This is a genomic window from Curtobacterium sp. MCLR17_034, from assembly GCF_003234485.1.
GTDB classification, from domain to species: Bacteria; Actinomycetota; Actinomycetes; order Actinomycetales; family Microbacteriaceae; genus Curtobacterium; species Curtobacterium flaccumfaciens.
In genome coordinates, this window is sequence record NZ_QKTH01000008.1 from 57,672 (window position 1) to 115,342 (window position 57,671).

Annotated in this window: 51 protein-coding genes and 1 other RNA gene (2 of these 52 cut by a window edge); 39 read left to right on the forward strand and 13 right to left on the reverse strand. The window is 71.1% G+C overall.

Annotated elements, in window-relative coordinates; translation table 11 throughout:
* Positions 1–963, reverse strand: the 5' portion of a protein-coding gene (locus DEI98_RS10075) for a glutamate--cysteine ligase (RefSeq protein ID WP_181433023.1). The gene continues 177 nt to the left of window position 1, outside the view; 963 of the gene's 1,140 nt are visible here — the first part of the coding sequence; the start codon lies at positions 961–963; its stop codon lies beyond the left edge, outside the window.
* A 119-nt stretch (positions 964–1,082) separates the two neighbouring features.
* On the opposite strand from DEI98_RS10075, the gene aroA reads away from it, so the two are divergent.
* From aroA to trmD, 8 genes are all read left to right on the forward strand, one after another.
* On the forward strand, positions 1,083–4,352 hold the full coding sequence (gene aroA, locus DEI98_RS10080) for a 3-phosphoshikimate 1-carboxyvinyltransferase (protein ID WP_111100666.1): 3,270 nt from the start codon (positions 1,083–1,085) through the stop codon (positions 4,350–4,352).
* Positions 4,349–5,527 (forward strand): acyl-CoA dehydrogenase family protein, encoded by a 1,179-nt coding sequence (locus DEI98_RS10085; RefSeq protein ID WP_111094575.1) that lies wholly within the window; start codon positions 4,349–4,351, stop codon positions 5,525–5,527. The genes aroA and DEI98_RS10085 overlap by 4 nt, the downstream gene beginning before the upstream one ends.
* Before the next feature lie 83 nt (positions 5,528–5,610).
* Positions 5,611–6,474: an SDR family oxidoreductase gene (locus DEI98_RS10090; RefSeq protein ID WP_111029153.1), complete on the forward strand. Its 864-nt coding sequence runs from the start codon at positions 5,611–5,613 to the stop codon at positions 6,472–6,474.
* Positions 6,475–6,478: 4 nt separating this feature from the next.
* Positions 6,479–8,614, forward strand: coding sequence for an FAD-dependent oxidoreductase (locus DEI98_RS10095; protein WP_111100667.1), 2,136 nt, complete (start codon positions 6,479–6,481; stop codon positions 8,612–8,614).
* Between the two features lie 164 nt (positions 8,615–8,778).
* Positions 8,779–9,192, forward strand: coding sequence for a 30S ribosomal protein S16 (gene rpsP, locus DEI98_RS10100; protein ID WP_027465884.1), 414 nt, complete (start codon positions 8,779–8,781; stop codon positions 9,190–9,192).
* Between the two features lie 3 nt (positions 9,193–9,195).
* The gene (locus tag DEI98_RS10105) at positions 9,196–9,432 is read left to right on the forward strand and encodes an RNA-binding protein (RefSeq protein ID WP_017888258.1); all 237 of its coding nucleotides are present in this window, start codon (positions 9,196–9,198) and stop codon (positions 9,430–9,432) included.
* Between the two features lie 19 nt (positions 9,433–9,451).
* Entirely contained in the window at positions 9,452–9,997 is a 546-nt protein-coding gene (gene rimM, locus DEI98_RS10110) for a ribosome maturation factor RimM (protein WP_171907871.1), read from the forward strand.
* Between the two features lie 5 nt (positions 9,998–10,002).
* Positions 10,003–10,695: a tRNA (guanosine(37)-N1)-methyltransferase TrmD gene (trmD, locus tag DEI98_RS10115; protein ID WP_111100668.1), complete on the forward strand. Its 693-nt coding sequence runs from the start codon at positions 10,003–10,005 to the stop codon at positions 10,693–10,695.
* Positions 10,696–10,865: 170 nt separating this feature from the next.
* Here the strand turns inward: trmD and map are convergent, their stop codons facing one another.
* Positions 10,866–11,648: a type I methionyl aminopeptidase gene (gene map, locus DEI98_RS10120; protein WP_110863976.1), complete on the reverse strand. Its 783-nt coding sequence runs from the start codon at positions 11,646–11,648 to the stop codon at positions 10,866–10,868.
* Between the two features lie 168 nt (positions 11,649–11,816).
* Between map and rplS the strand changes: the two genes are divergently transcribed.
* The 9 genes from rplS to DEI98_RS10165 all read left to right on the forward strand — a co-directional run bounded on the left by rplS (position 11,817) and on the right by DEI98_RS10165 (position 18,835).
* The gene (rplS, locus tag DEI98_RS10125) at positions 11,817–12,173 is read left to right on the forward strand and encodes a 50S ribosomal protein L19 (RefSeq protein ID WP_017888254.1); all 357 of its coding nucleotides are present in this window, start codon (positions 11,817–11,819) and stop codon (positions 12,171–12,173) included.
* 123 nt (positions 12,174–12,296) lie between these two features.
* Positions 12,297–13,040: a signal peptidase I gene (gene lepB, locus DEI98_RS10130; protein ID WP_027465880.1), complete on the forward strand. Its 744-nt coding sequence runs from the start codon at positions 12,297–12,299 to the stop codon at positions 13,038–13,040.
* Entirely contained in the window at positions 13,037–13,744 is a 708-nt protein-coding gene (locus tag DEI98_RS10135) for a ribonuclease HII (RefSeq protein WP_110863977.1), read from the forward strand. The genes lepB and DEI98_RS10135 overlap by 4 nt, the downstream gene beginning before the upstream one ends.
* 45 nt (positions 13,745–13,789) lie before the next feature.
* Positions 13,790–14,113, forward strand: a complete 324-nt coding sequence (locus tag DEI98_RS10140; protein WP_017888251.1) for a DUF2469 family protein — start codon at positions 13,790–13,792, stop codon at positions 14,111–14,113.
* A 117-nt stretch (positions 14,114–14,230) separates the two neighbouring features.
* Entirely contained in the window at positions 14,231–14,581 is a 351-nt protein-coding gene (locus DEI98_RS10145) for an Lsr2 family protein (protein ID WP_017888250.1), read from the forward strand.
* A gap of 163 nt (positions 14,582–14,744) precedes the next feature.
* Positions 14,745–15,122: a YraN family protein gene (locus DEI98_RS10150; protein WP_244993148.1), complete on the forward strand. Its 378-nt coding sequence runs from the start codon at positions 14,745–14,747 to the stop codon at positions 15,120–15,122.
* Positions 15,119–16,642: a YifB family Mg chelatase-like AAA ATPase gene (locus tag DEI98_RS10155; protein ID WP_111100669.1), complete on the forward strand. Its 1,524-nt coding sequence runs from the start codon at positions 15,119–15,121 to the stop codon at positions 16,640–16,642. The genes DEI98_RS10150 and DEI98_RS10155 overlap by 4 nt, the downstream gene beginning before the upstream one ends.
* Entirely contained in the window at positions 16,642–17,877 is a 1,236-nt protein-coding gene (dprA, locus tag DEI98_RS10160) for a DNA-processing protein DprA (protein WP_110863980.1), read from the forward strand. The genes DEI98_RS10155 and dprA overlap by 1 nt, the downstream gene beginning before the upstream one ends.
* A 25-nt stretch (positions 17,878–17,902) precedes the next feature.
* A complete protein-coding gene (locus DEI98_RS10165) occupies positions 17,903–18,835 on the forward strand; it encodes a tyrosine recombinase XerC (RefSeq protein ID WP_375334814.1) in 933 nt (310 codons plus the stop codon).
* Between the two features lie 64 nt (positions 18,836–18,899).
* On the opposite strand, the gene DEI98_RS10170 is transcribed toward DEI98_RS10165, so the two are convergent.
* Positions 18,900–19,508: a murein hydrolase activator EnvC gene (locus DEI98_RS10170; RefSeq protein WP_181438007.1), complete on the reverse strand. Its 609-nt coding sequence runs from the start codon at positions 19,506–19,508 to the stop codon at positions 18,900–18,902.
* 319 nt (positions 19,509–19,827) lie between these two features.
* Here DEI98_RS10170 and DEI98_RS10175 point away from each other — a divergent pair, with 319 nt between their 5' ends.
* From DEI98_RS10175 to DEI98_RS10220, 10 genes are all read left to right on the forward strand, one after another.
* Positions 19,828–21,270, forward strand: a complete 1,443-nt coding sequence (locus DEI98_RS10175) for a sugar porter family MFS transporter (RefSeq protein WP_258367097.1) — start codon at positions 19,828–19,830, stop codon at positions 21,268–21,270.
* Positions 21,271–21,592: 322 nt separating this feature from the next.
* The gene (gene rpsB / locus DEI98_RS10180) at positions 21,593–22,510 is read left to right on the forward strand and encodes a 30S ribosomal protein S2 (protein WP_027465874.1); all 918 of its coding nucleotides are present in this window, start codon (positions 21,593–21,595) and stop codon (positions 22,508–22,510) included.
* An 88-nt stretch (positions 22,511–22,598) separates the two neighbouring features.
* The gene (gene tsf, locus DEI98_RS10185) at positions 22,599–23,426 is read left to right on the forward strand and encodes a translation elongation factor Ts (RefSeq protein ID WP_027465873.1); all 828 of its coding nucleotides are present in this window, start codon (positions 22,599–22,601) and stop codon (positions 23,424–23,426) included.
* Positions 23,427–23,553: 127 nt separating this feature from the next.
* Positions 23,554–24,273 (forward strand): UMP kinase, encoded by a 720-nt coding sequence (pyrH, locus tag DEI98_RS10190; RefSeq protein WP_071406376.1) that lies wholly within the window; start codon positions 23,554–23,556, stop codon positions 24,271–24,273.
* A gap of 47 nt (positions 24,274–24,320) precedes the next feature.
* Entirely contained in the window at positions 24,321–24,875 is a 555-nt protein-coding gene (gene frr, locus DEI98_RS10195) for a ribosome recycling factor (protein ID WP_027465871.1), read from the forward strand.
* A 65-nt stretch (positions 24,876–24,940) separates the two neighbouring features.
* Positions 24,941–25,885 (forward strand): phosphatidate cytidylyltransferase, encoded by a 945-nt coding sequence (locus DEI98_RS10200; RefSeq protein WP_110864057.1) that lies wholly within the window; start codon positions 24,941–24,943, stop codon positions 25,883–25,885.
* A gap of 77 nt (positions 25,886–25,962) precedes the next feature.
* Positions 25,963–26,511 (forward strand): DivIVA domain-containing protein, encoded by a 549-nt coding sequence (locus DEI98_RS10205; RefSeq protein ID WP_071406375.1) that lies wholly within the window; start codon positions 25,963–25,965, stop codon positions 26,509–26,511.
* Between the two features lie 147 nt (positions 26,512–26,658).
* A complete protein-coding gene (locus DEI98_RS18890; protein WP_258370795.1) occupies positions 26,659–27,573 on the forward strand; it encodes a lytic transglycosylase domain-containing protein in 915 nt (304 codons plus the stop codon).
* 12 nt (positions 27,574–27,585) lie between these two features.
* Positions 27,586–27,888, forward strand: a complete 303-nt coding sequence (locus DEI98_RS10215; protein WP_110863985.1) for a hypothetical protein — start codon at positions 27,586–27,588, stop codon at positions 27,886–27,888.
* The gene (locus DEI98_RS10220; protein WP_111100672.1) at positions 27,885–28,634 is read left to right on the forward strand and encodes an alpha/beta hydrolase; all 750 of its coding nucleotides are present in this window, start codon (positions 27,885–27,887) and stop codon (positions 28,632–28,634) included. The genes DEI98_RS10215 and DEI98_RS10220 overlap by 4 nt, the downstream gene beginning before the upstream one ends.
* A gap of 87 nt (positions 28,635–28,721) precedes the next feature.
* On the opposite strand, the gene DEI98_RS10225 is transcribed toward DEI98_RS10220, so the two are convergent.
* Entirely contained in the window at positions 28,722–30,563 is a 1,842-nt protein-coding gene (locus tag DEI98_RS10225; protein WP_181438008.1) for a hypothetical protein, read from the reverse strand.
* 184 nt (positions 30,564–30,747) lie between these two features.
* Here DEI98_RS10225 and DEI98_RS10230 point away from each other — a divergent pair, with 184 nt between their 5' ends.
* Complete coding sequence (locus tag DEI98_RS10230; protein WP_111054720.1) at positions 30,748–32,490, forward strand: hypothetical protein; 1,743 nt, start codon at positions 30,748–30,750, stop codon at positions 32,488–32,490.
* Positions 32,487–33,497 carry a tetratricopeptide repeat protein gene (locus DEI98_RS10235; RefSeq protein ID WP_111100673.1) on the forward strand — a complete coding sequence of 337 codons (1,011 nt, stop codon included), beginning with the start codon at positions 32,487–32,489 and terminating at the stop codon, positions 33,495–33,497. The genes DEI98_RS10230 and DEI98_RS10235 overlap by 4 nt, the downstream gene beginning before the upstream one ends.
* A 211-nt stretch (positions 33,498–33,708) precedes the next feature.
* On the opposite strand, the gene glgB is transcribed toward DEI98_RS10235, so the two are convergent.
* The 3 genes from glgB to DEI98_RS10250 form a co-directional block, all read right to left on the reverse strand.
* On the reverse strand, positions 33,709–36,261 hold the full coding sequence (gene glgB, locus DEI98_RS10240) for a 1,4-alpha-glucan branching protein GlgB (protein WP_111100674.1): 2,553 nt from the start codon (positions 36,259–36,261) through the stop codon (positions 33,709–33,711).
* On the reverse strand, positions 36,258–38,258 hold the full coding sequence (locus DEI98_RS10245) for an alpha-1,4-glucan--maltose-1-phosphate maltosyltransferase (protein WP_181438009.1): 2,001 nt from the start codon (positions 38,256–38,258) through the stop codon (positions 36,258–36,260). The genes glgB and DEI98_RS10245 overlap by 4 nt, the downstream gene beginning before the upstream one ends.
* A gap of 174 nt (positions 38,259–38,432) precedes the next feature.
* Complete coding sequence (locus DEI98_RS10250) at positions 38,433–40,532, reverse strand: glycogen-debranching protein (protein ID WP_111100675.1); 2,100 nt, start codon at positions 40,530–40,532, stop codon at positions 38,433–38,435.
* 59 nt (positions 40,533–40,591) lie between these two features.
* Here DEI98_RS10250 and DEI98_RS10255 point away from each other — a divergent pair, with 59 nt between their 5' ends.
* The 3 genes from DEI98_RS10255 to DEI98_RS10265 all read left to right on the forward strand — a co-directional run bounded on the left by DEI98_RS10255 (position 40,592) and on the right by DEI98_RS10265 (position 43,367).
* The gene (locus DEI98_RS10255) at positions 40,592–41,773 is read left to right on the forward strand and encodes a cysteine desulfurase family protein (protein WP_111100676.1); all 1,182 of its coding nucleotides are present in this window, start codon (positions 40,592–40,594) and stop codon (positions 41,771–41,773) included.
* A 103-nt stretch (positions 41,774–41,876) separates the two neighbouring features.
* The gene (locus DEI98_RS10260; RefSeq protein WP_146243488.1) at positions 41,877–42,680 is read left to right on the forward strand and encodes a hypothetical protein; all 804 of its coding nucleotides are present in this window, start codon (positions 41,877–41,879) and stop codon (positions 42,678–42,680) included.
* A gap of 189 nt (positions 42,681–42,869) precedes the next feature.
* Complete coding sequence (locus tag DEI98_RS10265; RefSeq protein ID WP_111100678.1) at positions 42,870–43,367, forward strand: hypothetical protein; 498 nt, start codon at positions 42,870–42,872, stop codon at positions 43,365–43,367.
* On the opposite strand, the gene DEI98_RS10270 is transcribed toward DEI98_RS10265, so the two are convergent.
* Entirely contained in the window at positions 43,360–43,995 is a 636-nt protein-coding gene (locus tag DEI98_RS10270; protein ID WP_111100679.1) for a hypothetical protein, read from the reverse strand. The genes DEI98_RS10265 and DEI98_RS10270 overlap by 8 nt on opposite strands.
* Before the next feature lie 151 nt (positions 43,996–44,146).
* On the opposite strand from DEI98_RS10270, the gene DEI98_RS10275 reads away from it, so the two are divergent.
* From DEI98_RS10275 to DEI98_RS10305, 7 genes are all read left to right on the forward strand, one after another.
* On the forward strand, positions 44,147–44,641 hold the full coding sequence (locus DEI98_RS10275; RefSeq protein WP_214564971.1) for a GNAT family N-acetyltransferase: 495 nt from the start codon (positions 44,147–44,149) through the stop codon (positions 44,639–44,641).
* A 114-nt stretch (positions 44,642–44,755) separates the two neighbouring features.
* The gene (gene prfB, locus DEI98_RS10280) at positions 44,756–45,865 is read left to right on the forward strand and encodes a peptide chain release factor 2 (RefSeq protein WP_110863996.1); all 1,110 of its coding nucleotides are present in this window, start codon (positions 44,756–44,758) and stop codon (positions 45,863–45,865) included.
* 61 nt (positions 45,866–45,926) lie between these two features.
* Positions 45,927–46,682 (forward strand): cell division ATP-binding protein FtsE, encoded by a 756-nt coding sequence (gene ftsE / locus DEI98_RS10285; protein WP_017888215.1) that lies wholly within the window; start codon positions 45,927–45,929, stop codon positions 46,680–46,682.
* On the forward strand, positions 46,679–47,593 hold the full coding sequence (gene ftsX, locus DEI98_RS10290; protein ID WP_027465852.1) for a permease-like cell division protein FtsX: 915 nt from the start codon (positions 46,679–46,681) through the stop codon (positions 47,591–47,593). The genes ftsE and ftsX overlap by 4 nt, the downstream gene beginning before the upstream one ends.
* Before the next feature lie 130 nt (positions 47,594–47,723).
* Complete coding sequence (gene smpB, locus DEI98_RS10295; RefSeq protein WP_027465851.1) at positions 47,724–48,200, forward strand: SsrA-binding protein SmpB; 477 nt, start codon at positions 47,724–47,726, stop codon at positions 48,198–48,200.
* A 95-nt stretch (positions 48,201–48,295) separates the two neighbouring features.
* Positions 48,296–48,672, forward strand: a transfer-messenger RNA (tmRNA) gene (gene ssrA / locus DEI98_RS10300).
* 161 nt (positions 48,673–48,833) lie between these two features.
* Positions 48,834–49,709: a hypothetical protein gene (locus DEI98_RS10305; RefSeq protein WP_111100680.1), complete on the forward strand. Its 876-nt coding sequence runs from the start codon at positions 48,834–48,836 to the stop codon at positions 49,707–49,709.
* Between the two features lie 16 nt (positions 49,710–49,725).
* Here DEI98_RS10305 and DEI98_RS10310 read toward each other — a convergent pair whose 3' ends face one another.
* The 5 genes from DEI98_RS10310 to DEI98_RS10330 all read right to left on the reverse strand — a co-directional run.
* The gene (locus DEI98_RS10310) at positions 49,726–51,030 is read right to left on the reverse strand and encodes an LLM class flavin-dependent oxidoreductase (RefSeq protein WP_111100681.1); all 1,305 of its coding nucleotides are present in this window, start codon (positions 51,028–51,030) and stop codon (positions 49,726–49,728) included.
* Complete coding sequence (locus DEI98_RS10315; protein WP_111100682.1) at positions 51,031–52,416, reverse strand: O-acetylhomoserine aminocarboxypropyltransferase/cysteine synthase family protein; 1,386 nt, start codon at positions 52,414–52,416, stop codon at positions 51,031–51,033. It lies immediately after the preceding gene.
* An 88-nt stretch (positions 52,417–52,504) separates the two neighbouring features.
* The gene (locus tag DEI98_RS10320) at positions 52,505–53,218 is read right to left on the reverse strand and encodes a M50 family metallopeptidase (protein ID WP_181433267.1); all 714 of its coding nucleotides are present in this window, start codon (positions 53,216–53,218) and stop codon (positions 52,505–52,507) included.
* A gap of 162 nt (positions 53,219–53,380) precedes the next feature.
* The gene (glmS, locus tag DEI98_RS10325; RefSeq protein WP_071406356.1) at positions 53,381–55,195 is read right to left on the reverse strand and encodes a glutamine--fructose-6-phosphate transaminase (isomerizing); all 1,815 of its coding nucleotides are present in this window, start codon (positions 55,193–55,195) and stop codon (positions 53,381–53,383) included.
* A 403-nt stretch (positions 55,196–55,598) separates the two neighbouring features.
* Positions 55,599–57,671, reverse strand: the 3' portion of a protein-coding gene (locus DEI98_RS10330; protein ID WP_110864002.1) for a LuxR family transcriptional regulator. It continues 627 nt past the right edge of the window; the window shows 2,073 of its 2,700 coding nt (coding positions 628–2,700); its start codon lies off the right edge, out of view; the stop codon is at positions 55,599–55,601.

The window sequence follows — 57,671 nt, forward strand, 5'->3', positions numbered from 1 at the left end:
CACCAGGTCGTGCACCTCGTCGGTCACGAGCCGTTCGTCGCCGGCGACGTTCGTGATGATCTCGGCCTCCATGCCGTAGCGGGCCGCGCGCCACTTGTTCTCGCGGATGAACCACGGCTGCATGGTGGGCAGGGTCTCACCGGCGTCGAGCCGGTCCGAGCAGGCGGTGACCAGGCACTGGACGAGCGCGGTGACGGCGCCGACCTCGTGCAGGGTCGAGATGCCGTCGGACACCCGGTTCTCGAGGGTGCCCCAGCCCGGCGAGGGGCGGATGTCCCAGCGCAGGTCCTTCACGCCGTCGATGACGCCGGTGTGCGTGAGGTCGCCGACGACCTCTTCGAAGTTCGCCCAGGCGCCGAGCTGCGGCGGGAGCCCGCCGGTCGGGAGCTGCTGGAACATGAGGGCGCGGTTCGAGGCGTACCCGGTGTCGGTGCCGCCCCAGAACGGGCTCGACGCGGTGAACGCCTGCAGGTGCGGGACGTAGGCGAGCATCGCGTTCATGATCGGGACGGCCTTGTCGCGGTCGTCGATGCCGACGTGCACGTGCACGCCCCAGATGAGCATCTGGCGTCCCCACCAGCGGGTGCGGTCGATCAGGGTCGTGTAGTGCTCGCTGTCCGGGGTGATCTCCTGCTGGTCCCACACCGCGAACGGGTGCGTGCCCGAGCACATCACCTGGGCGTCGAGCGGTTCGGCGGCGTCGATGACCTCGCCGATGATGCCGGACAGCTCACTGGTCGCAGCCCCCACGCGGTCGTGGACGCTCGAGACGACCTCGACCGTGTTGGTCAGCAGCTCCTCGGTGACGCGGTCGTGGTCGCCGAGCCGCTCGTGCACGGCGGCGATGACGGCGGGGGCGCGGGGAGCGAGGTCGCCGGTCGACCGGTCGACCAGGGGGAGTTCCCACTCGACGCCGATGGTCGACGGGCGGGACTCGGTGAAGCGGATGTCCATGCCGTCCATCCTGCCCGGGTCCTTGTCGGACACGCACAACGAAGCGTTGTCCCGATCGTGCGGATCGTCCTGCAACTAGTTCCACTGTGGGCGTACCGTTGAAATGTTCCTACAGGGAAGAGGTACGCATGCAGTTGGTGGTGCGCGGGACGAACGCCCCGCTCGTCGGAGAACTCGACATCCCGGTCTCGAAGTACCACGCGCACCGCGCGCTGGTGCTCGCGTCGCTCGCGAAGGGGACGAGTGTCGTCTCCGGGGTGAGCGCGACGCGACAGGTGGAGTGGACCGTGGGCACGCTCCGCGCCCTCGGCGTCGACGTCAAGCGTCGCGGGAACGCGTACCACGTGACCGGGCTGGGCGGCCGGTACCAGGCGACCGACGTCGTGGACCACGGCTCGCGCGGTGCCGACGGACTGCTCAACATGGGGTCCTCGGGCACCACGCTCTACTTCATGACCGGGCTCGCCTCGCTGGCCGACCGCCCGATGACCCTGTCGGGCATGAAGTACTTCCAGCGCCGGCCGATCAAGGCGCTGCTCACCTCGCTGATGCAGATGGGGGTGGAGCTCGAGGCGACGAACGACTGCCCGCCCGTCATCGTGCAGCCGAAGCGTCCGCGCGGCGGTGACGTGACGATCGCCGGCACCCTGTCGCAGTGGGTGTCCGGGCTGCTGCTCGTGGCGCCGTTCGCCGAGCACGAGACCCGGATCCACATCACCGGCGGGCGGCTCAACGAGCAGCCCTACGTCGAGCTCACCGTGCGGATGATGCGGCAGTTCGGCCTGACGGTGGAGGTCTCCGACGACTGGCTCGAGTACCGGATCCCGGCGGGCCAGCAGGCCACCCCGCACGACTACGTCATCCCGCCCGACATCGGCTCCGCAGCGTTCGGCATCGCGGCGGCCGGCACCCGCGAGTCGAACGTGCTGCTGCGGGGCATGACGGCCACGACGACGGCCGAGACCGACCACCCGGAGAGCGAGTTCCTGGACCTCGCGACCGCGATGGGTGTCCCGATGCGGATCGACGAGGAGACCGGCTTCGTCAGGATCGAGCACGACGGGTCCCCGCTCCGGCCGCTCGACGTCGACTGCCGTCCGATCCCGGATCTGCTGCCCGTGCTGTCCACGATGGCGACCTTCGCCGAGGGCACGAGCCGACTGTGGAACGTCGCGCACATCCGGCTGAAGGAGTCCGACCGCGTGGCGGCGATGCTCCAGCTCAACCGGATGGGCGGCCGTGCCGAGCAGGGTGCGGACGAGCTGCGGGTCACCGGCGTCGGCGCGGCCGGGCTGCACGGAGCGCCGATGTCCTCGTTCAACGACCACCGCGTGCTGATGTCGCTCGCGGTCGCGGCCTCGGGTGCCGACGGGGTGTCCGGCCTGACCTACCCCCGTGCCTACCGGATCTCCTACCCGACGTTCCTCGAGGCGATGAACTCCGTCGGGCTCGACATGTCCGTCGGCGACCGGCTCGCGGCCCAGGCGGCGCGGGACGACCGGATCGACGCCGCAGAGGCCGACGGGGTCCGCACGCACCTGGGCACGCCCCTCGAGACGTCTGCGGCGCCCGAGCCAACAGAGCAGCCGCTCGCGCAGCCCACCGCGCAGCCCACCGCCCCGCAGCCCGCAGCACAGCCCGCCGCCCCGCAGCCCACCGCCCCGCAGCCCGCCGTCGCCGTGCCCGAGCTCGCCGGCGTCGACGCCGACCCGCTCGTCCTGAGCGAGCGGGTCCGCGCCCTGTCCCAGACCGACCCCGACGGCCTGGCCGTGATCGAGGTCGGCGGTGCGACCCCCGCGAACACCACGTGGAAGGAGCTGCAGGACGAGGCCGACCGGGTCTCCGCCCTGCTGCTCGAACTCGGCGTGCGCACGGGTGAATCCGTCGCGATGCAGCTGCCGAACTGGCGCGAGTTCGTGTCGATCACCCTCGGTGCGATCCAGATCGGCGCCGTCGCGACCCCGATCATGCCGGTGTTCGGCCCCCGCGAGACCACGATGACGCTGGCGCGTTCGAAGGCCCGCGTGGTCTTCCTGCCGAACGTGTTCCGGAAGCGCCGTCCAGCGCTCGAACTCCTCGACGTCATCGACGAGGCCGCCGCGCAGGACCGCCGCCTGTCGCTCGAGCACGTCATCGTGCTCCGCGCCGAGGCCCGCGGGCAGGGGGACACCCCGACGAACCAGCCGCCGCTGCCCGCCGACGCCCTGGAACGGGTCGTGGCGAGCGACTGGCACTGGCGCTACTTCGAGAACGCCCTCGCCGCCGTGCACGTCGACGTCGACGAGATCGCGTCGCACGCTCCCGGGCCGGACGACGTCTGCCAGCTGCTCTTCACCTCCGGCACCACGGGGGAGCCGAAGGGCGTGCAGCACCCGCACCGCACGCTCGGGCTCGCGACCGCCATGCACGTGGCGCAGTCCGGGCTGACCAGCGCCGACCGCATCTACATCCCGTCGCCGCTCGCCCACCAGACCGGGTTCCTGTACGGCATGCTGCTGGCGTTCCGGCTCGGTGCCCCGCAGGTCATCCAGCCGGTGTGGGACGGCCGCGTCGCACTCGAGCAGGCGTTCGGCGTCGCACGGGCGTCCTTCGTGCAGTGCGCGACGCCGTTCCTGACCGACCTCGTCGACCTGGTCGAGGCCGGTGCTCCGCAGCCCGAGTCGCTCCGGATCTTCGTGCCGACGGGCGCCGCGGTGCCCCGTGCACTGGCTCAGCGGGCGAGCACGGTGCTCGGCAGTGCCATCCTCGGCGCCTTCGGGACGAGCGAGACGTGTCTCGGGGCCCTGTCCAGCCCGAGCGACGACCCCGCCGACGCCTACGGCCACGACGGCCGGGCGCTGCCGGGCATCGCGATCCGCATCGTCGACGACGCGGGGATCGAGCTGCTCGCCGGGACCGAGGGCAACTTCGAGCTGCACTCGCCGACGATGTTCGCGGGCTACCTGGACCGCCCAGACCTGACCGACGACGTGTTCACCGCGGACGGCTGGTACCGGACCGGCGACCTGGCGAAGGTCGACGAGAAGGGCTTCCTGTCGATCACCGGGCGCGTGAAGGACGTGATCAACCGCGGCGGCGAGAAGATCCCCGTCGTCGAGATCGAGAACCTGCTGTACCAGCACCCGCTGGTCACGGACGTCGCGATCGTGGCGATGCCGGACGAGCGGCTCGGCGAGCGTGCCTGCGCCTGGGTCGTGAACGCCCGCGCGGACGAGCCGCTCGGCTTCGCCGGGATGCAGCAGTACCTCGACACGGCCGGCGTGAGCAAGTACTACTGGCCGGAGCGACTCGAGTACACCACCGAGCTGCCGCGCAACGCGGTCGGCAAGGTCCAGAAGAACATCCTGCGCGAGCAGGCGGCCGCGCTCGTCGCGACGAAGGAGAACGAGACACGATGACGATCGTCGAGCAGACGAGCACGGGCTTCGACGAAGCCGCCTTCCAGCAGCTCAAGGCCGAGGTCACCGAGTGGGTCCGCGGCCCCGGTGAGGAGTGGGCGGACGAGATCGAGCGCACCGGCCGGGTCGCTCCCGAGCTGTTCCAGGAGCTCAAGGACAAGGGGTGGCTCAGCCTCGCTGCCCCGACCGAGCTCGGCGGACGGGCCATCCCGTTCTCGCGCTACCTCGAGATCATGGAGGTCGTCTCCCGCTCGCACGCCTCCATCCGCATGCTCGTGCACGTCATCAACGGCACCTGGCGCGCGATGGCCCCCTACGCGACGCCGGAGCAGATCGAGCAGGTCGTCAAGCCGTCCGTCGCCGGTGACACGCTCGTCGCGTTCACCCTGACCGAGGCCACCGCGGGCACCGGAGCGGACATCCGCACGACCGTCCGGCGCGAGGGCGACACCTACGTGATGAACGGCGAGAAGCACCTCATCACCTTCGGCGTCAAGGCCGACTACTGGCTCATCGCCGCCCGCCTCGAGGGGACGAGCGGCCAGGACGGCACGGTCGCGTTCCTCATGCCGAACAACGGGCTGCCGGGTGCCGAGGTGATCGACGACTCCGACACCATGGGCATCCGCGGCACCGACCACGCGATCCTGCGCTTCACCGACGTGCCCGTCCCGGCGAGTGCACTGCTCGGCGCCGAGGGCCAGGGTCTCGAGGTCGCGCTCGGCGGCTTCCTGCTGCCGAGCCGGGTGTCCGTCGCGATGAGCGCCGTCGGGCTCGCGGAGCGGGCGAACGAGCTCGCCGTCGAGTACGCGAACAAGCGTGAGACGTTCGGCAAGCAGCTCTCCAGCCGCCAGGCGATCCAGTTCTACCTGGCCGAGAACTACGCCGACATCGCCGCAGCACGCGCCCTGGTGCTCGAGGCCGCTCGCGCCTACGAGGAAGACCGTCCCGACGCCGGCACCCTGTCCAGTGCCTCGAAGATGGTCGCCGTCGACATGCTCGCGCGCGTCACCGACAAGGCCCTGCAGGTGCACGGCGGGCAGGGCTACTGGAAGCGCAACGCCATCGAGCGCGTCTACCGCGACGCACGCGCGCAGCGCTTCGAAGAGGGCACCAACGAGATCCAGAAGCTGGTCGTCGGCCGCGCCGTCGTGACCGGCAAGGCCGGGTTCTAGACCGCAACCAACCACCGGACTGGAGGCCCGTGGCGGGCCCGCCCCGCGCCTCCCGTCCGTCCCCACGCACGCAAAGGACCGCAGTGACCGACAGCACCAACGCACCCATCGCACTCAGCTCGCCCATCGCACTGATCACCGGCGCTTCGCGCGGCATCGGCCGCCTGCTCGCGCAGAAGCTCGGCCAGCGCGGCGTCACCGTCGTGGTGACGTACAAGGGCAACGCCGACCTGGCCGAGGAGTCACTGGCCGACGTCAGGGCGGCCGGCGGCGACGGCATCACGGCGCAGGTCGACATCGAGCAGCCGGAGTCGATCGACGCCCTGTTCGACCTGGTGCGCGACACCTACGGACGCCTCGACATGTTCGTCGCGAACGCCGCCGCCAGCGCGTTCAAGCCCGTCGCCGACCTCAAGCTGCACCACCTCGACCGCAGCTACGCCACGAACGCCCGCTCGTTCGTGCTCGGCGCCCAGCGCGCCGCGGAACTCATGGACCGGGGTGGCCGCATCGTCGTCGTGACCTCGTACGGATCACTCCGGGCATTCCCGACCTACGCCGCACTCGGTGCCGCCAAGGCCATGAGCGAGGCGTACATGAAGTACATGGCGGTGGAGTTCGGTCCGCGTCAGATCACGGTCAACGCGGTGAACGGCGGCCTCATCGACACCGACTCGCTCGAGTACTTCTACACGAAGGTCCCCGGGCAGGCGCCGATGGACACCGTCCTCGAGAAGCTCCCGCTGCAGCGCCCTGGGACGGCCGATGACATGGCCGACGCCGTCGACTTCCTGCTGTCGGACAAGGCCGGGTACATCACCGGGCAGGTGCTCTCGGTCGACGGCGGGCTGACGGTCATCGCACCGCCGTACTGGTCGGACACGACGTCGCCCCTCCGCGACGCGGTGCTGCCGGCCGACGCTCCGGCCGCGGACACCGCAGAATAGGCGCATGAGCAGCGTCGCTTCCGCCCCCGTCGTGCCGGAGTCCCTCCGGAGGGTCGCGTCACCCTGGACCCTCGGCCCCCTGCACCTGGCGAACCGGGTGGTGATGGGGTCGATGCACACCGGGCTCGAGGTACACGACGACGGTGGAGCCGGCATGGCCGCCTTCTACCGTGAACGGGCGGCCGGCGGAGCGGCGTGCATCATCACCGGCGGCATCGCGGTGAACGACGAGGCCCGCGGCGGTCCGGACTTCGCGGTGTTCGGCGTCGGGGGAGCCGACGAGCGGTTCCGGGTGGCGGTCGACGCCGTGCACGACGAGGGCGGGACCATCCTGGCGCAGCTGTTCCACGCCGGGCGGTACGCGCTCGCGTCGGGCATGGTCGACCGGCACGGCGACCAGCAGCGCGTCGTGGCGCCCTCGGCCCTGCCGTGGGCGGCCGCCCGCGGTGTGGTGCCGACCGAGCTGACGTCGGCCGAGGTCGAGCGCACCATCGAGGAATTCGCCGCCGCGGCCCGCACCGCCCGCACGATCGGGTTCGACGGCGTCGAGATCATGGCGTCCGAGGGGTACCTGATCAACCAGTTCCAGTCACCGCTGACGAACCTGCGCGACGACGAGTGGGGCGGTGACGCGGAACGGCGTCGGCGCTTCACGATCGAGGTCGTCCGGGCCGTGCGCGCCGCGGTGCCCGAGCTCGCCGTGACGATCCGGCTGTCCGGCGCCGACCTGATGCCCGGCTCGTCGACCGAGGACGAGGTCGACGCGCTCGTGCACGACCTGCTGCCGCTCGGACTCGACGGCATCTCGGTGGGCATCGGCTGGCACGAGTCCCGCACCCCGACCGTGCAGGCCTCGGTGCCGCACGGGGCCTGGCTGGCGTACGCGACACGGATCGCCGCGGTGGTGCGCGCGTCCCCGTACCCGGACGTCCGCGTGATCGCCTCGAACCGGATGACGGACCTGCGCGACGGCGAGGCGGTGCTCAGCGACGGCCTGATCGACGCCGTCGCCCTCGCCCGGCCGTTCCTCGCCGACCCCGCCATCGTGTCGCGCTCGCTCGCGGGCGGGTTCGCCCTGGTGAACACCTGCATCGGCTGCAACCAGGCGTGCCTCGACCGTTCGATCATCGGCGCACCGGTGTCCTGCCTCGTGAACCCCCGTGCCGCCCGCGAGGTCGCGTTCCCCGCTCGCCCGACCACCGACCCGAAGCGCGTCGACGTCGTCGGTGGCGGACCGGCCGGGCTCGCCGCCGCGGTGGACGCCGCACGTCGGGGCCACGACGTCACCGTCTGGGAGGCCTCCGACCGCCTCGGCGGCCAGTTCGGCCTCGCCGCACTCGTCCCGGGGAAGGAGGACTACGCCGCCACGGTGCGGTCCGCCCGCGCCGAGCTCGCGGAGCGGGGCGCCACGATCCACCTCGGACGCCCGGCGACGGCTCGGGACCTCGTCGACAGCGACGCCGTCGTGCTCGCGGCCGGGGTCGTCCCGCGGAGCATCGACGTCCCCGGCAGCGACCTGCCGCACGTGCTGTCCTACGAGCAGGCCCTGCGGAACGGCGTACCCGAGGGCACCGTCGCGATCATCGGCGGCGGCGGCATCGGCGTGGACACCGCGGCGTTCCTGACCGAGTCGCCCGACGAGGTCGTCCGGGCCGCCGAGTTCGCGGCCCGGTGGGACCTCGACGTGTCCGAGGAGCTCGTCGGCGACGTGCCGCAGCGCCTCCCCGCGGCACGGCGCACCACCCGACCGGGGTCCCAGGTGACGGTGCTCCGGCGTTCGGGCAAGTTCGGCCAGGGGATCGGCATCACCTCGCGCTGGGTCGCGATCGGTCGGCTGCGGGACGCCGGGGTGCGGATGGTCGGCGGCGTGCAGGAGTACCTGCGCATCGAACCCGGGGTGCTCTGGATCCACGACGAGCACGGGGACGAGGTCGGCGTCCCGGCGGACACCGTCGTGGTCTGCGCCGGGCAGGAGCGCGCGACCGACGCCGAGGGCGACGCGCCTGACGGACTCGTGACGGGCCTCCAGGCCGCCGGCGTGCCGTACGCCGTCGTCGGCGGTGCGCGTGACGCACGGAGCGTGGACGCGGTCCGGGCGACGTCCGAGGCCCTCGAAGCGGTGCGGCGGCTCGCGCCGTAGCGAGTCGGCTCGCATCACGGCCGGGAATCTGCAAGAATGAACGGTCGAATCGCCGCAGCTCGACCCTCTATCCAGCTGTGAGCGATCTCTCTCGAGCTTTCGCCGTGTGTGCCCCCACGCCCGCGGTTCCAGTTCAACCACAACGAAAGCAAACAGGAGCAATTGTGGCTGTCAAGATCCGTCTGAAGCGTCTCGGTAAGATCCGTGCGCCCTACTACCGCATCGTCGTCGCCGACTCGCGCACCAAGCGCGATGGTCGTGTCCTCGAGGAGATCGGTCAGTACCACCCGACCGAGGAGCCCTCGGTCATCAAGATCGAGTCCGAGCGTGCGCTCTACTGGCTCGGCGTCGGCGCGCAGCCGACCGAGCAGGTCGCGGCCCTCCTCAAGCTGACCGGCGACTGGGCCAAGTTCAAGGGCGAGAAGGACACCGAGTCCAAGGTCAAGGTCGCCGAGCCGAAGCCGGCCTTCCAGGTCGACTCCTCGAAGAAGGCCGTGCTCAAGCCGAAGTCGGAGAAGACGGCTCCCGCCGCCAAGGCCGACGACGCCGAGACCGCCGACGAGACGACCGAGGCGTAGTCCTTGCTCGAATCCGCGCTGACGCACCTCGTCAAGGGGATCGTCGATCACCCTGACGACGTGCGCGTCGCCAGCTCCACCTCCCCACGCGGCGAGGTCCTCGAGGTGCGCGTGCACCCCGAGGACCTCGGCCGCGTGATCGGTCGCGCCGGGCGCACCGCCAAGGCGCTCCGCACGCTCGTCACGGCCCTGGCCGACGGCAAGCGCGTGCGGGTCGACGTGGTGGACACCGATTCCTAGGGAGACGACCCAGCTCCGGGTGGGTCGAATCACGAAGGCGCACGGGCTCAAGGGCGGCATCAAGCTCGAGCTCTACACCGACGACCCGGATCGTCGGTTCACCCCGGGCGCCACCTTCACGCTCCAGGTCCCCGACGACTCACCGTGGTCGGGCAAGACCCTCGAGCTCGACGAACTCCGCTGGTACAACGGTCACCCCGTCGCGTTCTTCGCCGGGATCGACGACCGCACCGCGGCCGAGTCCCTGGCCCGCATCATCCTCTGGGTCGAGCAGGACGCCGACGCCGAGACCGGCGAGGACGACGCCTGGTACGACCACCAGCTCGTCGGGCTGAAGGTCCTGCGTGACGGCGTCGAGGTCGGCACCGTCGCCCGTGTGGACCACATGCCCGCCCAGGACCTGCTCGCGATCGACACGCCGTCCCGCGGCGAGGTCCTCGTGCCGTTCGTCTCGGCCATCGTGCCCGCGGTCGACATCGCGGCCGGCACCGTCACGGTCACGCCGCCGCAGGGCCTGTTCGAGGATCCCGAGGACACCTCACGCCCCGAGACGGTCACGGACTAGTCCCCGTGCGGATCGACATCGTCACGATCTTCCCGGAGTTCTTCTCCGTGCTCGACGTGTCCCTGCTGGGCAAAGCCCGCTCCGGCGGGCTGCTCGACCTGCACTTGCACGACCTGCGATCGTGGACCACCGACCGGCACCGCACCGTCGACGACACCCCGTACGGCGGTGGCGCCGGCATGGTGATGAAGCCGGAGCCGTGGGCGCAGGCGCTCGAGGCGCTCTTCCGCCCCGACGGCTCGTCGACCCTGGTGGTCCCGACGCCGGCCGGCACGCCCTTCACACAGTCGATTGCGCGGTCGCTCGCGTCGACGTCGGAGCACCTCGTGTTCGCCTGCGGGCGGTACGAGGGCATCGACGCCCGCGTCTTCGAGTGGGCGTCGTTGCGCGCCACCGTCGTCGAGCTCTCGCTCGGCGACTACGTGCTGAACGGTGGCGAAGTCGCGGCGATGGCCATGATCGAGGCCGTCGGACGACTCGTCCCCGGCGTCGTCGGCAACCCCGAGTCGCTGGTCGAGGAGTCCCACGAGGACGGTCTGCTCGAGTACCCCTCGTACACCAAGCCCGCGTCGTGGCGCGGCCTCGACGTCCCCGACGTCCTGCTCAGCGGGCACCACGCCCGCGTCGGTGCCTGGCGGCACGAGCAGCAGCTGGAGCGGACGCGGCGCGTCCGTCCGGACCTGCTGCCCGACGCGTAGCGTCACCCGTCTCGCGAAAGCGACAGATCTCCGCGGAACATCCGCGGAGATCTGTCGCTTTCGCTGTTCTGACGGTCCGCGGGTCGCGATATCTGTCGCTTCCGTGGGCTGGGGACGACGCGTGACGGACTGGAGGTGCGGTGCCAGCTGGTGCCGCGCCTCCAGGCTCGCTACTGGTCGCGCTGGGCGCGACGCAGGGTCAGGACCTCGGGGCCGGCCTCGGTGACCGCCACGGTGTGCTCGACGTGCGCGGCACGCGAGCCGTCGACACTGCGCAGCGTCCAGCCGTCGTCGTCCTGGTAGAGCTCGTCGGTGGTCTGCATGAGCCACGGCTCGATCGCGACGACCAGACCCGGCCGGAGCTTCAGGCCGCGACCCGGACGGCCGTCGTTCGGCACGTGCGGGTCCCCGTGCATCGTGCGACCGACGCCGTGCCCACCGAACTGCAGGTTCACGTCGTGACCGGCCTGGTGCGCCACGTGACCGATGGCGTGCGAGACGTCGCCGAGCTTGTTGCCGGGAGCCGCCTGGGCGATGCCGGCGGCCAGTGCCCGTTCGACCGTGGCGATCAGTGCCTGGTCCTCGTCGCGCGGTGTGCCGACCTGGACGCTGACGGCGGAGTCCGCGACCCAGCCGTCCACGCTCGCGGCGAAGTCCAGGCTCACCAGGTCGCCGTCCTGCAGGGTACGGTCGTGCGGCAGGCCGTGCAGGGCGGCGTCGTTCACCGAGGTGCAGAGGTTCTTGCCGAACGGCGACATGCCGAACGACGGGTGGTAGTCGACGTAGCAGCTCTCCGCGCCGCGTTCGGCGATCATCCTGGCCGCGACGCGGTCGAGGTCGAGCAGGTTGACGCCGACGTCGACGGTCTCGAGCAGCTCGTCCAGGACGTCGGCCACGAACCGTCCGGCGACGCGCAGTCCGTCCAGCTCGGCGGGGGTGCGGAGTTCGATCATGGGTCCATCCTCGTCGTTTTGTCTCCAGCGCTCTCTGTGGCAGTATTGAACGCTGTGCCCTGGCTGGACTCTGCCACGGGGGAGTCGCCGACACCGGGCACGCACCACCACTTTCCGAACCTTCGATCCGCGGCGACCCGTGCGCGTCCGCAGAGAGTGAAACCCACCATGAGCCAGCTCCTCGACAACGTCGACGCAGCATCGCTGCGTACCGACGTCCCGGACTTCCGTCCCGGCGACACCATCAAGGTGCACGTCAACATCATCGAAGGCACGCGCTCGCGTATCCAGGTCTTCCAGGGAGTCGTCATCGGCCGTCAGGGCCACGGCATCGGCGAGACCTTCAAGGTCCGCAAGGTGAGCTTCCAGGTCGGCGTCGAGCGCTGGTTCCCGGTGCACTCGCCGATCATCGACCACATCGAGATCGTCACCAAGGGTGACGTCCGTCGTGCGAAGCTCTACTACCTGCGCGAGCTCCGCGGCAAGGCGGCCCGCCGCAAGATCAAGGAGAAGCGCGACGCCTGATCGCCTTCACAGTGAACGTCCGCGAGCCGGACGCCGCTGCGAGCCCCTCGTCCATGTACGGTTGTGCATCGACGGGGGGCTCTTCCCATTTGCGGGGAGTCAGTGGTTCGAACGAGAGCGGAAATGACGGACACGACAGAGGATTCCGGGCGCAGGCCACGTGCCGAGAAGCAACGGAACGGTGTCCTCACATTCCTCCGCGACCTCGTCATCATCTTCATCGCGGCACTGCTCGTGTCGTTCCTGGTGAAGACGTTCCTGATCCGGTCGTTCTACATCCCGTCGGCGTCGATGGAGAACACGCTCCAGATCAACGACCGCGTCATCGTGAACGAGCTCGTCCCCGGCGCCGTGGCACTGAAGCGGGGAGACGTCGTCGTCTTCAAGGACCCGGGCGGTTGGCTCACCGGGTCCGAGGTGCCGAGCGTCACGCCGGACACCCAGCCCGCGAAGGCCATCGACTGGGCACTGACCCAGGTCGGTCTCGGCACCGGTGACAGCGACGACCACCTGATCAAGCGCGTCATCGGTCTGCCCGGTGACAAGGTGTCCTGCTGCAACGACCTCGGGCAGATGTCGGTGAACGGTGTGCCGATCAAGGAGCCGTACCTGAAGCTCCCCGCCGGCGCCCCGGCCTCGGCGACCGACTTCTCGGTCACCGTGCCGAAGGGCACCATCTGGGTGATGGGCGACAACCGGAACGACTCGAAGGACTCCCGGTACAACGGCGACACCCCGTCGAAGGGCTTCGTCCCGATGTCCGACGTCACGGGTCGCGCGTTCGTCATCTCGTGGCCGGCGAGCCGCTGGACGTGGCTCGACGACCACCCCGAGGTGTTCGCCGGCGTGGAGGAGCGCGACGAGTGACCGCCGTCCGTCCGTCGCTCCGGCTCGAGAAACGTCTGCTCGCCGAGGGCCGCGTGACGGTCATCGGCATGGACGAGGTCGGCCGTGGCGCCATCGCCGGTCCGGTCGGCGTCGGTGTGGCCGCGGTGACGCTCGACATCGGTCGTGTGCCCCAGGGGCTCGCGGACTCGAAGCTGCTGTCGGAGGCGCGCCGGACCGACCTCGTGCCCGTCGTGCAGCGCTGGGCGCGCACGGCGGTCGGCATGGCCTCGGCGGACTTCGTCGACCAGCAGGGCATCGTGCCCGCTCTCGGTGCAGCCGGTGCGCAGGCGCTCGGCTCCCTGGTCGCCGACGGGGTGTCCCTCGACGGCGCGGTGGTGGTGCTCGACGGCTCGTTCGACTGGTTGAGCCGTGCGCTGCCCGCGTCGCTCCGTCCGGCCGCCGACCCGCTCGAGGTCGTCGTCCGGGTCAAGGCCGACCGCGACTGCGCCTCGGTGGCCGCGGCGTCCGTGGTGGCCAAGGTCGCTCGTGACGCGCTCATGATCTCCGCGCACGACGAGGCTCCGCACTACGGGTGGGTGTCGAACAAGGGCTACGGGTCGACGGCGCACTACGACGCGATCCGGGCGATCGGGGCGCACGCGCTGCACCGGAAGTCGTGGCTGCACCAGGCCTCGAGCGTCGCGCTGGACGGGTTCGACGAACTCGACGCCCTCGCCGGTTGAGCCCGTCGTCCGCACGGGCCTCCGTCGCCGTAGACTGTGGGCGCAATGGATGAGGACGAATTCGACGACTACGACCGCGAGGTCGAGCTGGCCCTGTACCGCGAGTACCGCGACGTGGTGTCGCAGTTCCGTTACGTGGTCGAGACGGAGCGCCGTTTCTACCTGGCGAACGAGGTCGAACTCGTGCGCCGTGACACGGAGCACGACTTCTACTTCGAACTGACGATGAACGACGTCTGGGTCTGGGACGTCTACCGTTCCGACCGGTTCGTCAAGGGTGTCCGGGTACTCACGTTCAAGGACGTGAATGTCGAGGAACTCACGACGCGGGAACTCGAACTGCCGAAGGAACTCGCACTCGACGAGTGATCGTCAATTTCCTTTCTCCTGCTTCTTTCTCGGTGAATCGCCGCTGATCCGGACCGCCAGGGAAATGTGCGCGCTATTCTGATGGGGAAATAACCGCCCCACGAACAGGAGCACCCCATGGCACAGAAGGTCACCGTCCAGCTCGTCGACGACCTCGACGATTCCCCCATCACCACCGGTGAAGGCCGGACGGTCGAATTCGCGTTCGACGGCTCGTCGTACGAGATCGACCTGTCGAACGACAACGTCGACAAGTTCCGCGAGGCGATCTCCGACTACATCGCCGCAGCGCGCAAGGTCTCCGGTCGTCGCACCGGCGGCGGGTCCGCGCCGAAGTCCGCCCCGAAGCGCGGCAACTCCGAAGAACTCGGCAAGATCCGCGAGTGGGCCAAGGAGAACGGGTACGAGGTCTCCTCCCGCGGGCGCATCTCGACGCAGGTGCAGGAAGCCTACGCAGCAGCGCACTGACGCTCGTCGCAGCGGGACCCGGGTGATCTCGATCGCCCGGGTCCTTCTTCTTTCCTCCACAGGGGCAATTCGTCCGCACTGATTCCACAGACTCTCCGAGTTCGCCGATCGGTGTGTGCGTTCCGGAGATCGTTGTCGTGGAGGCAACGACATGGAACAAGACGTGCAACGAGCACCGGGGCGGTCGCTCCGGAACGGCCGACTCGGACGATTCGGTGAAGAGCGAGCGGTGGCCTGGCTCGAAGCCCGGGGATTCCGCGTGCTCGAGCGGAACTGGCGATGTGCGCGCGGTGAGATCGACATCGTCGCGTGGGATTCCTGCACGCTCGCCTTCATCGAGGTGAAGACCCGTTCCGGTGCCGCCACCGGTCACCCGTTCGAGGCGATCACGGCGGCGAAGCTCACCCGGATGCGGCGACTCGTGCCCGAGTGGTTCGACGCGCATCCCGAGGTCTCGGCGCGCGCGGTCCGGGTGGACGTCGTCGCGGTCCACGTCGACGGGCCCCGCACGGTCGTCGAGCACCTGGCTGGTGTCCTGTGACGGGCATCGGGCGCGCTGCCGCGGTCGCGCTGCTCGGGGTCACCGGTCGGCGGATCGAGGTCGAAGCGCACCTGACCAGTCAGCTCCCGGCGTTCAGCATCATCGGTCTGCCCGACACCTCGTTGGGTGAGGCACGGGAACGTGTGCGATCCGCGGCGGCGAACGCGGGGTGCCCGCTGCCCGCCCGCCGGATCACCGTGAACCTGACCCCGGCGGCGATCCCGAAACGCGGTTCGGGGTTCGACCTCGCCATCGCGATGGCCGTGCTCGCCGGTGCCGGTCTCGCGCCGGACGTCTCGGAGCGCATCGTCTACATCGGCGAGCTCGGCCTCGACGGGCGGGTGCGTCCGGTCCCCGGCGTGATCCCGATGTTGATCGCCGCGCGCGACGCCGGTGTGGACCGCGTCGTGCTGCCCGTCGGCAACCTGACCGAGGCCCGTGTGGTCGGCGGGGTCCGGATCCGGGGCGTGGACTCGCTGCGGGCGGCGGCGATCGACGCCGGGGCGCTCCTACCGACGGTCGAGGTCGACCCGGTGCTGCCGGTCCCGGTCACGGCCGTGCCGCGTCCCGTGGCCGAGCTGTCGGACGTCGTGGGGAACCCGGTCGGCGTCCGAGCACTCATCGCCGCGGCGGCCGGGGGACACCACGCACTGCTGCTCGGGCCACCGGGCGCCGGCAAGACCATGCTCGCCGAACGGCTGCCCGGGTTGCTGCCCGACCTCGACGACGAGACCGCGCTCGAGGTCGCCGCGGTCCGGTCCGTCGCCGGGCTGGGTCCCGCGTCGTGGAGCACGAAGCCACCGTGGGAAGCCCCGCACCACTCCGCGTCGGCGGTCTCGCTCATCGGCGGCGGGTCGGGGGTCCTGCGTCCCGGAGCCGTGTCGCGCGCCACCGGGGGCATCCTGTTCCTCGACGAGGCACCGGAGTTCCCGCGGTCCGTGCTCGACGCGCTCCGGCAACCGCTCGAGTCCGGGCGGATCACGATCCACCGTGCGGCGGGAGCGGCCGAGTTCCCCGCACGCTGCCAGGTCGTCCTGGCGGCGAACCCCTGTCCGTGCGGCAACGCCGGTGGTGCGCACGGGCAGCCGTGCGAGTGCTCGCCGAGCACCGTCCGCCGGTACCTCGGCCGCATGTCCGGGCCGCTGCTCGACCGGATGGACATCCGGGTGCTGGTGCCCCGGGTGACGACGGGTCGGATGCGGGACGCGGACGGCAGCACCCCGACGACGGCGGTCGCGCGTGCGGCGGTCGCGGCAGCACGAGCCCGCATGGCGGAGCGACTGCACGGCACAGGATGGAAGCGCAATGCCGAGGTCACCGGGACGTGGCTCCGAGCCGAGGGACGTATCGAACCCGGGTCGACGGCGGACCTCGACCGCGCACTCGACCTCGGGACCCTGACGATGCGCGGGTGGGACCGTGTCATGCGCCTGGCGTGGACGCTCGCCGACCTCGACGCGGTGGAGCGGCCCACGGGCGCGCACGTCCGCGGCGCCTTGGCCCTGCGGAGCGCGCTGTGATGCTGGCGGGCAGGGAGCTCCTCGACACGGTGGCGCGCCTGCTGGGACGGAGCGGTGCCGCGGTGGATCCGGTGCAGGCCGCGGCACGGGTCGCCTGGTCGGCCATCGTCGAACCGGGGGACTCCGTCGCCGGAGAGCTCCTCACCGGCCTCGGACCGGAACGTGCGCTCGGTGCGGTGCTGCTCGCCGCGGACGGAGACTTCGATTCGCTGCTGGGATGTTGCGTCGACGCCGAGGTGCCGGGTGCGGAGGACCCAGCGGTGCTGCTCGGCGTGCTGCAGACCGCGGTGGAACGCTGGCGGCCCCGATTGGCCGCTGTCGAGGTGGGCGACGTGCTCGCGGCGGCCGGTGCGGTCGGAGCCGGACTGCTGGTCCCCGAGAGCGACGGGTGGCCGCCCGCGATGGACGACCTCGGGCCGCACGCCCCGGTGGTCCTCTGGACGCGCAGCACGGGTGCGCGCCTCGGCGACGGGACGCCGGCGCTGGGCGTCGTGGGGTCCCGGGCGAACACGGTGGCCGGTGCCGAGGCCGCGGCGGAGATCACCTCGACGTCTGCGGACGCGGGATTCCTCATCGTGAGCGGGGGTGCCTACGGCATCGACGCGGTGGCGCACCGTGTCGCCGTCGCCGCCGGGACGCCCACGGTCGCCGTCCTGGCGGGTGGCATCGACCAGCTCTACCCGGTGGGCAACGCGCAGCTGCTCCACAACGTGGCGCGGCAGGGGGCGCTGCTCGCTGAGTCGGCACCGGGGACGCGACCGACGCGGTGGCGTTTCCTCGCCCGGAACCGGCTGATCGCCGCGCTGGCCGACGTCACGGTCGTGGTCGAAGCGGGCGCCCGGTCCGGGGCGCTCAACACGGCCCACCACGCAGCGCAGCTCGGCCGGCCGGTGTTCGCGGTCCCGGGAGCGTTCGCGTCCTCGGCATCGGTCGGGTGCCACCGGCTCATCGCGCAGGGGCGGGCGCAGATCGTCGTGCACCCCGGCGATCCGGTCGCGGCGGCGAGACCGGCGACCGGGACGAGCGGGGGAGCGGTGCCGGACGAACCGCTCCTGTCCGGTCGGCAGGACCCCGAGGTGCTCCGGGTGCTCGACGCGCTCGGTCGTCGCGCTCTGCCCGAAGCCGAGATCGCCCGTCGGGCAGGCATGTCGACGGCCGACGTCGCCGACGCGCTCGCCCTGGCGCAGCTGCAGGGACTCGTCGTCGCGAGCGGCGGCGGGTGGGGGCGGGCATGACGGTCGACAGCCGTACGCTGACGTCGTGGTTGCGCGGACGGACGGTCGACTGGTGATGGCGGTGGACGCCTTCCTCGGGCATGCCCGGCACGCGCGGGGCCTCAGCGAGCAGACCCTGCGCGCGTACGCCAACGACCTCGAGCAGCTCGTGGCCTTCGCGGACACCCGAGGGGTCGACCGCGTCGCCGACGTCGAGCTCGAGCTCCTCCGTGACTGGCTGTGGGACGCCGACCACCGGGGGCTCGCCCGGTCGACGATCGCTCGGCGGTCCTCGTCCGTGCGGGCGTTCACGCGTTGGGCGAGCGAGACCGGGGTGACGACGACCGACGCCGGGGTCCGGCTCCGTGCACCGAAGGGCGGGGCGCACCTTCCCCGCGTCGTGTCGGCCGACCAGGTGCGCGCCCTGCTCGACGGGCTCGGTGCCCGAGCGGCGACGGACGACCCGGCGGCGCTGCGGGACCTGGCCGTGGTCGAGCTCCTGTACGCCGCGGCCATCCGGGTCAGCGAACTCGTCGGGATCGACGTGACCGACGTCGATCGCGGACGCCTGACCGTGCGGGTGCTCGGCAAGGGCGGCAAGGAACGCGTGGTGCCGTTCGGGGTGCCGGCACGGGACGCACTCGAGGCGTGGCTCGAGCGCGGACGGCCCGCCCTCGCAGCACGGGCGGAGGGACCGGCAGGCACGGCGCTGTTCCTCGGCGACCGTGGCGCCCGACTCGGCGTCCGCAGTGCCTACCGCGTGGTGGCGCGGTTGCTCGGTGACCTGCCGGGCGAGGGCCCGAGCGGGCCGCACACCTTCCGGCACACCGCGGCGACGCACCTGCTCGACGGGGGAGTGGACCTGCGCGCGGTGCAGGAGCTCCTCGGTCACGCCAGCCTCGGCACGACGCAGATCTACACGCACGTGTCGTCGGCCCGGCTGCGCGAGGTCTACCGGACGGCGCACCCGCGCGCCTGACGCTGCGCCGACGTGCGTCCCGTCCGGTTCCAGTCGGTTCCCGGTCGGTCCCGGGCGGCTCCGCTCAACCGGGCCATGCCGACTCGGGCAGGAGCACCGGCCACTCGGCCGGTGGCAGGTACGCCATCGGGTCGACGTAACGACCGTCGACGCGAGCACCGAGGTGCAGGCACGGCGCCGACGCCGGACAGTGCCCGACCGAGACACGGCCGACCGGCGCGCCCTGCACGACCTCGTCGCCGGCGGCGACCAGGGGCGTCACCGAGTCGAGCGTGCTGACCAGTCCGTCGCCGTGGTCGATCGTCACGACGGTGCGGCCACCGACCGCGCCGGCGAACGCCACGGTGCCGTCGTCCACCGCCGAGGCGGTGCTGCCGAGGGCGGCCGGGACGTCGAGGCCCCGGTGGCCGGCGGCGTAGTCCGAGGACGGCGCTTCCCAGGCGCGCTCGACCACCCGCGATCCGGTGGGCCAGACCCAGCGAGCCTCGACCCGGCCCGAATCGGTGGCAGTGCCCACCGACGCCCCGGAGCCCACCGACACCCCGGAGCCCACCGACGCCTCGGAGCCCACCGACGCCCCGGCTCCGAACACCGCCGTCCCGCTCAGCACGGTCACGCTCAGCACCGCCGCGCACACCACGGACAGCAGGACGGGACGTGCGTTCGATCGCATGTCCCCAGCCTGGGCGGTGGAACCCGGCCCCGGGGCGGGCGTGGGCGATCCGTGGAGGGGGAGTCGCGCCTCCAGGCTTGGGGAGGAACGTGCCGAGGACGGAAACGACAGAACCGACGTCGTACGACGGCGACAGTGTCGTTCCGCGTCGCCGCTCAAGGCCCGCGCCGTCCCGATCACGCCCCGGTTATGACCAGATCCCGAGCGAGGAGTACAGTCGGGGCCGCTCCGGAACACGCAACGCCGCTCGGACGGCGAACCAGCCGACCGCCGGGGCACCGTGCTGCACAACTGCACGGCGGCAGAACCCAGGAGCATCGTGTCCACCACGACCACCGGGCACGGCGAAGACCGTGCGTTCAAGGGGAAGGTCACCCTGTTCGCCATCGCGGCGGCGGTCGGTGGCTTCCTGTTCGGCTTCGACTCGTCCGTCATCAACGGCGCCGTCGACGCGATCAAGGGCGAGTTCAACCTCTCCGACGCGGCCAGCGGCTTCGCGGTCGCATCGGCCCTGATCGGTTGCGCGTTCGGCGCCTACTTCGCCGGCCGCCTCGCCGACCGTTACGGCCGCACCCGGATCATGTTCTGGGCCGCCGTGCTGTTCTTCGTCTCGTCGATCGGTTCGGCGTTCGCGTTCGCGACGTGGGACCTCGTGATCTGGCGTCTCGTCGGCGGTCTCGGCATCGGTACCGCTTCGGTCATCGCGCCGGCGTACATCTCCGAGGTCTCCCCGAAGGCGATCCGCGGGCGGCTGGCCTCGTTCCAGCAGCTGGCGATCACGCTCGGTATCTTCGCCGCGCTCCTGTCCGACCAGCTCTTCGCCGTCACCGCGGGCAGCGCCTCGGCCGAGGTCTGGGGCCTGGCCGCCTGGCGCTGGATGTTCCTGGTCGGGGTGATCCCCTCGGTCGTCTACGGCGTCCTGGCGATCACGCTGCCGGAGTCCCCGCGCTACCTGCTCACCAAGGGCCGTGCTGACGATGCGCGCGTGGTGATGGGCAAGATCGTCCCGCGCGACACCGTGAACACGAGCCTGGAGGAGATCCAGGACGGCATCAAGAAGGAAGCCAACGAGAAGAAGGGCTCCATTCGGGGCAACCGCTTCGGGCTCCAGCCGATCGTCTGGGTGGGCATCATCCTGGCCGTGCTGCAGCAGTTCGTCGGCATCAACGTGATCTTCTACTACTCGACGACGCTCTGGCAGGCCGTCGGCTTCAAGGAGGAGGACTCGTTCCTCATCTCCACGATCACCTCGGTGGTCAACGTCGCCGTCACCTTCGTGGCGATCTTCCTGGTCGACAAGGTCGGCCGCAAGCCGCTGCTCGTCGCCGGTTCCGCGGGCATGTTCGTCTCGCTCACCATGGTCGCCATCGCGTTCTCGCAGGCGACGATCGTCGACGGCAGCCCGAGCCTCCCCGGCTCGTGGGGCGTCATCGCGCTGATCTTCGCGAACCTCTTCGTGGTGTCCTTCGGCGCAACGTGGGGTCCGCTCATGTGGGTCCTGCTCGGCGAGATGTTCCCGAACCGCATCCGCGCCACGGCGCTGGGCATCGGCTCGGCCGCCAACTGGATCGCGAACTTCATCGTGACGATCTCGTTCCCGGTGCTCTCGGGCTTCAACTTGACGGTCACCTACGGCATCTACGCGCTGTTCGCGCTGCTGTCGCTGTTCTTCGTCATCGCCAAGATCCCGGAGACCAAGGGCCGCTCGCTCGAGGAGATGGGCATCTCCGCCGACGGCGACACGGTGGACGCCAAGGCCTGATCGGCCGGTCGCGTACCGCGTCCGTTCCGCACGGATCGCCGGACAGGAGGCCCGGATCACGTCAGCCGCGAGGCGCGCGTGATCCGGGCCTCCCTTCTGTTAGCATCTATCCAGCAGCGTGCTGATGCGCGCTGACTTCGCGTGTCCACCAGGCCCTCACGGGCTCGGTACCCGACCACCGGTCCCGCTCTCACGAGCGGGCGGTCGCGTGCCAGGACACCAGGGACCACGACCGACGGTCGTGATCGACACAACCGCAACAGGTCCGCAGCGACGTGCGAGAGCACGGCTGCGCGCCGAGAACACAGAAGGAGGACGGCACATGGCCGTCGTCACCATCCGCCAGCTGCTCGACAGCGGCGTCCACTTCGGACACCAGACCCGTCGGTGGAACCCGAAGGTGAAGCGCTTCATCCTCGCCGAGCGCTCGGGCATCCACATCATCGACCTGCAGCAGTCGCTGGCCTTCATCGACCGCGCGTACGACTTCGTCAAGGAGACGGTCGCGCACGGTGGCACGATCCTCTTCGTGGGCACCAAGAAGCAGGCCCAGGGCTCCATCGCCGAGCAGGCGACCCGCGTCGGCCAGCCGTACGTCAACCAGCGTTGGCTCGGCGGTCTGCTCACGAACTTCCAGACGGTCTCCAAGCGCCTCGCGCGCATGAAGGAGCTCGAGGAGATCGACTTCGACGACACGACGAAGGGCTTCACCAAGAAGGAGCTCCTCATCAAGAAGCGCGAGCTGGACAAGCTCCACAAGACCCTCGGTGGTATCCGCAACCTCACGCGGACCCCGAGCGCGCTCTGGATCGTCGACACCAAGAAGGAGCACCTCGCCGTCGACGAGGCGCAGAAGCTCGGTATCCCGATCATCGGCATCCTCGACACCAACTGCGACCCCGACGAGATCACGTACCCGATCCCGGGCAACGACGACGCGATCCGCTCCGTCGGCCTCCTGACCCGCATCGTCGCCGACGCCGCGGCCGAGGGCCTGAAGACCCGCCACAACGGTGGCGACGAGGACGAGGCCAGCGAGCCCCTCGCCGAGTGGGAGCAGGAGCTCCTCGGTGGCGAGACCGCCGCCACGACCGAGGCGCCCGCCGCCCCCGTCGAGGAGAACGACGCTGACGCGCAGGTCGCCGCGAAGGAGATCGGCGAGCCGATCGCCGACGAGGCGAAGAACGCGGAGCCGACGGCCGAGGCCGAGGCAGCCGCGGAGACCACCCCCGCCGAGTGAGTCGCCGGGGCGCCGGACCCCACCGGGTCCGGCGCCCCGACTGCACTCCACTCTCCACACACGTACAGTCCAGAAAGGACTCCAGTCAATGGCAAACTTCACCGCTGCTGACGTGAAGAAGCTCCGCGAGGACCTCGGCGCCGGCATGATGGACGCGAAGAACGCGCTCGTCGAGGCCGACGGCGACTACGACAAGGCCGTCGAGCTGCTCCGCATCAAGGGTGCCAAGGCCGTCGCCAAGCGCGACGACCGTGCCACCTCCGAGGGTGTCGTCGTCGCGACCTCCGAGAACGGCGCCGCCACGGTCGTCGAGCTCGCGAGCGAGACCGACTTCGTCGCGAAGAACGAGAAGTTCACGACCCTCGCCGACAAGGTGCTGGGCGCGGTCGCCGCTGCCGGTGCCGCCGACGTCGCTGCCGCCAACGCCGCACCGCTGGACGGCAAGACCGTCCTCGAGGTCGTCAACGAGTCGGCTGCCGCGCTGGGCGAGAAGCTCGAGGTCCGCACGGTCCGCCGTGTCGAGGGCTCGGCCTTCGAGATCTACCTGCACAAGACCAGCCAGGACCTGCCGCCGCAGATCGCCGTCGTCATCGCGTACGAGGGTGACAACGCCGCCGAGGCACGTTCGATCGCCCAGCACGTCGCGTTCGCGAACCCGACGTACCTGACCCGCGACGAGGTCCCGGCCGAGGCCATCGAGAAGGAGCGTGCGACCGTCGAGGCGATCACGCGCGAAGAGGGCAAGCCCGAGGCTGCGCTCCCGAAGATCGTCGAGGGCCGGGTGAACGCCTACATCAAGCAGGTGTCGCTCCTCGACCAGGACTACGCGAAGGACAACAAGATCTCCGTCGCGAAGGCCGCCGAGAACGCCGGCATCACGATCCAGGGCTTCGCCCGCGTCAAGGTCGGCGCGTAACGAACCCGTGACGGGGTCAGGAACCAACCAGGTTCCTGGCCCCGTTTTTCGCGCGCGCCGGCACGACACGCGCGCGACACATCCGCGAGTACATTTCCACGAGACCACGACGAAGGGTGCGGACCAGATGACCGACGAGAAGACCGGACGACGCCGCGTTCTGCTGAAGCTGTCGGGAGAGGCGTTCGGCGCCGGCTCCCTCGGGGTGAACCCCGACGTGATCGGCACCATCGCCAAGGAGATCGCCGTCGCCGCGCGCGAGGTCGAGATCGCGATCGTCGTCGGCGGGGGCAACTTCTTCCGCGGAGCCGAGCTCTCGCAGCGCGGCATGGACCGCGGGCGCGCCGACTACATGGGCATGCTCGGCACGGTGATGAACGCACTCGCGCTGCAGGACTTCCTCGAGCAGGCGGGCGCTGCGACCCGCGTGCAGTCCGCGATCGCGATGACCCAGGTCGCGGAGCCGTACATCCCGCGGCGCGCCGAGCGGCACCTCGAGAAGGGCCGGGTCGTCATCTTCGGCGCCGGTGCCGGACTGCCGTACTTCTCCACCGACACGGTGGCGGCGCAGCGTGCGCTCGAGATCAAGGCGGACGAGGTCCTCGTCGCCAAGAACGGCGTCGACGGCGTGTACACCGCCGACCCGAAGAAGGACGCCACCGCCGAGAAGCTGCACCACGTGACCTACCAGGACGCGCTGCTCAAGGGCCTCAAGGTCGTCGACGCCACCGCGTTCTCGCTCTGCATGGACAACGGCATGCCGATGCACGTCTTCGGCATGGAGGGCGACGGCAACGTCCAGGCCGCGATCCGTGGCGAGCGCATCGGCACCGTCGTCAGCAACTGACCCCCGGCGCTGACTAGACTCGACGCCAGTACCGAAGGAGTAACACCGTGATCAGTGATGTCCTGACCGAAGCCACCGAGAAGATGGCGAAGGCGGTCGAGGTCGCCAAGGACGACTTCTCGACCGTCCGCACCGGCCGCATCAACGCGGCGCTCTTCCAGAAGATCCCGGTCGAGTACTACGGCACGCCGACGCCGCTCGCGCAGCTCGCGTCGCTGCAGACCCCCGAGGCCCGCACGCTCATCGTGACGCCGTACGACAAGACGGCGCTCAAGGAGATCGAGCGCGCGATCGCGACCTTCCCGAACCTCGGCGCCAGCCCGACGAACGACGGCGACATCGTCCGCGTGACGATCCCGGAGCTCACCAAGGACCGCCGCAAGGAATTCGTCAAGCTCGTGCGGACGAAGGGCGAAGACCACAAGGTCGTCGTCCGGAACATCCGCCGCAAGGCCAAGGACGACCTCGACGCACTCAAGGGTGAGATCTCCGACGACGAGATCTCGCGCGGCGACAAGGACCTCGAGGCCCTGACGAAGAAGCACGTCGACCAGATCGACGAGTCGCTGAAGAAGAAGGAAGCCGAACTCCTCGAGGTCTGATGCGTCGCTCCGACCAGGGCGATGACCGCCCCACAGCAGAGCACGGGCCCGCGTCGAGCGGGCCCGTGAAGAAGGGGCTCCGTCAAGACTTCGATGCGCGCGCACGAGCGGCGCGCACCGACTTCGAGGCGCAGCTCCGCCAGCGCAAGGCCGACTTCGGCGCGCGCAACGAAGCGCTGACCGCGCGGACCGGGCGCAACCTGCCGGCGGCGATCGGCATCGCGCTCGCGTTCGCGGTCGTGATGCTCGGCACGCTGCTCCTCTGGCCGCCGTCCTTCATGGTCGTCGCGGCGTTCCTGCTGGGCGTCGGCGTCTACGAACTCACGAGCGCGATGCGATTCGCCGGCCGCGACGTCCCGCGGATCCCGAGCGTTGCCGTCGCGATCGCGATCGTGCCGGCGGCGTTCCTGCTCGGCCAGGTGGCGGCGCTGTTCACCCTGCTCGGCGGCATCGTCCTGATCAGCGTCTGGCGACTGCTCGAGGTCGCCGTCGTGCGGCAGAAGCCCCCGGCCGGCAACGTCGCCCGAGACCTCACGAACGGGTTGTTCGTGCAGGCCTACATCTCGCTGCTCGGCGCGTGCGTCGTGTTGCTCTCCGCCCAGCCGGACGGCAACCTCTGGGTGATCGGGTTCATCCTCGTCGTCGTGGCGGTCGACACCGGTGCGTACGCCACCGGGCTGAACCTCGGCAAGCACCCGATGGCTCCCCGCATCAGCCCCAAGAAGACGTGGGAGGGCTTCGCCGGATCCGTGGCAGCGAGCATCGTCGTCGGCATCCTGGTGGCCGTGTTCATGCTCGGGCTGCCCTGGTGGACCGGTGTCCTGCTCGGTGTGCTCATCTCCGGTTCGGCCACGCTCGGCGACCTGACCGAGTCGATGATCAAGCGCGACCTCGGCATCAAGGACATCTCGTCGTTCCTGCCCGGACACGGCGGCCTGCTCGACCGCATCGACAGCATCCTGCCGTCCGCCGCCGTCGCCTACGTGCTGTACCTGATCGTCAACCACTGACCGCTGTCGGGCCGGGCTGAACGCCGCACTCAGCGCGTCCAGGTTGTGCCACGGTCGGGGACTGGCAGAATGACGCCGTGGCCACCACCTTCCCGACCGCAGCCCGTTCCGCCCTCGGTTACGACGTCGACGAAGTCGAGCGTTTCCTCGAGGACGCCCGGCGCGCGTACTCCGCCGACGACAGCGCCCCCGGCATCGAGGCCGCGAAGATCCGCGCCACGGCGTTCTCGATGCGCAAGGGCGGTTACTCCACGTCGCACGTCGACGCCGCACTCGAGCGACTCGAGGACGCCTTCGCGGCCCGCGAGCGTGAGCGGGAGATGAGCGAGGTCGGCAAGAAGGCCTGGTACGCCGAGGCACGGACGAAGGCCTCCGACGTCGTGGCGCGGCTCGAGCGGCCCGACGGGCAGCGGTTCAGCCGGGTCAGCGTGCTCGGCACCGGCTACCACCCGAAGGACGTCGACGCGTTCGCCGCCCGACTGGCCGGGTACTTCCGCGAGGGCAAGCCGCTCAGCCTCACCGAGGTCCGCTCGATCGTCTTCCGCCCGAAGCACGGCGGGTACCGCGAGGCGCAGGTCGACGCCCTGCTCGACGCCGTCGTCGAAGTGATGCTCGCTGTCCGGTGACGACGCGCTGTCCCCAGGTGCTTCGCTTTCCGTGATCGTTCCGTTACCCTGGTCCTACTCATGGGCAGGCACACGGCAGACTCAAGCTCCGACCGCGATACCCGCGAGCACCTCAGCCTCCAGGCTTCCGGTGAGCGCCGCGCGGCAATGCAGCGAACCCGCACGACGGAGACGTCGGCGTTCGGGGTGACCCCGCTGGCAGCGCCCGCGGCGACGGGTCCGGTCGCCACGCCGAAGTCGGTGGCGGCGAACCGCGTCTCCGACGAGCGTGTGGCGTCCTTCGCCCACGATGCTCTGGTCGACGCCGACCAGCGTCCCGCGAAGCAGCGCACCGCGACGGTGCAGCGCCGTGCGACGCCGAAGCTCGTCAAGCCCACCGCGTCGTCGGTGAACGCCGTCGCCCGCAAGCGCGCGGTCGCCCCGATGATGTCCTTCGTCGGCGTGTTCCTGTTCGTCGGCGGCTCGCTGTTCAACCCGCTGCAGGCCGACGTGGCACAGGCCGCCGTCGACACCCCGGTGCTCGTGAAGACGCCGCCGGCGCCGCAGCAGTACACCGCGCACGGCACCTACGCCGTGGCCGCTGCCGACCGTGACGGCTACGACGTCACCGTCCCGGCCCCGAAGGTCGTCAAGCCCGTCGTCGAAGAGGACGAAGCCGACGCCGACGCCGAGACCACCGACGACGGCGCGGACGCCGCGGCCACCGAGAACCAGCCGGTCTCGGCCGCCAACACGCTCGCCGCCACCGCCGCGACGCCCGACCCGGGCAGCGCGCAGGCGATCGCCCTGCAGCAGGTCACGGCTCGTGGCTGGGGCACCGACCAGTACAACTGCCTGGTCTCGCTGTGGAACAAGGAGTCCGGCTGGCGGGTGAACGCCTACAACCCCAGCGGTGCGTACGGCATCCCGCAGGCCCTCCCCGGCAGCAAGATGGCCACGGCCGGCGCCGACTGGCAGACCAACCCGGCGACGCAGATCACCTGGGGTCTCAACTACATCGCCGGCGTCTACGGCACCCCCTGCGGTGCCTGGGGACACAGCCAGGCCAACAACTGGTACTGATCGGCTGCTCGGGTGCCGCGCAGCAACCGACCGCGGCGTCCCCGTGGTCGCGACGTCGAGCCTGACGAGGAGACCACCCTCGACCGGCTGATGAGCTCGTGGAAGCGCACCGAGGTCCGTCACGGTCGCGAGTACCAGGTGCAGCCGATCTCGGCCGCGTCGGCGCAGAAGGAGTACATCTGCCCGGGGTGCGGCGGAAGCGTCCTGCCCGGCACGGCCCACGTGGTGGTCTGGCGTGCGGACGGCGTGCTCGGCGATGCTGCCGACCTGGCGTCGCGCCGGCACTGGCACAACCACTGCTGGAGCATCGCATGACCGAGCACGACGTGCCGCACGACACCGAGATCCGGTCCGCCACCGTGCTGCCGGCCCGTCGCACCGATGTCGAGCTCGTCACGGACGACCACCTGACGCTCGTCGGTGAACTCGCCGAGCCGGCCGACACCCCGGCTCGCGGGACCATCGTCACGCTCCACCCCCTGCCGACCGCGCACGGGTTCATGGACTCGCACGTCCTCAAGAAGGCCGCGGCACGGTTGCCCGCCCTCGCCGACATCGCGGTGCTGCGGTTCAACTTCCGGTCCGTCACGTCTCCGCGCGGCACGTCCGAGGGTGTCTTCGGCGATGGTGTGTCCGAGGGCTTCGACCTGCGTGCCGCCGTCGCCGAGGTCGTCGACCGCGGCCTGCCGACCCCGTGGCTGGTGGGGTGGTCCTTCGGCACCGAGGTGATCCTCAAGCACGCACTCGAGCACGTCGAGGCCGGCACGGTCGCCGGAGTCGTCCTGCTGTCACCGCCGCTGCACCGCACCTCGGACGAGGAGCTCGCCCGCTGGGCTGCCGTCGGGGTCCCGGTCGTGGCGCTCGTCCCCGAGCACGACGACTTCCTGCAGCCCGAGGCCGCGGTGGCACGGTTCGCGCTCGCCCCGAACGTCCGGGTCGTGCCCGTCGACGGTGCGAAGCACCTGTGGGTGGGGGAGCGGTACGTGAGGATCGTCCTCGACGCGATCGCCGACCTCGTCGTGCCGGGCAGCGCCCCGCTGCCGACCCACTGGCCCGTCTGAGCGCGTCCGCACGACGCCCTGCGGCCCGCCACCTGCACCAGGTGGGACGGCCTGGAGGCGCGGGTCGCGCCTCCAGGCCGTGGACCGTCAGCGGTCGGTCGCGTCCACGTCGTCGTCAGCGTCCGCAGCGGACGCCGCGGCGGGTGCCGTGCCGAGCAGGCCCGTGGCGTTCGTGAGGACCCCGCGGAGGTTCTCGAGGTAGCCCGCGACGGCTTCGCGTTCGGTGCGGATCGCCGCCAGGCGGTCCTCGGCCTCGGCGATGACGCCGGCGGTACGCTCCTCGGCGTCGGCGACCATCCGGTGCACCCGGTCCTGCGCGTCGGCGACGATGGTGCGGGCGTGCTCCTGTGCCTCGGCCGTGCTGGTGCGCTCGAGGTCGTCGGCCTCCTGCTGCAGGCGTTCGGCACGCTCGCGGGCCTCGGCCGCGCGGCGCGTGGCCTCGGCGAGCTGCAGGTTGGCCTCGTCCAGGTACTTCTGCGTCTCGGTCACCGTCTCGTGGTGCTTCCGCAGGTAGTCCTGCTCGGCGTCGTCGCGGCGGGAGGCGAGTTCCGACTCGAGCGTCGTGCGGGCCTCGTCGCGCTCCCGGGCGATCTCGGCACGGACCTCGTCGCGCTCCTTGACCAGGGCGGCGCGTGCGGTGTCGATCTCCTGCCGCAGGGCGGTGCGCTCGGCCTCGAGCACCCCGAGCTCGGCGGTGCGGCGGTCGGCGATCTCGGTGTCGACCTCGGCGTGCTCGCGCTCGCGTCGGGCGGCGATGGCGTTCTCGTGCTCCCGGACGGCGCGCTCGGCTGCCGCATCGGCCTCGGCGCGCTCCTGCGCGATCCGGGCGTCGTGCTCCTCGAGCTCACGGGCGATCCGGTCGGCGGTCTCCTGCACCAGGCGCGCGTTCTCGACGCGGGTCTGCTCCTCGTCGACGCGGAGCTGCGCCTGGGCCGCCTCGATCTCCTGCTCGAGTGCGGTGCGGGCTGCTGCCAGTTCGCGGTCCCACTGGGCGCGGGCGGCGGCGAGTTCCTCGTCGAGTTCGCGGCGGCGGTCGGCGACCTCGGTGTCGAGCTCGGCGCGGCGGCGGGTGACCTCGGACTCGAGTTCGGCGCGACCGGTCTCGAGTGCCAGCGCGTGTGCCTGCTGCTCCTCGTCACGCTCGCGGTGCCAGGCGGCGCGGCCCTCGGTGACCTCGCGCTCGAGGGCCTCGCGCCGGGTCGTCTCCTCGCGGTCGAGGTCCTCGGTGCGGCGGGCGTGGTCGGCCTCGAAGACCGAACGGCGGTGCTCGGTCTCGCGGTCGAGCTCGGCGGCAGCGGTGCGGGCGTCGGCGGACTCGCGCTGGGCGATCTCGCGCAGCTCGGCGACCTCGTGCTCGACCTGAGCGCGCAGTGCGTTCGTCTCGCGGATGGCGACGGAACGGACCTCGGCGGCCTCGGTCACGGCTGCCCCGCGGATCGCGGCGGCTTCGTTGCGGGCGTCCTGCGTGAGCAGACCGGCCTCGGCCCGGGCACGTTCGACGGTGTCGGCTGCCTCGGCGCGGGCGCGGGTCAGTTCGTTGGTGGCGCGGGTGCGGGCGTCCTCGAGGGTGTCGCGCGCTTCCTCCTGGGCCTCGCGGACGGTGCGCTCGGCTTCGGAACGGCTCGAGGCACGGAGGCGCTGGGCGTCGATGTCCGCCTGGCTGATGAGGCGGGTCGACTGCTCCTCGGCCACACGCAGGGTGGACTCGAGGCGGGTGCCCAGTCCGCTGTACGTGGGGGTGCCGGCTTCGTCGAGCTCTCCCTGCAGTTCGGAGACCCGGGCCTGCAGGAGACGGATCTCCTTCGCGGCGTCGGCGCGGTCGTTGTTCGACTTGATGAGCTCGCGGCGCAGGTCGTTCAGCGAACGCTCCACCTCGTCGCGGCGGTACCCCCGCAGCTCGGTCCCGAACTCGGCCTCGTCGTTCGCCACGTGTCGCTCCTGGGTGCTCGGCGGAGGGCCCGGATCGGCCCGCGGTCGATTGTAGTGGCGGCCGGAGCGGGTCGTCTGAGTCCGGCGACAGCGCGGATTGATGCGCTGTCCAGCGTTGCTCGCTATCCTGAGTCGCTGATTCGCGCGCCGACATCCCCACCCCGGCGCGGTAGGGAGAGAGTTCGTGCGATTCGTCCTGGCGATCGTCAGTTTCGTCATCGGTCTGCTGCTCGTGGCGCTGGCGGTGGGACAGCGGACCGTGTTCGCGCCGCCGTCCTCGCTCGTGGCCGAGAGCTCGACGACCAGTTCCGCCCCGGTGACCGTGATCCCGGGGACGACGCTCAACGCCAACCCCGGCTACCAGCGCATCAACGTGTCCGGCTCCGGCAAGGTCTTCGCGGCCTACGGCAAGACCGCCGACGTCGACGCCTGGATCGGTGACGCCGAGCACACCACGCTCCGCTTCGACGCCGAGAAGGGGTCGCTGGTCGGGTCGACCTCGGGCAGCGAGACCAGCGTCCCCTCGCCGAAGGGCAGTGACCTCTGGTACCAGGAGTACGACGGTGCCGGGCAGTTCACCGTCCGCCTGCCGCAGGACGTCTCGGTCCTCGTCGTGAGCGACGGCAAGGCCGCAGCACCGAGCGACGTGTCCGTCACCTGGCCGCAGGACACCGCGACGCCGGCGGTCGGTCCGCTGCTCGTGGCCGGCGGCGTGTTCGTCCTCGGAGGTCTCGTGTTGCTCGTCCTCGCCTTCCTGCACCAGCGCCGTGGCCGCGGTCCCCGCCGTCGCAGTGGTGGCAGCCGCCCGCCGCGGGTGCGTGCGTCCCGTCGAGCCGCCGCCGCCGGAGCGCAGGTGCCGCGCCGCGGTCGTCGCGGCACGCGCGCGCTCATCGGCGTCCCGGTGCTGCTCGTCGGCGCCCTGACCCTGGCCGGCTGTTCCTCGGACTACTGGCCGCAGGGCGGCGACCCGTCGCTCGCCACGCCGACCCCGACGGCCACCGCCACGGGGGCTGCTGAGACCACCGAGCCGACGGCTGCGACCAAGCAGCAGATCACCCGCATCGTGCAGCGCACCGCCGCCGTCGCCAAGCAGGCCGACGGGGCGCGCGACCGCGACCTGGTCCGGACCCGGTTCTCCGGAGCGGCGCTCGACCTCCGTCTGGCGAACTACTCGATCCGCGGCAAGGACTCGGACGTCAAGGCACCGCCGGCGATCTCGGCCGCGCAGGTGTGCGTCGCGCTGCCGCAGCAGACCGACACCTGGCCCCGAACGGTCTTCACGATCGTCGCCGAGGACTGTGACGCCAAGTCCGCGCCGCAGGCCCTGACCCTGGTGCAGGACACCGCCCGCGATCCCTACAAGGTGGCGTACGACGTCTCGCTCGAGGCCGACGCGAAGATCCCGAGCCTCGCGCCGACGACGATCGGTGCCGCACTGCTCGCGCCGGAGTCGAAGCTCCTGACGATCCAGCCCGACCAGGTCGCGACCGCCTACGGCGACATCCTGTCGAAGGACACCGCCAGCGAGTACGCCGACCTGTTCGCGACCGAGGGCGATGCGCTCCGCACCACCATCGGCAAGGCGTACAAGGACAAGAAGGCCAAGGCCCTGCCGGACACGGCGAAGATCGAGTACTCGTCCGAGGTGCCCGCCGACTCCGCCGTCGCGATCGCGACCGACGACGCCGGCGCCCTGGTCTCCGCGGACCTGGACGAGATCGAGAAGGTGACCCCGACCGCCTCGGGTGCCGAGGTGAACACCGAGGGTGCCGTCAAGGCACTGTCCGGCGTGGACACGAGCAAGAAGGGCATCAGCGCGACCTACAGCGTCCAGCTGCTCTTCTACGTGCCGCCGGTCGCCTCGGATGGCAAAGTGGTCCTGCTCGGGTTCACACAGGGCCTGACCGCAGCGAGTGAGGTGCAATGAGCAACATCCCCCCGACCCCGTCCGGGCTCCGCGGAGCCGTGGACCTGTCGTCCCTCGTCGACCGTGCACAGCGGCCGCCCCAGCCGTCCGGTGCTCCGGCCCCGGCGGGTTCCGCCGGCGGAGCCGTTCCCGGCACCGAGGCCGGCGCCGTGAACGGTGCCGACCTGACCGTCCCGTCGCTCGTGATCGACGTCACCGACGCGACCTTCCAGGACGTCCTGGAGCTGTCGAACGTCGTCCCGGTCATCGTGGACATCTGGGCCGAGTGGTGCGGGCCGTGCAAGCAGCTCTCGCCGATCCTCGAGCAGCTCACCGCGGAGTACGACGGCCGCGTGGTGCTCGCCAAGGTGGACGCCGACACGAACCCCCAGCTCGTGCAGGCGTTCCAGGCGCAGTCGATCCCGACCGTCGCAGCCGTGATCGGCGGACGCCCGCTCGGGCTCTTCGTCGGGGCACTGCCCGAGGCGCAGGTCCGCGACGTCTACGAGCAGGTGCTCCAGGCCGCCGAGCAGAACGGCGTGGCCGGTCGCGTGACCGTCGCCGGCGCTGCGACCGAGGTCGACGCTGAGCAGGGCGAACCGGAGCCGGAGCCGCTCCCGCCGCACCACCAGGCCGCGTACGACGCGATCGAGCAGGGCGACTACGCCACCGCGATCGAGGAGTACAAGACCGCGATCCTGCAGGACCCGCACGACCAGATGGCCGTGGCCGGGCTCGCACAGGTGTCGCTGCTCGACCGGCTGAACGGCCGGACGGCCGACGAGATCCGTGCGGCCGCTGCCGCCGGCCCGCAGGACGTCCCGGCGCAACTCGCGGTCGCCGACCTCGACATCTCCGGCGGGCACGTCGACGACGCCTTCGGGCGACTGCTCGACCTGGTGCCGACGGTGTTCGGCGAGGACCGTGAGGCCCTGCGCGTCCGGCTCGTCGAGTACTTCGAGCTCATCGGCAGCGAGGACCCGCGCGTCGTCGCGGCGCGTCGCCGCCTGGCGAACGCCCTGTACTAGACCCGCGGGGTCCGGACGGCGAAGAAGACGCCGTCGTCACACCGAGACGCCGCCGAATCCGGCGGCGTCTCGGCGTCTCGGGGGCGTCTCGAGGACACGACGGCGTCCCGAGCACAACCGCTCGCCCGGCACGAGACAGACGGGAGGCCCGGTGCCAGCTGGCACCGGGCCTCCCGTCTGTCCGTCGGTCGCGTCGCGGACGCTGGCCGGGCTACTGGGCCAGCTTCAGCCAGACGGCACCGAGCGGCGGCACCACGAGGTGCGCCGAGGCGGGGCGGCCCGCCCACGGGGTGTCCTCTGCGGTGACGACGCCGAGGTTGCCGACTCCGGAGCCGCCGTACTCGGCAGCATCGGTGTTGAGCACCTCGTGCCACTCGCCGGCGGTCGGCAGCCCGAAGCGACGCTCCACCGGCACGCCGGAGAAGTTCACGAACACCGCGACCCGGTCGTCGCCGTCCTTCCGCAGGAACCCGAGGGTCGAGTGCGGTGCGTCGCCGCCCTCGAGCCACTCGAAGCCGTCGGCCGTCGAGTCGTGCGTCCAGAGCGCAGGGGAGTCCTTGTACACGCGGTTGAGCTCCGCGACGAGGTCCTGCACACCGCGGTGGCCGGGCTGGTCGAGGAGCCACCAGTCGAGGCCCTTCGCCTCGGACCACTCGGCGGGCTGCGCGAACTCCTGGCCCATGAAGAGCAGCTGCTTGCCGGGGTGCGCCCACATGAACGCCAGGTACGCACGCACGTTGGCGAGCTTCTGCCACTCGTCGCCGGGCATCTTGCCGTACAGGGAGCCCTTGCCGTGCACGACCTCGTCGTGGCTGATCGGCAGGGTGAACTGCTCGCTGAACGCGTAGACGAACGAGAACGTGATCTCGTCGTGGTGGTAGCTGCGGTACGCGGGGTCGCGCTGCACGTACTCGAGCGAGTCGTGCATCCACCCCATGTTCCACTTCTGCCCGAAGCCGAGTCCGCCAGCGCTCGTCGGCTGGGTCACGCCCGGCCACGAGGTGCTCTCCTCAGCGATCATCACGATGCCGGGGTAGCGCTTGTACGCCGTCGCGTTCGTCTCCTGCAGGAACGAGATCGCGTCGAGGTTCTCGCGGCCGCCGTGGATGTTCGGCAGCCAGTCGGTGCGGGAGTAGTCGAGGTACAGCATCGAGGCCACCGCGTCGACCCGCAGGCCGTCGATGTGGAACTCCTCGAACCAGTACAGCGCGTTCGCGACCAGGAAGTTGCGCACCTGCGGCTGTCCGAAGTCGAACACGTAGGTGCCCCAGTCGAGCTGCTCGCCGCGGCGGGGGTCCGGATGCTCGAACAGCGCGTAGCCGTCGAAGCGCCCGAGGGCCCATTCGTCCTTCGGGAAGTGCCCGGGGACCCAGTCCATGATCACGCCGATGCCCGCAGAGTGCAGGCGGTCGATCAGGTAGCGCAGGTCGTCCGGCGAACCGAAGCGCGCGGTCGGTGCGTAGTACCCGGTGACCTGGTAGCCCCACGAGCCGCCGAACGGGTGCTCGGCGAGCGGCAGGAACTCCACGTGGGTGAAGCCGGTGTACTCCATGTGCCCGATGAGCTGGTCGGCGACCTCGCGGTACGACAGGCCGGGGCGCCACGAGCCGAGGTGCACCTCGTAGACGCTCATCGGGGCGTCGTGCGTGGTGGTCTGTGCGCGGCGCTCCATCCATGCGGCGTCGCCCTCGGACCACGTGTACGTGGACTCGGTGACGACGGAGGCCGTGGCGGGCGCGATCTCGGCCTCGCGGGCGAACGGGTCGGCCCGCTCCACCCACCCGGAGTCGGTGAGGATCTGGAACTTGTAGCGCTGGCCGACGACGGCGCCGGGCCAGAACAGCTCCCAGACGCCGAGATCGCTCAGACGGCGCATCGCGGTGGTGCGACCTTCCCAGCCCTCGAAGTCACCGATCACCCGGACGGCGGTGGCCCGGGGTGCCCAGACGGCGAACGCGACACCGTCGACACCGTCGACCGTGCGGGCGTGTGCGCCGAGGTGGTGCCAGAGCTGCTCGTCACGGCCCTCGCCGAACAGGTGCAGGTCGAGCTCGCCGAGCGTCGGGGGGAACCGGTACGCGTCGTCGGTGGTCCAGGTGGCGTCGTCCTCGTCCGTGGACTCGTCGTAGTCGTACTCCGACTCGACGCGGTAGCGACCGAGGTTCTCGGCAGTGGCACCGGCCCAGAGCCCGTCGCCCTCGTGCGTGAGTTCGATGTCGTCGCCGTCGGGGCGCACGAGGCGCACCGCGCGGGCCAGGTGCCGGACGACGCGGACGCTGGTGCCGCCGTCGACCGGGTGCGGGCCGAGCACGTCGTGCGGCTGGGACCAGCGGCCCTCGGCCACCTGCAGACGCAGCCAGTCCTCGATCGGAGCCGGACGCGGATCCGTGGCCGCACCGGTGGCGGCCGGAGCCGAGGCAGCAGTCGGCGCCGGAGCAGCGGCGCTGGGGGCGACGGGCGCGTCGACGGAGGCCGGGCGGACCACGGGCGCAGCGCCGCTGGTCGGGGCCGTCGGGGCGTCCGACGATGCCGCGGCAGCCACGGACGGCTGCCGCGGGTGCGTCGGGTCGGCGGGGTGCCCGGCGAGCGTGGCGGACTCCGCCACGCCGCGGTCGGGCGCCTCGCGCTGCGCCGGCGGAGCGCCGGGCAGGTCCTCGTCGGGCGCGGACACCTTCGGCTCGTACCGCGGCACGGCCGGCGGCGGAGGCGGCACCGGCGGGACGGCCGGTCCGCGCTTCGTGGGGTCGGTCGGTTCGGGGGTCATCGGTGGGGTCCTTCCACGACGAGCAGGTGCACGGGCTCCTGGAACGCGTCCAGGCGGACGTAGTTCGACGCGCCCCAGGTCCAGCGCTGACCGGTCACGACGTCACGGACGTCGAACAGGCCCTCGGTCGGCAGACCGAGTGCGGCGAGGTCCAGGTGCACGGTGGTCTCACGGGCGGAGTGCGGGTCGACGTTGGCGACCACGATCACGGTGTCGGCGCGTCCTGACCGGATGTACTCGCCCGACAGGTGCTTCGAGTAGACGACGATCGCCGGGTCGTCGGCGGCGTGCACGTGCAGGTTCCGCAGCTGTCGCAGCGCGGGGTGCGCCGCCCGGAGGCGGTTGAGCATCGTCACGTACGGCGCGAGCGACGCACCCTCGGCCTCGGCCAGGGCGAAGTCGCGCGGCTTGTACTCGTACTTCTCGTTGTCGATGTTCTCTTCCGAGCCCGGACGGGCGACGTCCTCGAACAGCTCGTACCCGGCGTACATACCCCACGTCGGCGCACCGGTGGCGGCGAGTGCCGCGCGCACCTTGTAGCCGGCACGGCCGCCGAACTGCAGGTACTCGGTGAGGATGTCGGGCGTGTTCACGAAGAGGTTCGGGCGCAGGTAGTCGCTCGTCTCGTGCGAGAGCTCCGTGAAGTAGTCCTCGATCTCGTCCTTCGTGTTGCGCCAGGTGAAGTACGAGTACGACTGCTGGAACCCGGCCTCGGCGAGCGCGCGCATCATCGCCGGGCGGGTGAACGCCTCGGCGAGGAACACGGTGTCGGGGTGCTCGTCGCGGATCTCACGGATGACCCGTTCCCAGAACCAGAGCGGCTTGGTGTGCGGGTTGTCGACGCGGAAGATCCGGATGCCGAAGTCGATCCAGTGCCGCAGGACACGCTCGACCTCGGTGACCAGGCCCTCGGGGTCGGTGTCGAACTGGATCGGGTAGATGTCCTGGTAGCGCTTCGGCGGGTTCTCGGCGGTCGCGATGGAGCCATCGGCACGCTGCGTGAACCACTCCGGGTGCTGGGTGACCCAGGGGTGGTCGGGGGAGCACTGCAGCGCGAAGTCGAGCGCGACCTCCATGCCGGTGTTCTTCGCCGTCTCGACGAAGTCGCGGAAGTCGTCCTCGGTGCCGAGGTCGGGGTGGATCGCGTCGTGCCCGCCCTCGGGGGAGCCGATCGCCCAGGGGCTGCCGGGGTCGTTCGGCCCGGGCGTGAGCGTGTTGTTCGGCCCCTTGCGGGCGGTGGTGCCGATGGGGTGGATCGGCGGCAGGTAGATGACGTCGAAGCCCATCCGGGCGACGGCGGGCAGCCGGCGGGCCGCGGTGCGGAAGTCGCCGCTCTTCCAGGAGCCGTCGGGGTTCTTCTTCGCGCCTTCGGAGCGGGGGAAGAACTCGTACCAGGCGCCGACGCCGGCGCGGGTGCGTTCGACGTCGAGCAGCTGGGTGGCGGAGTGGGTCCGGAGCGAGGTGAGCGGGGCTTCCTCGACCTCGGCGACGATCCGCGGGTCGTCGACGGCGGCCAGGCGCTCGGCCGGGTCGAGGTCGGTGTCGCGGACGCGTGCAGCGGCACGGGTGGCGGCGGGGGAGTCGGTCTCCTCGGCCAGCCGGTCGAGCAGCACGGCACCGTCGAGCAGGGTCGCCTCGGTGTCGACGCCGGCCGCGATCTTCAGGCGTGCGCCGTGCAGCCAGCTCGCCCAGTCGTCGGAGTACGACTCGACGTGCCACGTCCAGACGCCGACGTGGTCGACCTGCACCGTGGCTTCGTAGCGGTCGGTGCCGGGGGCACCGAGGGTCATGGGGACGGTGCGGGTTCCACCGTCTGGGCGTTCGAGGACGAGGTCGGCGCCGATGATGCCGTGTCCTTCTCGGAAGACGGTTGCACCGAACGTGATCACCTCGCCGTCGAATGCCTTGCCGGGGAAGCCGTTCGGCGTCCTCGGGGCGAGCTCGGTGATCGGGATGCGCCCGATCTTCGGGCGGCGGGGTCGGTCTGCGGTGGCCACGGAAGCGACGCTACCCGGCGAGCGGCTCCGCGTTCCCCGGAATCGGTCCGCTGTGGAGGGCCGGGCGCGCCGTGGAGCCTGTTGAGGACTGGACGGGAGGCCCGTGGCGGGGCCGCCACGGGCCTCCCGTCCGCCACCCGGTCACGACGCCGGGCCGCACCCGCCTGCTCGGCGCTACGCCACCTCGAACAGGTGGATGCCGGGGCCGTAGGCGGTGAAGACCTGCCCGGCGGGACGAAGGCGCTCGTGGTCGCGGTGCTTCTCGCTCGACCAGGCCAGGCGGTACCCGAGGACGTCCTGGCGCACCGGCAGGGTCAGGTCTCGGGTGCGGCCGCTGCCGTGCACGACCACCAGGACGCGGTCGAAGGGCTCGTGTTCGGGCGTCGACTCGACGAAGTACTGCAGGGCGCGGTGCACGGGCTGGTCCCAGCCCTCGATCGTCATCGGGTGCCCGTCCGGCCCGTACCAGGACATGCGAGAGGCCCCGGGGGTCTCCTGCCCCTCGACGCCGAAGCGGGTGGGGCGGAGCGACGGGTGCGCCTGCCGGAACCGGGCCAGCGCGGCGACGGCCTCGGTCATCGTCTCGGCGTCCTCGTCGTCGGACCAGTCCACCGGGGTCAGGTCGTCGGACACCACGTAGGCGTTGTTGTTGCCGTGCTGCGTGCGGCTCCGCTCGTCGCCGGCGGTGAGCATCGGCACCCCGGCGGAGAGCATCAGGGTCGCCACCAGGTTGCGCATCGACCGGCCGCGCGCGGCGCGGACCCCGCGGTCGGCGGTGTCACCCTCGATGCCGTGGTTGAACGAGCGGTTGTCGTTCGAGCCGTCGCGGTTGTCCTCGCCGTTGGCCTCGTTGTGCTTGCCGTCGTACGACACCAGGTCGAGCAGGGTGAAGCCGTCGTGCGCGGTGACGAAGTTGACGCTCGCCAGCGGGCCGCGATCGGCGCCGAAGACGTGACGCGACCCGGTCAGGGCTCCGGCGAGCGCACCGATCCCGGTCTGCGGCAGGCCGGTGCGGCGCTCCTCGGCGATGTCGGTGAGCCAGAACTGGCGGACCGTGTTGCGGAACCCGTCGTTCCACTCGCTCGTGCGGTGCCCGGCCGCGCCGAACTCCCCGGTCTTCCAGCCGTCCGGGCCGACGTCCCACGGCTCGGCGATCACCAGGGTGTCCTGCAGGTCCGGGTGGTTCCGGATGCGCTCGAGCAGCGGGTGCGACGGGTCGAACCGGTGCTCGCCGTCGCGGGCCAGGGCGGCCATCAGGTCGAAGCGGAACCCGTCGACCTGGACCTCGCGCGCCCAGTACACCAGGCTGTCGACGATGAGGTCCGCCGTCGCCTCGACCGAGGTGTCGAGCGTGTTCCCGCACCCGGTGGTGTCGTAGTAGGTGTCCCGGCGGGGCGGGTCGGTCTGCGCCCAGCGGTAGCGGTTCGCGCCGTCGATGCCGCGCAGGCTCGTCGTCGGACCGCCCAGGCCCTCTTCCGCGGTGTGGTTGTAGACGACGTCCAGGACGACCTGGATGTTGGCCTCGTGCAGCAGCCGGACCATGCCCTTGAACTCGCGCAGGACGGCGTCGGCGCCCTCCTGCTGCGCCGGTGCCGAGGCGTGCGCGGCGTGCGGGGCGAAGAACCCGAGCGTGTTGTAGCCCCAGGCGTTCTGCCGGCCGGCATCGCGGAGCCACCGCTCGGTGTCGAACGCCTGCACGGGCAGCAGCTCGAGCGTCGTGACGCCGATGCGGTGCAGGTGCGCGATCGTGCTCTCGTGGGCGACCCCGGCGTACGTGCCGCGCAGGTGGTCCGGCAGGTGCGGGTTCGCGGCCGTCAGGGTGCGGACGTTCGCCTCGTAGACGACGGCACGGTCGAGCGGGACCTGCGGCTTCACGACGCCGCCCCAGTCGAACGCGTCGTCGACGACCACGCTGGTCCAGCGGGGGCCGGCCGCCTCGTCGTCGCCGGTCGGCAGGATGCCCCGCGCGTACGGGTCGAGCAGCGGACGCGTCGGGTCGAACTCGTGCCGCGGCCCGACCGGCCCGTCGACGAGCAGGTGGTAGCGGTCGCCGGGCACGACCCCGGGGACCTCGCCGGTCCACACGTCCGTGTCCGGCACCCGCTCGAGCGCGTACCGCGTCGGCCGCACGTCGGAGGGGTCGGCTCCGTCGGCGCTCCCCGCGCTCGCCACGACCAGGACGACGTCCGTCGCCGTCGCGGACCGCAGGGTGAACCGGGGGACGGTCCCGCCCAGGGAGAACCCCGGCGTCAGGTCGATCGCTGTCTCGTGCACGCGACAAGGGTACGAGGACCGGCGCGTATCCTGGACACTGCTCGATCCAGGGGGTGCATTTGTCGGTCTACCTCGACCACGCCGCGACGACGCCGATCCTGCCGGAGGCGCTCGCCGCCTTCACCGATGCCCTGGGCACCGTCGGCAACCCGTCGTCCATCCACAGCGCCGGTCAGCGCGCCAAGATGCTGCTCGAGGACGGCCGCGCCGCCGTCGCCCGCTCGCTCGACGCCGACCCGGTGGAGGTCGTGTTCACCTCCGGCGGCACCGAGAGCATCAACCTCGCCGTGAAGGGCCTGTTCTGGGCTCGCCAGCGCGACCGCCAGCGGCCCCGCATCGTCGTCCCGGGCGGCGAGCACCACGCCACCGTCGACACCCTGACCTGGCTGGAGACGCACGAGGGCGCCGTCATCGACGTGGTCCCGTTGGACGCGCAGGGTCGCGTCGACCTCGCCGGACTGGAGGCGCGGCTCGCCGACGCCTCGGACGTCGCCCTGGTCACGTTCCTGTGGGCGAACAACGAGGTGGGCACCATCCAGCCCGTGTCACGGATCGTCGAGCTCGCGCACGCCGCAGGCGTGCCCGTGCACAGCGACGCGGTCGCCGCCTACGGGCAGGTGCCGGTGTCGTTCGCCGGGTCCAGCCTCGACGCCCTCAGCGTCTCCGCGCACAAGATCGGCGGGCCCGTCGGCATCGGTGCACTCGTGCTCGGACGGAAGGCCACCGTCGAACCCCTCATCCACGGCGGGGGGCAGCAGCGGCAGGTGCGGAGCGGCACGCAGGACGCCCCGGCGGCTGCGGCCTTCGGCGTCGCGGCCAGCGCGGTCGTCGCCGAGCCGATGCCGCACCCGTCGCTCGTCGCCCTGCGGGACCGCCTGGTCGCCGGGGTCCGTGCGGCCGTGCCGTCTGCGGTGCTGATGGGGGACCCGGTCGACCGGCTGCCCGGCAACGCGCACTTCACGTTCCCCGGGTGCGAGGGCGATTCGCTCCTGTTCCTGCTCGACGCCGCCGGGGTCGCGGTGTCGACCGGGTCGGCGTGCCAGGCCGGTGTGCCCGAGGCGTCGCACGTGCTGCTCGCGATGGGACTGTCGGAGCAGGACGCCCGTGGTGCGCTCCGGATCACGCTCGGCCACACGACGACCGATGCCGACGTCGACGCGTTCCTGACGGCACTGCCCGATGCCGTCGCTCGGGCCGGTGCCGCTGGGATGGCGTCGCGGGAGCCGCTGCTCGGGCGGTAGTGGTTGACTCCGGCGCAGTCAATTCGGCTTGCGCCTGGGTGGGACACCGGCGATCTCGGCTGCGACGCTGACGCCGGTCCCCTTCCAGGGCATACTGCTGCTCGTGGTGCCGAGGCCGGACGACGTACACGACGCAGGGGACGTCCGCCGTCCAGCGCGAGTCCGACCGCCGCGGGACGACAACTGGTACCGCTCGACCGAGTGGGACGACGAGATCGCTGCGGCGTTCGAAGCGAAGCTCGCACGTGCGAGATCGTCCAGGCTCGAGTACATCCGCATCCAGGGGGTGACCCTCGCCCTGCAGGGCGCCGAAGACGAGGGCGTCCGCGAGGTCGGTCGGGGGCTGCTCGTCCGGTTCATGGCGGAGATCGAGGCCGTCGGCGGGTCGCAGGCGCGCGTGAACGGCGGCGGGGAGGTGCTCGCGATGTCGCTGGCGTTGTCGGGACGTCTGCGTGACGCCGCTGACGAGTACTGGAGCGTCCTCCGGCGGATCGCCGAGTGCGGCTCCGACTCGTTCACCACCGGCATGTCGGAGGTCCTCCTGGCCGAGGTGCTCCTGCAGCTCGGCGATCCCTCGTCGCTCGCCGAGGCGGACGCACTGGTCGCCGGCGCCGAGGACTCGATCCGGAGGACGGCGTTCTTCCGCGACCGCGTCGTCCGGTACCTGACTGCGCGCGCCCGCGTTGCGAGCCGGCTGGGCGACCCGGAGTCGGCATCCGGGCACGCGCACGCCGCACTGACGGTGCTCGGGATCGAGGGCAACCCGTTCCCTCGGCACCCGGGTGTCGGGGTGCCGACCGTTGATGCGGACCTGCGTGTGGAGCTGACGCGATTGGCAGAAGGGCTTCGGCCCGTGGCGGCTCGGCGACGGTCGTTCCGGTTTCCGTTCCGCAAGGGACGACCGTGACGGGCTAGTGATCCGGTGCTCCTCGCGTCGGCTGAGCAGGCACTGGCGGTTGCGCGGTCTCGGGTACGTGACGGCACTGCGGAAGCAGTCACCGGGAGCGGCGAGATGGACGGACGTCCGCCGGTAGCCTGAGCCCGTGACCACTCCGAGCCCACAGGGCAGCGCCGATCTGCGCCGGGAGCACTGACCGTGGTCACGAGTGGCGGCGAGCACCACCCGCGGAACGGCACCCGGGGGGACAGCCGCTGGGCCGTCCCGATCCGTCGGGTCTTCCCCTGGTGGTACCTCAGCGGTGCGGTTGCGACGATGGCGATCCTGATCGTGGTCGATCCCGGCGGCAGCCAGGCCACGGTGGCCTTCTGGGGACCGACGATCGGGATCGCGATACAGGACCGCGAGCGAGCTGCGCGTGCTCGACTGGACCGCGGCCTCCCGGTCGCCCGACGGTCGATCCTGTCGCCTCCGTGGCTCGAACCGACCTGCGCGGTGTTGCTCACCGGCGTGGCCGTCGGACTCGGCATGCTCATCAACGCGCTCTTCGGACACAGCACGTCCGTCACGACGTGGGTCGGAGCGGGGGTGTTCCTCGGGAGCGCCGCGTCGTTGGTCGGTCTCCTGCTGGTCCTGAGGAACCGACGTCGCCAACGGTCGAGCGGTGCGGACGGCCAGCCGGACGACGTCAGCTGACGGGGCGCTCCGAGAGGAACCGCCCGGCTCGTCGGTACTGCACGGCCAGTTGCACGAGCCCGAGCACCACCGCGAACGACGCGACGAGCTCGATCAGCTTGATGGGCAGACTGTCCGTGCTCACCGCCGTCGAGGCGGCGAACAGCATCACGGCGCCGACGATCGGCAGGATCCCGAGCGTGGCTCGACGGTTCTGCAGGGCCACCGCGACGACGATGTCCGCGTGCTCGTCGTCGATCGGCTCCTTGCCGGCGATCTGACGCCGCACCGACCGCTGCTCCGCGCGGGAGAGCGGGCTGCTCACCGATCGCCAGCGAGTGACGTAGTGACCGGAGCGGAACGCCCACACGAAACCGACGATGCCGACGACCAGCCCGAGCAGCAACAGCAGGAGCTGGACGAGCAGCTGCAGGCCATCGCGGCCACTCGCGTGGTTGCTCCCGGTGGCCGGCACCAGCACCAGTGCCAGGACCACCCCGACCGCCCACGACACCAGGACGAGTGCCCCCGCCCACACGAAGACGCGCGTCCGGCGACGGCGGAGCCCGTCGTCACTCTGGCCGTCGGCGAGCCGGGCGGCGGCTGCCCAACGCTCGGCTCCGGCTGGGTCGGTTGCGGGGCTGGTCATCGTTCGGGTCCTGACGTCGAGAGTCTCTCGACTCTACGGGTCACGGTCGGTGCGGGTCGCGCGCGCGACCCCGGAAGCGACTGGCGTCGGATCCGCAGGAGGGGATCGCCACCGACCCGCTTCGTTGTGATACTTGGACATGCTCGAGTTGGTGAGACCGCAGACGGCGTTGTACGAGGCGTGGGCCGAAGCGCATGCCGAGTGGGGGCCGGGTGTGCACGAGGACGGATTCGGGATCACCGCGCACGACGACGTCGGCGACGAGGACGGGTTCCGCACCTGGGTCGGCCGACTGCACGCCAGACCCGGGGCCCTCTGGTGGATCGTCGAGGACGGCCGCGTCCTGGGCGGGATCGCACTCCGGGCGCCGGGAGACGCGGCCGGCGTGCAGCGGTTCGGCCACGTCGGGTACGGGATCCGCCCCTCGGCGAGGGGCCGAGGCGTGGCGACCTGGGCGCTGGGCCAGGTGCTCGCGCACGCATCGCGCGTCGGGATCGACCCGGTGATCGCCGTCTGCCGTGACGACAACGACGGCTCCATCGGAGTGTTGGAGCACTACGACGCCGTCCTGCTGTCGACCGAGCGCCGCGGTGGCGTGCGGCTGCGACGGTACGCGATCGCCAGGTCGCACCGGAGACCCGGATGACGGGGCCGGGGCGGGGGTGCGAGGCGTTCGGAGGAAGACCGCGACCAGCGAGGCGGACCCGCACCGGGCCTCCCGGTCGGCCGAGTCGGACTCGCGCCGGTAGGATCGATGACCATGGTCGAACTGGACTTCACCGAGCAGCTCTCCGCCCTTCGCGAGACCTTCGGCAACATCCGCTCGGTGGTCGACGTCGACCGCCTGCAGCGTGAGATCGCCGACCTCAGCGAGCAGGCCGGGGCCCAGGACCTCTGGGACGACGTCGACCACGCGCAGCAGGTGACGAGCGCGCTCTCGCACCGCCAGTCGGAGCTGAAGAAGATCACCGACACCGAGCAGCGCATCGACGACCTCGAGGTGCTGGTCGAGATGGCCAACGAGGGCGACGACCAGGAGTCCGCCGACGAAGCCCTCGCCGAGCTCAAGGCGATCCAGAAGATGATCGGCGACTTCGAGGTGCAGACGCTCCTCGACGGCGAGTACGACGACCGTCCCGCGGTCATCACGATCCGCGCCGGTGCGGGTGGTGTCGACGCGGCGGACTTCGCCGAGATGCTCCTCCGCATGTACCTCCGGTACGCCGAGCAGCACAACTACAAGACCACCGTGATGGACACCTCGTACGCCGAAGAAGCGGGCATCAAGTCCGCGACGTTCGAGATCGACGCCCCGCACGCGTTCGGCACACTGTCGGTCGAGGCCGGCACCCACCGCCTGGTGCGGATGTCGCCGTTCGGTGCCGCCGGCAAGCGCCAGACCTCCTTCGCCGCGGTCGAGGTCATCCCGCTCATGCCGGAGACCGCCGTCATCGACATCCCCGAGAACGACATCCGCGTCGACGTGTTCCGCTCGTCGGGCCCCGGCGGCCAGTCCGTCAACACGACCGACTCCGCGGTGCGCCTGACGCACATCCCGACCGGCACCGTCGTCTCGATGCAGAACGAGAAGTCGCAGATCCAGAACCGTGCGGCCGCCATGCGCGTGCTGCAGTCGCGCCTGCTCCTCCTGAAGAAGGAAGAGGAGAACGCGAAGAAGAAGGAACTCGCCGGCAACATCACGGCGAGCTGGGGCGACCAGATCCGCTCCTACGTCCTGGCGCCGTACCAGATGGTCAAGGACCTCCGGACGGAGCACGAGGTGAACAACCCCTCAGCCGTGTTCGACGGCGATCTGGACGGCTTCATCAACGCGGGCATCCGCTGGCGCAAGCAATCCGCTGCCGAGTAGGGGTTCCTGAGCCGCGCGCCTCGCTTGCTTTCCAAGCGGGGCGACCTACCCTGATCCGGTCATGATCAAATTCGACCAGGTCACCAAGGTCTACTCGGGCAACCCGAGTCCGGCGCTCGACAACCTCACCCTCGAGATCCTCAAGGGTGAGTTCGTGTTCCTCGTGGGCGCGTCCGGTTCCGGCAAGTCCAGCTTCCTGCGCCTCGTGCTCAAGGAAGAGAAGCCCACCAGCGGGCAGATCCACGTGCTCGGGCAGCGCCTCGGGTCCCTGGCATCGCGGAAGGTCCCGTACTTCCGCCGCAACCTCGGCGTGGTGTTCCAGGACTTCCGTCTGCTGCCGAACAAGAACGTGTTCGACAACGTCGCGTTCTCGCTGCAGGTCATCGGCAAGAGCAAGGGCTTCATCAGCGAGGCCGTGACCGACGTGCTGAAGCTCGTCGGGCTCGCCGGCAAGGCCACTCGCATGCCGCACGAACTCTCCGGTGGTGAGCAGCAGCGTGTGGCCATCGCCCGCGCCGTCGTGAACAAGCCGGCGATCCTGCTGGCCGACGAGCCCACCGGAAACCTGGACCCCACGACGTCCGCCGGCATCATGGCGCTCCTCGAACGCATCAACCAGGGAGGCACCACCGTGCTGATGGCGACGCACGACGCCAGCATCGTGAACCAGATGCAGCGTCGGGTCATCGAGCTCTCGAACGGCACCGTCCTGCGCGACGAACAGTCCGGCGGCTACCAGACCCAGGCCGTCCCGATCCAGCGAGGCACCGTGTCCAACACCACCGGCATCCAGACGATCCCGGGGCTCATCCGATGAGGCTCGGGCTCGTCATGTCCGAGGTCGGCTCGGGCCTGCGGCGCAATGCGTCGATGGTCGTCTCCGTCGTCCTCGTGACCTTCATCTCCCTGACCTTCGTCGGCACGGCGATCCTGCTCCAGATGCAGATCAACCAGATGAAGGGGTACTGGTACGACCGGGCGCAGGTCGCCGTCTACCTGTGTACCGACACCGACACCACGGGCAACTGCACCGGCGCGAAGGCCACCGCCGACCAGCGCGAGCAGGTCCAGGCGCAGCTCGACTCGTCGACGCTCAAGCCGTACATCGAGAAGACCTACTACGAGAACCAGGACCAGGCCTTCACCCGGTTCAAGGAGCAGTTCAAGGACTCGGCCGCGACGGAGTTCGTCAAGCCGGAGTACCTGAACGAGACCTTCTGGGTGAACCTGAAGAACCCGTCGCAGGCAGACGTCCTGGTCGAGAGCCTGTCGAAGGTCGCAGGCGTGCAGAGCGTCGTCGATCAACGCGGGTACCTGCAGCCGATCTTCAACCTGCTCAACGCGTCGTCGTACACGGCGATCGGCATCGCGGCGCTCATGCTCGTGGCCGCGGTGCTGCTCATCGCGACGACGATCCGCCTGTCGGCGTTCAGTCGACGGCGAGAGCTCGGCATCATGCGGCTCGTCGGTGCGTCGAACCGGTTCATCCAGACACCGTTCGTGCTAGAGGGGGTGATCGCCGCCGCCATCGGAGCCGTCCTCGCCGGTGGCGCCATCACCGCCGTGGTCTGGTTCTTCGTCCGGAACTTCCTGGCGGAGCGCTTCACCGGCACGGCGTTCATCGGCATGGGGGACGCGGCCATCGTGGTCCCCGCGGTGATCGTGATCGGGGTGCTCCTCGCCGCGGCGTCGGCGTCGATCGCCATCCGCCGGTACCTGAAGGTCTGACGAGCACAGCATCCGCGAGCGGGCGGCGCGCCGGGAAGGTGCGCCGCCCGCTTCGTGTTGAGTAGTCTGTAGGGCTGCGCGGAACCACCCACGCAGCGCACTGCACCGGTCACCATCGAGAGGAGTCGTCATGGCGAAGGAACGCGGGGAGAAGATCGTCGCGACGAACCGTCGCGCCCGGCACGACTACCTCATCGAGGACACGTACGAAGCGGGCATGGTCCTGTCCGGCACCGAGGTGAAGTCCCTGCGGATGGGGCGCGCGTCCCTGGTCGACGGGTACGCCTACATCGACGGTGGCGAAGCGTGGATCGACGCCGTGCACATCCCGGAGTACACCGAGGGCACCTGGAACAACCACTCGCCGCGGCGGAAGCGCAAGCTGCTCCTGCACAAGCAGCAGATCGTGAAGATCTCGCACAAGACGGCGCAGGGCGGCTACACCCTCGTGCCGCTGCAGATCTACTTCCACGACGGTCGGGCCAAGATCGAGATCGCCGTCGCGAAGGGCAAGCGCGAGTTCGACAAGCGCCAGGCCCTGCGCGAGAAGACCGACAAGCGTGAGGCCGAGCGGGCCATGCGCACCCGGAACCGCGTCGGAGAGTAGCGCCGACGCACCTCCTCGGCTAGACTGAGGGACTGCTCCGACAGGGGCATTGGCAACTCAACAGCGTGACAGCGGCTCGCACGTCCGGCCCGCATGGGGATGATCGGTTTCGACATTGCCTGTGTGCCGACGGGAAGCGGGCCGAGGACCCACGGTTATCTCGTAAACGATCCGTGGAAAACAACAAGTGCCAATTCCAAGCGCACTGACTTCGCTCTCGCTGCGTAAGCAGCCCAGCACATGAAGTCCGTCGGCCAGGTGACCGTCTTCTAACCTGATCCCGACGTCATCCAGAGGACTTGCTGCACGGTTGCGCCTCAGGGCCGTGCGGGACTTGCACTGAGACTGGGCCCGTCGTCCTAGAAGCCGGTAGCAAAGGACGGGGCCGAGCAGAACGAACTATCCGGATACGCCCGTAGAAGACGTCGAATTGCAGCGATGGACGGGGGTTCGATTCCCCCCATCTCCACCATTCGCCGAACGACGACCGCTGTCACGCTGCGCCACCTGAACGCCCCGACACCGTCCCCTGGACAGTGCCGGGGCGTTCGCTGTTCCGCCACGTCCGAGGACTACGCTCCGGAGCAGGCGCGCAGAACACGCTCGCGTCGAACCCGAACGAGAGGTCAGCACGTGGTGCAGGAGATCGCGATCCGTGTCCGTCTGCGGGAGCAAGAACGAGTGGTGCTCAGCGAGTACGAGCGGATCGTGGGCTCCGTCGCCACGGTCGCCGCTCTCGCCGCATGGCTGCCGAACCCCGACACCCGTCTGGTCGTTCGCGGCCGCGGCGCGGAGCCGGTTCGCCTCGAGACCGTCACCTACGGCTCGGTAGTCGAGATGCTCGTCGTGCTCGACCAGCGCTCCGCCGGGGTCGAACGTGCCGCCGCAGCCATCGCCGCGCTCATCGAGTCGGTCCGCCACGAGCACGTCGCCGACGACGTCTCCGGGGTCGCCGGGGAACTCGATCGGCTCGACCGCGCTGCCCCGCGCGGACGCTCCGCCGTGGAACGCGCCCTGCGCACGTTCCTCGAGGGGGCACGGTCCGACGTCCTCGAGCGCAAGACGACCACCCGGGTCCGGACCGCGCAGGCGCTGCTCCGACTCGCCGAGGCGGACGCGGTCCTGGCGGTGGAGCGGGTCGCCGACGCCCTGGCACCGGTGCTCGAGGAGCACGCGGTCGACGTCGAGCTGGACACCGGCTCGGCCGTGGTCGTCGAGCCGATCGACGGGGTGGAGTCGCCGGAGACCGAGGCTGCGTCCGACGACGCCGACGCCTCGCAGGCGGAGCCGGGGGCCGTGTCGGCCGTCCTGCCGCTGCCGACGGGTGCGAGCAAGGCGAAGTCGAAGAAGGACGACGACGGCAAGAAGAAGTCGAAGAAGGACGACGACGCGAAGAAGAAGTCCAAGAAGGACGACGACGCGAAGAAGAAGTCGAAGAAGGACGACGACGGCAAGAAGAAGTCGAAGAAGGACGACGACGCGAAGAAGAAGTCCAAGAAGAAGAAGTAGCTCGCAGCCGCTCCCGCTAGAAGTCGAACAGGTTCGCCCGGATCCCTCCGGCGCCGTACTCCCGTCGCAGGAGCCCACGGCGCCGGAGCACGGGCACCAGGTCGCCGAACATCCGGTGGATCTGCGCCGGGTGCAGGTCGCCCGAGAAGATGATCCCGTCGTTGTCGGCGTCGCTGCCGAGCTCCTCGATGAAGTCCGCGAACTCGTCGGCGGTCCCCACGAACCCCGAGCGTGACGCGATCCGCCCCTGCCGCGCCTTGCGGGTGAGCAGCTCCCGCAGCGGTGCGTCCAGGGTGTCCCCGAGCAGCCCGCGGATCGTGCCGGCCGAGACGTGCTCACCGAAGGTCCCGTCGGGCACCGGGGCATCCAGGTCGAGCGCGAGCAGGTCGGTCTCGGAGTCGCTCGACCACGCGATCGCCGCCGCACGCAGCGCGTCGTCGGAGGGGTGCTCGGACGCCGCGACGATGCGGTCGGCCTCTTCCGGTGAGGACACGATCACGGGCTTCAGCACGAACAGGATCCGCAGGTCCGCGGTGGACCGCCCTGCGGCCTCGGCTGCCGCGATCACCCGGGCTCGGTACTCCGTCACCGCGACGGCGGACAGCGGCGCGAGTGCGAGCTGCACGTCCGAGTGGGTGCCGGCGAACGCGAGCCCTCGGCCCGAGCCACCGGGTGAGACGACCACGGGGTCCGACGCCAGCGGCAGCGCGTTGAGCGGACCGTCGGCGGTGAAGTGGGCGCCCTCGTGGTGGAACGCGTCGAGCGCGTCGCCGTCCGCGAAGTGCCACGAGTCCGGTGCGCCGACGTACGCGTCGCCCCACGAGTGCCAGAGCCGGCGGAGCAGCGTGATCCACTCCTCGGCGCGGTCGTACGCCTGGTCGTGCGGCAGCGGCGGCAGGCCGGCGTGGCGCGCGCTGCCGACGTCGGTGACGACGTTGATGCCGAGACGGTCCGAGGACAGGTGCGCCAGGGTCGCGAACTGCCGTGCCGCCAGGTACGGCGGGGTGATGCCCGCGTTGACGGTCGGCGCGATGCCGATGTGCGAGGTCGCGGCGAACAGGTACGGGGCGAGCAGCAGCGGGTCGTGCTTCGGGCCGCCGTACGCCTGCCGGATGCGCAGGTCGAGGGTGGCGGGGGAGCCGAGCGAGACGGCGTCCTCGGCGATGACCAGGTCCATGCCGGCCTGCTCGAGCGTCCGGACGGACTGCTGGTACAGCTCCGGCTTCGTCCAGTCGTGGCCCCAGTCCCAGTCGGACCGTCCCCACGCCTGCGGGCCGAAGCCGCGTGAGAAGAAGTACCCGAAGTGCTGCAGCTCGGCCATTCAGCGCTCCTGCCGGTCGAGGGACGGCCCACCGGCGGCCGTGCGCTGCGCGTCGGACGCTCCACGTGCCTCCAGGCCGGCGGCGGCATCTGCGGACCGGACCGCCGCGAGCCCGCGTTCCAGGTCGCGGAGCAGGTCCGCGACGTCCTCGATGCCGACCGACAGCCGGATCAGGCCGTCGTCGATGCCCTGCTCGGCTCGCTCCTCCGGCGTGCGGCCGGCGTGCGTGGTGGTCGCCGGGTGCAGGATCAGCGAGCGGACGTCGCCCAGGTGGGTCATCCGGCTGAACAGCTGCACGGCGTCGATGAACGCCCGCGCGGCGGCTTCGCCACCGGCGAGCGTGAAGGCGAAGACGGACCCGGCCCCGCGGGGCAGGTAGCGCTGGGCGAGGTCGTGGAACGGACTGGAGGCCAGGCCCGCGTGGTCGACGCTCGTCACCTCCGGCTGCTGGTCCAGCCAGGACGCGACGGCCAGCGCGTTCGCGCAGTGGCGTTCCACCCGCAGTGACAGCGTCTCGATGCCCTGGCGGAGCAGGAACGCGTTGAACGGGGACGGCGCCGGGCCGATGCGTGCGGCGACGACGTCGCGGGCGAACACGGCGAAGGCCCGGTTGCCGTACCGCTCGACGTAGCTCTCGCCGCCGAGGGACCGTTCGGGGCTGGTCAGGTGGGTCCAGCGCTCGGGGGCCGCGGACCAGTCGAACCGGCCGCCGTCGACGACCACGCCGCCGAGTCCGGCACCGTGCCCGGACAGGAACTTCGACGCCGAGTGCACGACGATGTCCGCACCGTGCTCGACCGGGCGCACCAGGTACGGCGTGGCGAGGGTGTTGTCGACGATCAGCGGGACGCCGGCGCGGTGCGCGGTCTCGGCGACGCCGGTGATGTCGAGGACGTCGTTCTTCGGGTTCGGGATCGTCTCGGCGAAGAACGCCTTCGTGTTCGGTCGGACCGCGGCGGCCCAGGCGTCGAGGTCGCGGGCATCGGTGACGAAGTCGACCTCGATGCCGAGCCGGCCGAGGTTCTGCAGCAGCAGCCCGCGGGTGCCCTCGTAGATGCTCCGGGCGCTGACGACGTGGTCGCCGGCCTGCAGCAGGCCGAGGAACGCCACGGTCGCCGCCGCCTGACCGCTGCCGACCAGGATCGCCTGGACACCGCGTTCGAGCAGCGCCACGCGACGCTCGACGTCGGCGTTCGTGGGGTTGCCGAGACGCGTGTAGGTGTAGCCGTCGTCGGTGTCGGCGAAGCGGTCGCGGGCCTGGTCGAAGTCGTCGAACAGGAACCCGGAGGACATGTGGATCGCGGGGACCCGGGCGCCGTGCCCGGCGTCGGGCACGAAGCCGCCGTGTACCTGCTCGGTCGCGAAGCCGTGGTCGTCGGTCGCCATGGGACACCTCCGGGGGTCGTCTGGCGGTAGCCTCGCAGCCGCTCGGCGCGGACAGGCGATTGCGGCCCCCGGTTACGCGAGCGCAGCCTCAGACGAGCGCGCGGACCCCGGCGACGACGGTGTCCCAGACCTGGAGCAGCGGCTCGCGCGCCAGCCACACGGCGACGGCGTTCACAGCGACGAACAGCACGAACCACAGGGACGCCGGCACCCGCATCTCGGCCGCGGCGATGTGGAAGTCGGTCTGCACCCGGGCGCCGGTGACCAGCCAGCGGCCGACCTGCACCACCGAGCGCAGGCCGTCGACGACGAAGAACGCCCCGACGGCGGCGACCACCAGGACGGTCGCCTCGGACGGGCGGACGGCCACCCACAGGGCGAGCGCGTCGAAGCCGAGCACGACGAGCAGGCCGAACCAGTTCCGGACGAACGCCAGCGCGACGAGCCCGATGACCGCGAGCACCACCACGGGCAGCCAGCGGGAGCCGTGCAGCACCCCCGTCACCAGGAGCACGCCCGCCCACAGGGGTGCGCTGTACCCGGCGTACAGGTTCAGGATCCGGACGAGCCACCGGATGCCTCCGGGCACCCGGCCGAGCTGGACCCAGGCCTCGCCGGACCCGTCCGGGTGCAGCTCGATCCGCTGGATCCGCCCGCCGAACGGCACGACGACGATCGCGTGCCCGACCTCGTGCGCGATGGTCGCGGCGATGCGGGCCACGCGGCCGACGAACGGCACGAACGGCAGGACGGCGCCGACGAGGAGCGCGACGAAGACGAGGGGCGGGGCTGCGGTGGTCAAGTGACCAGCATCGCAGCCCCGCCCAGGAAGACCCTGCGGGATCCGGTCAGGAGAGCCCGGGCGTCGTCAGCACCACCGTGACCAGGACCACGGTGCCGGCGATCGCCAGGGCGGTGAGGACGGCGAGGAAGACCGTCAGGCGGTTCACGCGTCGGCGCCCGGCTATTCGACCGTCACCGACTTCGCCAGGTTCCGGGGTTTGTCGACGTCGCACCCGAGCTGCAGGGCGAGTTCGCGGGCCAGCATCTGCAGCGGCACGACGGCCTCGAGCGGACCCCACGGCGCGGTCATCGCGCCCCAGGCCAGGTCGCCGGTGCCACGGCGGCCGAGCGCGGGGATGTCCGCCGACTCGCCGCCGATCGTGATGACGAAGCCACCGCGTGCGCGGACCTCGGCGATCGCCGACTGGATCTTCGGCTCACCGTGGTCGATGACGACCACCGGGGTGCCGTCGTCCACCAGCGCGAGCGGCCCGTGCTTGAGTTCGCCGGCGGGGTAGGCCTCGGCCCAGCGGTAGCTGAGCTCCTTGAGCTTCAGGGCGCCCTCGGCGGCGTACGGCAGTCCGGCACCGCGGCCGAGGAACAGGAAGCCGGTCGCCTCCTTGACGCTCGACACCAGCAGCGGCATCCGCTCGGCGGACACCCGCGCGGCGTGCTCGATCCGGGCCGGCAGGTCGAGCAGTTCGTCGACGAGCACCTGCGCGCGGGACGGTTCGATGCGGCCGGAGGCGACCATCGCGGAGATCATCGCCGCGACCCCGACGACGACCTGCGCCGTGAACGTCTTCGTGGCGGCGACCCCGATCTCCGGGCCGGCGTGGCAGTCGAGCACGGCGTCGGCCCGTCGAGCGAGCGAGGAGTGCATGTTGTTCGTCAGCGCGAGCACCGGGTGGCGGTCCTCGAACCGGTCCAGGGCGCGGAGCACGTCCGCGGTCTCACCGGACTGGCTGATCGCGACGACCAGGGTTCCCGGACCGAGCACGGCCTGGTCGGCCTCGCTCGCGACGACGATGTCGGTCGGCACCCCTCCGATCCCACGCAGTGCGGTCGCGATCACCTGGCCTGCGTTCAGCGACGTGCCGCAGGCGACGATCGCCAGCCGGTGGAAGCCGGCCAGGCCGAGGCCCACCCACATGCTGCCGTCGGCGGTGCGGCGGGTCACCCGGTCCAGGATCGTCGCGACGACGTCGGCCTGCTCGTCGATCTCCTTCGCCATGTGGTCGGTGTGGTCGCCGAGGTCGAGTGCTGCGGCGGCGAACGGGGACGGCGTGGGGAACGGCACGGGCACCGTGATGCCGTCGGACGACCAGGTCCAGGCCTCACCGAGCTCGACGACGTCGCCGTCGCGCAGCGCCACGAACGTCTCGCACCACTCGGCGATCGCGCCGATGTCGCTCGCCACGAAGTCGCCGCGGCCGGAGCGGGCGACGACGAGCGGCGAACGGTCCGCCGCCACGACCATGCGGCCGTCCCGGGCGTCCAGGACCACGATCGCCCACGAGCCCTCGAGCTGCGCCGTCGCGATCTGCACCGCGAGCATCAGGTCCGGGTCGACCGCCAGGGCGCGCTCGACCAGGTGCGCGATGACCTCGGAGTCGACGTCGGACCGGAAGCGGTGGCCCTGCGCCTCGAGCGTCTGGCGCAGCCGGTCCGCGTTCTCGACGATGCCGTTGTGCACGATCGAGATACGGCCGGTGCAGTCGGCGTGCGGGTGTGCGTTCGCCTCGCGCACGGCACCGTGCGTGGCCCAGCGGGTGTGACCGATGCCGACGCCGGTGAGCGCGTCACCGGAGCGTGCAGCGACGAGCGTGCGCAGGTCGCCGACGCGGGAGACCGAGCGGATCGTCTCGGTGCGGCCGACGGCCGTCCGGACGGCGATGCCTGCGGAGTCGTACCCGCGGTACTCGAGTCGTTCGAGTCCGTCGAGCAGGTAGGGGGTCGCGTCGTCAGACACGCGGGCCGCGATGATGCCGCACATCGGCTGTCCCTTCGGGGGAACGAGAGTGGGTGGAACGGGGAGGTGGAACTGGTGCGGCACCGACCGCCGTCGGGTCTGCCGCGCGTCCGGGGCCTCCCGGCCCGGGAACCGACGCCCGTCCTCGGATCAGGCGAGGACGGACGTCGGTGTCGTTGGGCCGAGGGGTTCGGGTACCGGACTCAGGTACCGCGGGCTGGCCCCCGGGGGAGGGGCACGGCGGTCGGTGCAGGAGAAGCCTCACCCGCCGCCGACCACACGGCAACACCCGTCGGACGCTCTTGCGGTTCCCCGCGTGCGGGGGCACACCGCGCTGCGGTCGCGTGCGGACTCCCGCAAGCGCGCGCAGACGGGAGGCCCGGTACCAGCTGGTACCGGGCCTCCCGTCCGTCCTGTGGTGCGTCTCCTACGTGAGGAGCGCGACCAGGTGCGATCGCGACCGCGCGCCGACCTTGCGGTAGATCTGCGTGAGCCGCAGCTCCACCGTGCGCTGCGACATGAACAGCGACGAGGCGATCTCGCGGTTGCGGTAGCCCTCGGTGACCTTCTGCACCACCGCGCGCTCCTCGGCGGTCAGCGACGTGAGCACCGCCGACGCGTCGGGGGCGCTGCGCGGCGTCCCGGGGAACGCCGGCGAGAGCACCGGTGCGGACCGGATCGACGACGAGCCCGTGCCGAACTGCGGCATCGCCGCAGCCGGCGCCGGGGTCACGAGCGGTCGACGCAGGCCGGCCGCCTCGTACGCCGCTGCGGCCGCCGCTCCGAGACGCGGCCGTTCCGCCGGGTTGCCGACGGCGGCCAGCGCCGCGAACGTGCGAGCCCGCTCGTACTGCGAGTCGTGCGGCTGGAACAGTTCCAGCGCACGGCGCCGGGCCGGCTCGCGGGTGGTGTCGTCGGCGACGAGCGCGAGGCTCCGCGCCAGCACCAGGGCACCCCAGCGCCCCGGACGGGCGTGGTGGTCCGCCGCCAGGCGGGCCGTGATCGTCCGCGCGTCGTCGATCCGTCCGAGGCGCACGTACGCCTCGACCAGGTCGCCGAGGTGCCGGAGCACCGCGGGGTTCCGGAGCGACCGACCGATGGCGTCGGCGGCCTCGAGCGCGGTGGCTGCCTCGTCGAGTCGACCGTCGAGCAGCAGGACCTTGCCGCGGAGCGCGTGCAGCTTCGCCGTCGCACCCCAGAGCCGACTCGTCGAACGGTGCTCGAGGCACCGGTCCACGACGTCGAGCGCCTCGGCCGAACGGCCCTCGGCGAAGTGCCGCCACGCGACGGCGATCGCCCGGGAGGGCTCACGCAACCGCTCGGCGACGGACGAACCGGACTCCCACACGTCGATCGCGCGGAGCGCCTGCCGGAAGTTGCCGGAGCGCACCTCGTTCTCGGACGTCAGGTAGCGGGCCGCCTCGGTCCACACCGCCGCGGTCTCCTGCCCCCGGGCGAGCACGAGTGCGAACACCCGTCGCGCGCTCCGGTAGCGCTCGCCGATGCTCAGCGCGTGGGCGAGGAGCAGCAGGGCCGGGTCGGACATCGCCACGAGCTCCGACGTCGCGAGCCCGTCGTGCAGCTCGGTGTCGGGCGGCAGCACGCCGTCCACGGCGGCGATGAGCTCCCGCGCGGTCGTCGCGATCTCGAGGGTGTGCGCGGACGCCGACCCCTCGAGCGGTTCGATCCGGTGCAGCAGGTCCTTGGCCTGGTCGAGCTCCCACGCCTCGGCACGGAAGCAGGCCACCATGGCCATCAGCCCGGCGACGGCGTCCACCTCGGCCGGGTCGGTCGCGTCGACGGGGACGAGCAGCTCGTCCGCGTGCACGGCGTCACCGCTGAGGTACTCGGCCGAGTACTGCAGCCGGAGCCGGCGGACCTCGTTCGGCGTCGTCCGGAACGGACGGAGCGCCGCGAGGTACCGCGCGGCGAAGCCGAGCAGGCGCTTGCCGAGCATGGCCTCCGCGACCCCGAGGAGCGCGACGTGCTCGTCCTCGGTCCCGCCACCGATGTGCAGGGCACGTTCGGTCAGTGCGATCGCGGCGTGCACGTTGCCGTCCACGACGTACGACCGTGCGGCCCGGAGCAGCGCGACCACGTCGGGGACGTCGTCGACGAAGCTCCGATGCCACGCGGCCGACCGCGGGTCGTTCTCCGCGCTCGCCGTGGCCAGCTCGGCGTGTGCCGCGCGACGGTCACGGGCGGGCATCCGCCAGTAGAGCGCGGAACGCACGAGCGGGTGCCGGACGGTGACGCTCTGCCCGCGGACGGTCGCGAGACCGGCCCCGACCAGGTCGTCCAGCTCGTCCCGGTCCCACGCCGTGGTCTTCGCGACGGGCACCAGGGCGAGCTTCGCGAGGACGTCCAGATCGCGTCCCGCGGCGGGCCCGAGTGCGAGTGCCGCGATGGCCTCGGTCGTCGGAGTGGGTCGGAGCGGGAGCACGATCGGCTCCGCGCCGGTGAGCTGCTCCCGGGTGAGCACCGCGAGCTGTTCGCGGAG

Bases quoted from the DNA above. Each gene is read 5' to 3' on its own strand.
- ftsX (WP_027465852.1), top strand. From the start codon at position 46,679: ATGAGGCTCGGGCTCGTCATGTCCGAGGTCGGCTCGGGCCTGCGGCGC.
- DEI98_RS10220 (WP_111100672.1), top strand. From the start codon at position 27,885: ATGACCGAGCACGACGTGCCGCACGACACCGAGATCCGGTCCGCCACC.
- pyrH (WP_071406376.1), top strand. From the start codon at position 23,554: ATGACCGACGAGAAGACCGGACGACGCCGCGTTCTGCTGAAGCTGTCG.
- DEI98_RS10145 (WP_017888250.1), top strand. From the start codon at position 14,231: ATGGCACAGAAGGTCACCGTCCAGCTCGTCGACGACCTCGACGATTCC.
- DEI98_RS10095 (WP_111100667.1), top strand. From the start codon at position 6,479: ATGAGCAGCGTCGCTTCCGCCCCCGTCGTGCCGGAGTCCCTCCGGAGG.
- smpB (WP_027465851.1), top strand. From the start codon at position 47,724: ATGGCGAAGGAACGCGGGGAGAAGATCGTCGCGACGAACCGTCGCGCC.
- map (WP_110863976.1), bottom strand. From the start codon at position 11,648: ATGATCGAACTCCGCACCCCCGCCGAGCTGGACGGACTGCGCGTCGCC.
- lepB (WP_027465880.1), top strand. From the start codon at position 12,297: ATGACGGACACGACAGAGGATTCCGGGCGCAGGCCACGTGCCGAGAAG.
- DEI98_RS10170 (WP_181438007.1), bottom strand. From the start codon at position 19,508: ATGCGATCGAACGCACGTCCCGTCCTGCTGTCCGTGGTGTGCGCGGCG.
- glgB (WP_111100674.1), bottom strand. From the start codon at position 36,261: ATGACCCCCGAACCGACCGACCCCACGAAGCGCGGACCGGCCGTCCCG.
- aroA (WP_111100666.1), top strand. From the start codon at position 1,083: ATGCAGTTGGTGGTGCGCGGGACGAACGCCCCGCTCGTCGGAGAACTC.
- rpsB (WP_027465874.1), top strand. From the start codon at position 21,593: ATGGCCGTCGTCACCATCCGCCAGCTGCTCGACAGCGGCGTCCACTTC.
- DEI98_RS10235 (WP_111100673.1), top strand. From the start codon at position 32,487: ATGAGCAACATCCCCCCGACCCCGTCCGGGCTCCGCGGAGCCGTGGAC.
- DEI98_RS10310 (WP_111100681.1), bottom strand. From the start codon at position 51,030: ATGGCCGAGCTGCAGCACTTCGGGTACTTCTTCTCACGCGGCTTCGGC.
- DEI98_RS10085 (WP_111094575.1), top strand. From the start codon at position 4,349: ATGACGATCGTCGAGCAGACGAGCACGGGCTTCGACGAAGCCGCCTTC.
- prfB (WP_110863996.1), top strand. From the start codon at position 44,756: ATGGTCGAACTGGACTTCACCGAGCAGCTCTCCGCCCTTCGCGAGACC.
- glmS (WP_071406356.1), bottom strand. From the start codon at position 55,195: ATGTGCGGCATCATCGCGGCCCGCGTGTCTGACGACGCGACCCCCTAC.
- DEI98_RS18890 (WP_258370795.1), top strand. From the start codon at position 26,659: ATGCAGCGAACCCGCACGACGGAGACGTCGGCGTTCGGGGTGACCCCG.
- DEI98_RS10315 (WP_111100682.1), bottom strand. From the start codon at position 52,416: ATGGCGACCGACGACCACGGCTTCGCGACCGAGCAGGTACACGGCGGC.
- dprA (WP_110863980.1), top strand. From the start codon at position 16,642: ATGCTGGCGGGCAGGGAGCTCCTCGACACGGTGGCGCGCCTGCTGGGA.
- ftsE (WP_017888215.1), top strand. From the start codon at position 45,927: ATGATCAAATTCGACCAGGTCACCAAGGTCTACTCGGGCAACCCGAGT.
- tsf (WP_027465873.1), top strand. From the start codon at position 22,599: ATGGCAAACTTCACCGCTGCTGACGTGAAGAAGCTCCGCGAGGACCTC.
- DEI98_RS10140 (WP_017888251.1), top strand. From the start codon at position 13,790: ATGGATGAGGACGAATTCGACGACTACGACCGCGAGGTCGAGCTGGCC.
- DEI98_RS10270 (WP_111100679.1), bottom strand. From the start codon at position 43,995: ATGACCAGCCCCGCAACCGACCCAGCCGGAGCCGAGCGTTGGGCAGCC.
- rplS (WP_017888254.1), top strand. From the start codon at position 11,817: ATGAGCCAGCTCCTCGACAACGTCGACGCAGCATCGCTGCGTACCGAC.